Source organism: Variovorax sp. 01N425, from assembly GCF_056399465.1.
The window spans coordinates 221,895-275,084 of the sequence record NZ_JBFTRJ010000001.1 but is presented as its reverse complement, the minus strand read 5'-3'; the positions used below and the strand labels follow the sequence as shown (position 1 = coordinate 275,084).

Genomic DNA, 53,190 nt, shown 5'->3' with positions numbered 1-53,190 from the left:
GGCGGTCCGCCCGGTGGTCGACCAGCGCCAGGCGCGCGCCCTGCTCGAGAAAATGCTGGACCACCGCACGGCCCAGCGCGCCCGCGGCCCCGGTGATCACAACATGGGACATGGTGGTGGTATCTGTCATGGAAGATCTCCTGATGGAAGGACCGCAGCCCCGTCGATGATGACGAATCCTAACCCCGCCGCACACAAAATCGTTGAGCCCCGGAATTTTTACGCTATACTTGCGGTCTTGCCAAAAAACGCAAAACGTTTTGTGCAAGGGCTCTTAGCTCAGTTGGTAGAGCAGCGGACTCTTAATCCGTAGGTCGAGTGTTCGAGTCACTCAGGGCCCACCACCAACACTAGGAACTGCGCGGTTTCCGCGCTATTTCTTCAGGAGCATTGTTCCGCAATTGCAGAACGTGTTCCGAAAAACAGAGAAGCCTCCCGCTGAAAAGCTGGGAGGTTTTTTCTTTTGTAGCCCTCCATTCCGATGCCCCTCTGCACGTTGATCGCCAATAGATCACGGCGCATTTCCACAGGCTGGCGGCGCGGGCGATGACCCTTCGAGAGCTTACCGGTTCCCGTTAAACGGTATAAAATGGCCTATGGCGATTCAGTCCTTCTCTTGCCCCGATACCGAAGAACTTTTCACCACGGGCAAGAAAGCTCGCTTCGCCAATATCCGGGACGTGGCGACCCGCAAGCTGACCCAGTTGGACGCTGCGCCGACGGTGGTTTTCATGAAGATGCCACCAGGCAACGACCTGAAGTTCTACGACGGTGCCTGGCACGTCAGGATCAACCAGCAATGGCGGCTGATCTTCAAATGGGGCGAAGCGGGCCCGTACGACGTAAGGATTGATGACCCGCACTGACCGGCCAGTCTGCCGAAACCGCACCTTGAAAGGGCAACCCGATGTTTAAGAATGGAATGCGCCCGGTTCATCCCGGCGAAGTCCTCCGCGAGGACTACCTCAAGCCCCTTGGCATGACTGCCAACGCGTTGGCAAAGGCGCTGCACGTGCCTGCGTCCCGCATCAATGACATCGTGCTCGAACGCCGTGGCATTTCGCCAGACACTGCGCTGCGCCTGACTCGCTACTTTGGCGGTGAAGAGGCCGACGCGGTGGGTTGGATCAACATGCAAGCGACCTACGATTTCAAGGTTGCACAGAAAGCGGTAGCGAAGGCGATCGCCAAAGAGGTGCAGCCACGCGCTGCTGATGATGACCGCTTTGCCTTCGCGGCCTGAGGCGGTTTCTCAACTTAGCCTACCTACCGCGCAAGCGTGCAGCACCTACGATTAGTCACCAATCGAAGGCGCTCGAAAGCCTCTTCGTCCGCCCGCTGTTCAGTCGACGGCCATCGCCCGAAGCGCCTTCCGCTTGAACTCGTAGCCGCGGCCTGGTGCCCGTCCGCGCTCACAGACATGTTCGCTGCGCTGCCGGTTGGCCGCCTTCCTGGAACGTGCCAACAGCCGCCTATTCTGTCTCCGGTCATCCATCCACCCGAGTCAGAAGGTAATCAAATGAACGATGCGACGAATGCTGTCACCGTGAAAATCCGCTGGGCGGACGTGGACGCCTACGGCCACCTGCGCCACAGCGCCTACGCCGATTGGGCCACCTTTGCCCGCTCCGAATGGTTCGAGAGCGCGGGGCTGGATCCGCAAGTCTTCGCCCAGGAAGGTGTGGCGCCCATCACCCTGGAGGAGACCACCAGCTTCCTGAAGGAGGTCCGCCTTGGCGACATCCTGACGCTGTCGATGCTGGCCGCAGCCGAAACCGCCGATGGTTCACGCTTCGTGCACACCGTTGCGTTCCAACGCAAGTCCCTGCCCGTAGCCAGATACCGCATGACCGGTGCCTGGTTCAACCTGCGTGAACGCAAGATTGTTCCGCCCACCGCGGCCATCGCGGCCTGCGTTACGGGCTTGCTGCGCAGCGACAACTTCGCGACCTTGGGTTGACGCGCAGGCCGCGCAAGTCCGCGGCATGCCTACGGTGCACATTCCTCGACAAACCGCACCAGCACATCCCGCCTTTCCCTCACTTCCGCCAGCAGGTACTGCCGCGCATGTTCCTGGGCCAGTTCGTTCGACAGAAACCAGGCCTCGCGCGCGGGGTTTCCGTGCGGGGGCGGCGCGCCCCATGCTGCGGCGCCGTTGCCTAGAAAGGCCTCCGTCACGGGCAGGCGCCCATCGGTGCGGCCCAGGTCCGACAGCGGGTTGCGCGGGCCGCCAAGTTCGATGCGGACGTGCACGGTGTCTTCTTCCACCGCGATGGAAGCCCCGAGGCCGCCATGTTGCTGCACCTGCCAGAGCTGGGCGGCGCTGGCATGGCGCACCCAGCTTTCCAATGCCCGCGCGAGGCTTTCGATGATGGCTTGCTTGTTGTCCATGCGGCACTCACTCCTTCGTGTTCGTATCGATGCCTTGCAGCACTGCTACCACTCGCCGACCTCGCGCACGCGCTGGTCGAGGTCGGGATATTCAAGGCTCCGGTCCGTTGGCGCAAGCGGAAGCGCCAGTGCACCCTGCCAGCCCCTCCCCATCGGCGACAACCTGGCGCGGCAGATCGAACAGCACTGCGAGGTGGAGCCGGGCTGGCTCGACAAGGAAGACCGTCCCTCCGAAGTGCCCGATGCGGCGGAAGAGCGCTTCATCGCAGCCGCGCGCGAGGCCTGGCGGCAGGCCAACGCCAAAGAGCCGCCGCCCTGATGCGCTTCAGGCGAGCGAGGGCGCGCTGCGCAGGATGGCCGTGCGCAGGTCTGGCGGAATTTCCACGGAGCGATGGCTCTCGAGCGAGGTGGTCACGAGCACCTGCTTGACCTGCATGCGCAGCTCGCCACTGGCGGGGTCGAAGCAGCGCAGCGCGAGCGTCATGGAACGCGAGCCCAGCCGCTCCACCGCAAGGCCCAGCATGACTTGATCGCCCATGCGGCTCACGGCGCGGAAGTCGGCCTCGAGCCGCACCGTCGGCAGGCCGATGCGCCGCTTCGCGATGAGCGCGTGGTAGTCAACGCCGAGCCCTTCGCTCACCCAGTCTTCCACCAGGCCGTTGAGCATGACGAAGTACTGCGGATAGAAGACGATGCCCGCGGGGTCGCAATCGGAAAAGCGGATCATCCGCGCGCGCTGGAACTCGGCCTGGGGCGCCTCGGGTTCGCCAGTGCTGGCCGCCATCAGCCCTCCTCGCCCGCAGGCTCGCTGCGCATCACGTGCACGCGCAACTGGCCGAGCTGGGCGTGCATCTGCCTGACGGTCTTCATGTCGAGGCCCGAGAACATCTCGAGGATCCATTGCTCGTGTTCCTTGGCCATGGCCTCGAAACTCGCGCGGCCCTTGGGCGTGAGGCTCACGATCCACGAGCGGCGGTCGTCGGGGCTGTGGGCGCGCGCCACCAGGCCGTCGCGCTCGAGTTCGTCGGTCAGGCCCGTGACGTTGCCGCCCGTCACCATCAGGTAGCGCGACAGCACGCGCATCTTCAGGCCCTCTTCATAGCGGTAGAGCTGGGCCATGTAGTCGAAGCGCGCCAGCGAGATGCCGAAGCGCTCGCGCAGCCGGCGCCGGATCTCGGCCTCGATCTGCGTGGTGCTGGCGAGCATGCGCAGCCACAGCCTGAGCATGGCGTGGTCTTCGCGGCCGGCGCGGGCCTCGTGGCCGAGCTCCTCGGCGTCGCTGAGCGCGGCATGCGAGGCGTCGTTGCGCATCACATCACCTCCCCGCCCGACACCGAGACCGACTGCCCGGTGACGGACGCGGCGCCCTCCCCGCAGAGCCAGCGCACCGCGTCGGCCACTTCGGCGGGCTGCACGATGCGCCGCTGCGGATTGGCGCTGGAGAACTCGGCCAGCGCATCGGCTTCGCTGCGGCCGGTCTTGCCCACCACGTTGGCAACGCTCGCGCGCAGGATGTCGGTGTCGGTGTAGCCGGGGCACACCGCGTTCACCGTGACGCCCTTGCGTGCCACCTCGAGCGCGAGCGAGCGCGTGAGCCCGACCACGCCATGCTTGGCCGCCGCATAGGCCGCGACGTAGGCATAGCCCTTCTGGCCCGCGGTGCTGGCGATGTTGACGATGCGGCCCCAGCCGGCTTCGAGCATGTCGGGCAGCGCGGCCTGCGTGCACAGGAACGTGCCGGTGAGGTTCACCGACAGCATGCGCTGCCAGAGCTCGGCCGAGGTCTTGAGAAAAGGCGCGCTCTCGGCCGCGCCCGCGTTGTTGACGAGGATGGCGAGCGGCCCGCGCTCGGCACGCGCCAGCGCGAAGGCCGACTGCACGGCCTGGGCGTCGGCCACGTCCGCTGCGGCCACGCCGTGGCCCTGGCCCGCGAGCGTCGCGGCCACGCGCCGGAGTGAATCGAGGTCGCGTCCCAGCAGCGTGAGCGTTGCGCCCTCGGCAGCCAGGGTGCGGGCGATCTCGGCGCCGATGCCGCGCGCGGCGCCGGTGACGAGGGCATGGCGGCCGGTCAGTGAATTTGCGTGCATACCTGAATGATTTAGTTCTGAACTATTTTAGCGTGTGCGGCGCATCGCCTGTTCAGCGCATGAAGCGGCCGCCGTTGAGGTCCAGCGTGGCGCCCGTCATGAAGGCCGCCGCGGGCGAAGCGAGGTAGACCACGGCGGCCGCCACCTCTTCGGCCTCGCCGAAGCGGCCGAGCGGAATGGCGGCCTTCAGCGCCTGCTGCCGCACCGGATCCAGCGCATCGAGCGCGGGGCTGCGAACCGCTGCCGGCGCCAGTGCATTCACCGTGACGCCCTGCGGTGCGAGTTCCTGCGCGAAGCTGCGCGTCAGTGCCAGCAGCGCCGCCTTGCTGGCCGCATAGTGCACGCCGGTTGCGGCGCTGGGCTGCTGGCCCGCCAGCGACGCCAGGTTGACGATGCGCCCGGAACCGCGCTCGCGCATGTGCCGTCCGGCAATGCGGCAGCCGAAGAAGCTGCCGCGCAGGTTGACGGCCAGCACGTCGTCCCACTCGTCGGGCGTGATGTCCCAGGGCGAGGTGAACGGCGTGCGCGCGGCGTTGTTGACCAGCAGGTCGATGGCGCCGAAGCGGGCCACGGCCGCCTCGAAGCAGCGTACGAACGCCGGCTCGCTGCGCACGTCGAGTTCCATGGCGACGCAGTCGGCGCCCGCGGCGCGCAGGCCCGCGGCCGCCAATTCGGCGCTGCCTGCGTCGACATCGGCAAGCACCACGCGCGCACCCGATTCGGCCAATCCGCGCGCAATGGCGGCACCCAGGCCCTGCCCCGCGCCGGTCACGAATGCGGCCTGGCCGGCAAGCGGTGGCGGCGTGGAACTCATGCGGTCCTTGCCGGGGGACGAACGGCAGCGGGCCGTCCGTCCCAGGTCTGTTCGCTGACACCGCGCTCGCGCAGCTTGAACTTCTGCACCTTGCCGTTCTCGGTGCGCGGCAGGTCGGCCAGCACGTCGATGTAGCGCGGCACCGCGAAGTACGGCAGGCGGCTCTCGCAGAAGCGCGCCAGTTCGGCCGGGTCGATGCGCTGGCCTTCGCGCGGCACCAGCGCGGCCATCACCTCGTCCTCGGCCAGTTCGGATTGCACCGGGTACACGGCGCAGGAGGCCACGCCGGGGTGGCTCAGCAGCACCTGCTCGACTTCGAAGGACGAGATGTTCTCGCCGCGCCTGCGTATCGCGTCCTTGATGCGGTCGACAAAGCGAAAGGCGCCATCGGCATCGCGCACCACGCGGTCGCCGGTATGGAACCAGAGGTTGCGCCAGGCCTCGACCGTCTTCTCGGGCATGTTGAAGTAGCCGCTCGCAAAGGCGTGGGGTTCGTCCGCGCGCAGCAGCAATTCGCCGGGTTCGCCTGCGGGCAGCTCCACATCGCCCTCGTCGGCCACGCGCGCCTGAAAGCCGGGGCGCAGCCAGCCCATGACGCCGCCGCGCGGCGAATCCGGCGCGGTGGCAATCGCGAAGTTGGTCTCGGTCGATCCATAGCCTTCGAGCAGCGCCACGCCGGTGCGCGCCCTGAAGGCCTGCCCGGCCGCCGAGGGCACGCCCGGCCCGAGCCCGATGCGCACGCGGTGATCGCGCTCGCCTTCGCCCTCGGGCTGGGCCAGCAGGATCGGCACCATCGCGCCCAGCAGGTAGACCACGGTCGCCCCATTGGCGCGCATCGACGGCCAGAAGCCCGAGGCCGAGAAGCGCGATTCGAACACCACCTCGGCGCCGGTCAGCGCGGCCTGCGCAAAGGTGTTGAGCGCGTTGATGTGGAACAGCGGCAGCGTGGTGCACAGCACGTCGTCGCGGCCGACGCCGAGCACTTCGGCGCTGTTCACGCCCCACCAGAAATACTGCGCATGCGGACAGACCACACCCTTGGCCGGGCCGGTGGTGCCCGAGGTGTAGAGGATGGCGAGCGGATCGCCAGGCTGCACCGCGGCCGGTGCGATGGCCTGTGCGCCTTGCGGGTAGCTGGAGGCGCGAACGCCCGCAGGCGGCGTCCATGAAGCAGGCGCCTCGCCGACGATCCAGAGTTCGCGCAGTGCCGTGCGCCCCAGGTCGGCCGTCGCCAGCCGCTCGAGAAAGCCCGCCTCGATCACCAGCAGCTTCGCCTCGCTGTTGGCAAGGAAGTATTCGATCTGCGGCCCCATCGACGCAGTGTTGACCGGCACCACCGAGGCGCCTAGCCAGCCGGCACCCAGAAAGGTCTCGAGAAACTCGATGCGGTTGCCGCACATCACGGCGATGCGGTCGCCGCGTACCACGCCGGCCTCGGCCAGCGCGCCGGCGCGCACCGCAGCCGCCTCGGCCGCGTCGCCATGCGTCCACTGCCGGCCCGCGATCCGCAGCAGCGGGCGCCCGGCGAAGCGTTCCGACTGCCGCTGCAGCATCGCGGGCAGCGTGCGCTGGCCCGGCGGCAGCGCGCGCGCTTCACTCGTCATCGTGCGTGCCTCCGCCAAGGTAGGTGGCCTGCACGCGCGGGTCGCTGGCCAGTTCGCCCGATGCGCCCGACAGTGCGATCTCGCCGGTTTCCAGCACGTAGCCGTGGTCCGAGGTCTCGAGCGCGGCGCGCGCGTTCTGCTCCACCAGCAGGATCGAGACGCCGTCTTCGCGCAGCTTGCGCACGATGGAAAGAATGTCGCGCACGATCAGCGGCGCGAGGCCGAGGCTGGGCTCGTCGAGCATCAGCAGGCGCGGCGCGGACATCAGGGCGCGGCCCACCGCGAGCATCTGCCGCTCGCCGCCCGAGAGCGTGTCGGCGCGCTGCGCGCGGCGCTCGGCCAGGCGCGGAAAGCGGTCGTACACCGACTGCAGCCGCTTCTTCATGGCGTCGCCGCGCAGCCGCTTGGCATAGGCGCCGAGCTGCAGGTTGTCGAGCACGGTGAGTTCGCCGAACAGCTCGCGCTTCTCGGGCACCAGGCACAGGCCGCGCTCCACGCGCGCCTCCACGTCGAGGCCCTGCAGGTCTTCGCCCTCGAAGCGGAGCGTGCCCTTGCAGGGCAGCAGCCCCATCGCCGCCGCGAGCAGCGTGGTCTTGCCCGCGCCGTTGGGCCCGATCACCGAGATGATCTGCCCCGGCTGCAGGTCGAGCGACACGCCGCGCACTGCCTCCACCTGCCCGTAGGACACATGCAGGTCGCCGATCTCCAGCATCGCGGTCATACCACGCTCCCAAGATAAGCCGCCTGCACGCGCTCGTCGGCGCGCACCGCCGACGGCACGCCCTCCACGAGCTTGGAGCCGAAGTTCATCACCACCAGACGGTCCACCAGTTTCATCACGAAGTCCATGTCGTGCTCGACGATGAGGATGGTCACACCCTCCTCGCGCAGCTTGCGCAGCAGGTCGCCGAGCGCCATCTTTTCCTTGCGGCGCAGGCCCGCCGCGGGCTCATCGAGCACCAGCAGCACCGGGTCGGCGGCCAGCGCACGTGCGATTTCCAGGATGCGCTGAGTGCCCAGTGGCAGGCTGCCCGCGAGCTCGTGCGCGCGGTCGCCCAGGCCGATGCGGTCGAGCTGGCGCTGCGCCTCCTGCAGGATCTGCATCTCTTCCTTGCGGTCCAGCCGCAGGCCCGCCTTCAGGATGCCCGAGCGCGTGCGCGAATGCGCGCCCAGCGCCACGTTGTCCAAGAGGCTCATGTGCGGCCTGAGCTTCACGTGCTGGAAGGTGCGCGCCAAGCCCAGCCGCGCCACCTGCCGCTGCGGCATGCCGGCGATGTCGTGGTCGAGAAAGCGCACCTGGCCCGCGCTCATCGGCAGCGTGCAGGTCAGCAGGTTGAACATGGTCGACTTGCCCGCGCCGTTGGGCCCGATCAGGCCCACGATCTCGCCCGCGTTCACTTCGAAGCTCACGTCGTTGACCGCCACCAGTCCGCCAAAGCGCTTGACCACGCCTTTCACCGACAGCACCTGCGTGCCGCGCGCGGGCAGCTGACGGTGCGGCAGCGGATCGACCGCGGGCGCCTCGTGGCGCGAGGCAGCTTGCGTGCCGGCGCGGCGGCGCGTCCAGCGCCGCAGCAGGCCCATGAGGCCGCCGCGCGCGAAGTGCAGCAGCAGGATGAAGAGCGTCGCAAAGGCCACGGCCTCCAGCTGGCCCGCGCGCTGCGTGAGCATCGGCAGCACGTCCTGCAGGCCGTTCTTGAGCACCAGCACCAGCGCGGCGCCTACCAGCGCGCCGGCCAGCTGCCCGAGCCCGCCGGCCACCGCCATCAGCAGGTACTCGATGCTCGCGCGCACGTCGAAGGGCGACGGGCTCACGAAGCGGTTCATGTGCGCATAGAGCCAGCCCGCCAGCCCCGCGAAGAGCGCGGCCGTGACGAACAGCGTGAGCCGCACGCGGTAGGCGTCGGCCCCCACGCTCGCGAGCAGCGTGGCACCGCCGCGCAGTCCGCGGATCGCGCGCCCCGGCCGCGACTGCAGCAGGTTGTGGCTGAACAGGCAGGCCAGCCCGACCAGCACCCAGATCAGGTAGTACATCGACCGCGGATCGGCCAGCGACCAGCCCGCGATGCGTAGCGCCGGAATGTTCGACAGGCCCGTGTGGCGCCCGAGCGCATCGACATTGCCGAACAGCATCGCGATCGACAGGCCCCAGGCGATCGTGCTGAGCGGCAGGAAGTGCCCGCCCAGCCGCAGCGTGAGCATGCCGATGGCCAGCGCCGACAGGCCCGTGAGCAGCAGCGCGAACAAGAGGCCGATCCATGGCGACAGGCCCTGCGTGGTGGTGAGCCAGGCCGTGGCGTAGGCCGCGATGCCTACGAAGGCCGCCTGCCCGAACGAGGTCGCGCCGCCCACGCCGGTGAGCAGCACCAGCCCGAGCGCCACCAGCGCGCCGATGCCGATGTCGTTGAGCAGCGAGACCGTGAAGCTGCCCGCCACCGCCGGCACCAGGGCCAGCACGGCGACCACCGCCGCGATCCATGCCGTGCGTTTGGAATTCGCGTTCATTGGTCCACCTCGTCTTCTTCCTCTTCGGCATGGGCCGCCATGAACGACCTGAGCATCAGCACCGGGATCAGCAGGCTGAACACGATCACGTCCTTCAGCGCCCCGCTCCAGAACGAGGCGAAGCTTTCCACCACGCCCACGGCGAGCGCGCCCACGGCCGTCATCGGGTAGCTCACGAGCCCACCGATGATCGCGGCCACGAAGGCCTTCAGGCCGATGATGAAGCCCGAGTCGTAGTACATGGTGGTCACCGGCGCGATCAGCACGCCGATGAGCCCGGCCAGCAGCGAGGCGCAGCCATAGGCCAGCAGCGCCGTGCGCACCGGCCGGATGCCGACCAGCCGCGCGCCCACGCGGTTGACGGCCGTGGCGCGCAGCGCCTTGCCCGCCACCGTGCGCTCGAACACCAGGAAGAAGAGGCCGCTCAGCACGATGGCCGCCCCCACCATCAGCACCACCTGGCCGCTGACCGTGAAGCCGTCGCCCAGCGTGAACACCGCGCTGGTGAGCGGCGTGGTGCGCGAGCCTTCAGGGCCGAAGAACAGGAGCCCCAGGCCCGACAGCAGGAAGTGCAGCGCCAGCGAGACGATCAGCAGCACCAGCACCGAGGCATCCGCGATCGGCTGGAACACCACCCGCGCGAGCAGCGGCGCAATGGGCACCACCAGCAGCACGGCCACGGCAATGTGCACCGCCACCGGCACGCCGGGCCGAGCCGCCAGCCAGGCCAGCACACACGGAATCGCAGGCAGCACGCCCCACATCAGCAACGCCTTGGGAATGCGCGCGGCCTCGCCGCGCCGCAGCAGGCTGCCGATTTCCGTTGCCAGCGCGAGCGCCGCAAGCACGGCGACCATGCCGATGGTCGGCGGTACACGGCCGGTCTCGAAGGCCGCAAGCGACAGCGCCGCGAAGGCCGCGATGTCGCCGAACGGCACGAAGACCACCCGCGTGACGGAAAAGATCAGCACCAGCCCGAGCCCGGCCAGCAGATAGACGGCACCGTTGGCCAGGCCATCGGTGACGAGAATCAGCGCCACGTCCCATGTCATGGAAAAGCCCCTCGCAATATCGTTGTTGTTGGAATGAAATGGTTCAAGGTGCGAGCTTCCACTGGCCGTTGTCGAGCTTGACGATCACGCGGGCGCGTTCGTCCACGCCGTAGAGGCTGCCGGGCTTGAAACTGTAGACGCCGTGCGTGCCCACCACTTCCTTGGTGCTGAAGATGGCATCGCGCAGCGCGACGCGGAACTCGGCCGTGCCCGGCTCCGCCTTCTTCATGGCGCGCGAAGCGGCATCGGCAAACACCAGCCAGCCGTCGAAGGAATAGGCCGAGAAGGCATCGCTGGTGGGCGCGTTGTTGACCTTCTGGAACACCGCGCGGAAATCGGTCGCGATCTTCTTGGTCGGATGGCTGTCGGGCAGCTGCTCGGCCACGATCACCGGGCCGGTGGGCATCAGCGCGTTCTGGCCCGCGGCACCGACCACGCGCACGAAGTCGGGGTTGATCAGCCCGTGCTGGCCGTACACGCCGCCCTTGTAGCCGCGCTCCTGCAGCGCAAGGAAGGGCAGCGCGCCCGGCGTGCCGGCGCCGCCGGTCATTACCGCGTCGGGCCGAAGCGCCACGATCTTCAGCACCTGCCCGGTCACCGAGGCATCGGCGCGCGCATAGCGCTCGTTGCTCACCACCTTGATGCCGGCCTCGGGCGCGGCCTTCATCAGCGCGTTGTAGACCAGGTCGCCCCAGGCATCGGTGAAGCCGATGTAGCCCACGGTCTTGACGTTGTTGCGCTTCATGCGCTCGACCACCGCATCGATCATCAGCTGCGTGGGCTGCGCCACCGTCATGACCCAGGGGTTCTCGGCCGCATCGAGCAGGATGGGCGTGAGGCCGATCATCGGCACCTTGGCTTCCTTGCCGACCTGCGCCATGGCAATGGCGGCCGGCACGCCCGAGGTGCCCATCAGCACATCGACCTTGTCCTCCTCGATCAGCTTGCGTGCATTGCGCCCGGCCGTGGTGGGGTCGGAGCCGTCGTCCAGCACGATGAGCTGCACCTTGCGGCCGTTGACTTCCGGCTTGTAGGCCAGCGCGGCCTGCATGCCCTTGGCATAGGGCACGCCCAGCGAGGAGTTGGGCCCCGACAACGACACGCTCAGGCCGACCTTGAGGTCGGCCGCCAGCACGCTCGCAACACCACAGGCGGTCAGCGCCGCGGCGATGGCACCGCGCGTCAAGGTCAGCATCAGGCTCTTCATGTCGTAGCTCCGGTGAGATGGATGGAGAAAAGGAACGGAAAACTCAGATGAACAGCTGGATCGCGGGCAAGGCGCGCGCGGCGTTGAGCAGGTCGATGCGCTTCTCGCGGATGGCCCAGCCCGTGGGCGTGCGCACGAGGTGGTGGCGGGCGGTGCCGGTCAGCAGGATCTGCGATTCGCCGCGCGCTTCGACGTAGAGGAAAGGCGTGCGCAGGCGGACCGCGCCGCTCGCTTCTTCCTCGATGCGCGAAGGCTGCAGCACATGCTGGCTGTGGCTCGCGGGATGCTGCGAATGGGCGCGCGGGTTCTTCAGGCGATCCACACGCAACTGCAGCAGCAGCCGGTCTTCGTAGGCAAGGGAGTTGTGCGAGAACGGATCGGCCTGCGCGGCGCCGAGCAGCGGTATCCAGTAGTGGCCGTCCTCGGTGAAGAGCGCCAGCCAGTCGTCGAAGCGCCGCTCGTCGAGCAAGGCGGCCTCATGCGCCACGAAATCGCGCGGATCGTCGTTCATGCCGCGGCCTCCATGCCCGCCACCATCGACTTCGCCCAGGCGCGGAACTGGTTGCGCATGAGCAGTTCGTTGGTGCCGTTGGTGGTGAGGGTCGATTGCGCGAGTTCAGCCGCGTCGTAATTGCGGTGCAGGCTCACCCATTCGTTGCCGCCCGCGCGCAGGCCCTGCTGGATGCTCTCGAACAGGTGCACGTCGTCATGCGCGACCACCGACATCGGCGAGAACACGAGCCGGTTGTAGTTCATCGCGCGTTCGAACAGCAGTTCGGGCGCGCCTGCCGGGCGGAAACTCCAGGCTTCAATGAGCGTGCGGTCCGCGGCCAGCGGGCGGATCACGCGGATGGCCTGCGGCGAGCCCTTGACCGACAGGCTCGGATAGAAGACCGAGTTCTGCGGCGAGCGCTGCAGGATCTCGGCCGCGTGCTCCTCGCCATGGGCGGCGCGCATCGCAGCTTCGTACTCGGGCAGCTGGGCGTAGTTGGAGTGGATGCTGAAGTTCACGCCCAGCACGCTGTGGCCATTGGCGAACACCCGCCCGCCCATCTTGTCGAAGAATTCGTAGCCGGATCCGAAGGGCAGGATCTGCTCCATTGCCATCGGCTTGGGGTCAGAAGGGGCATGGCCTTCCCACAGCGCCTCGGCCGCCTTGGTGGCCGACTCGTGCGTCGACATCGGATGCACCGTGTCGTTGATGTTCTCGAGATACATCTTCCAGTTGCAGTGGACGATGTTGCGCAGCACGCCGCCGCCCACCGTGAGCCGGCCCTCGGGCGAGCGGTCGACCATGTTGTCGATGGCGCCGAGCACCTCACCGAAGTAGTCTTCGAACGAGGGGCCGCTGTCCGCGAGCCGCACGAAGACGAAGTCGCGGTAGACCTTCACGTGCTTCACCACCGAGAGCCCCCGGCCCGACTCGCAGGCCTTGAGCTGCGTGCCCTCGTAGCCGTTCTTCAGCGGCACACCGAGCGGTGCGCCGTCGAGCTTGTAGGTCCAGGCGTGATACGGGCAGCGAAAGAAGCGGCCGGTGTTGCCGCATTCGTCGGTCACGAGCTGCGTGCCCTTGTGGGCGCAGCGGTTGTACATGACGTGCACCGCGCCGTCGGGCTGGCGCACCATGAGCAGCGGCCGGCCCGCAATGTCCTGCGCCACGAAGTCGCCCGGCTCCGGCACCTGGCTCGCGTGACCGAGATAGACCCAGGTGTTCGCGAACAGGTGCTCCTGTTCGAGCGCGAAGATCTCCTCGCTCAGGTACAGGTCGCGGTGCACGCGGTCGTTCTGCACGAGCGCGGCGATGCGGTCCGGATGATGGCGGTAGCTGGTCATCGGCGGGCGCTCAGGTTTCTTTCAGGGGACCAGCTTCCACTGGCCCTTGTTCATCTGCACGATCACCACGCCGCGCTGGTCGGAGCCATAGCGGTCGTCGGGCTTGAAGGTGTAGATGCCGTGCGTGCCCACCAGCTCGCGGGTGGCCACGATGGCGTCGCGCAGTGCGCTGCGGTACTGCGGAGTGCCCGGTTCGCCCTTGGTGCGCGAGGCGGCATCGGCCAGCAGCAGGTAGGCGTCGTAGGTGTAGGACGAGAAGGCATCGGTCGGCACCGCGCCGTTGACCTTCTGGTAGGCGCTGCGAAAGCCCATCGACACTTTCTTGATCGGGTTGCTGTCGGGCAACTGGTCGGCCACCAGCACGGGGCCGCTGGGCACCTGCAGGCCTTCGATGGAAGCGCCGCCCACGCGCACGAAGTCGGCGTTGATGAGGCCATGCGTGCCGTAGATCTTTCCCTTGTAGCCGCGCTCGGCCAGCGCGAGGTAGGGCAGCGCGCCGGGCGTGCCCGAGTTGCCGGCAAACACCGCATCGGGCCGCTGCGCGACGATCTTGAGCACCTGCCCGGCCACCGACGAATCGCTGCGCGCATAGCGCTCGTTCGCCACCACCTTGATGCCGGCCTTATCGGCGCTCTTCACGAGCGAGTCGTAGGCCAGGTCGCCCAGCGCGTCGGAGAAACCGATGAAGGCCACGGTCTTCACGCCGGACTTCTGCATGCGCTCGACCACGCCCGCGACCATGAGCTGGAATGGCTGCGACACGGTCACGGTCCACGCGCCTTCGGGGCCGGGGATGGTGACGGGCGTGGGCGAGATCAGCGGCGTGTTGAGTTCGCGCGCCACGGACGCAATGGCCATCGCGCCCGGCACGCCCGAGGTTCCGATCAGCACGTCGACCTTGTCTTCCACCACGAGCTTGCGCGCGTTGCGCCCGGCGGTGGTGGGGTCGGAGGCATCGTCGAGCACGATCAGCTGGACCTTGCGGCCGCCGATCTCGGGATGCTCGGCAATGGCGGCCCGAATGCCCTTCTCGTACGGTACGCCCAGTGCAGCGACCGGGCCCGAGAGCGAGCTGATGAAACCGATCTTCAGGTCGGCCGCCATGGCTTGCGCGGTCGCGAGTGCTGCTGCGGTGAGTGCCAGGATTCGGGTCAGGTTCTGTTTCATTGTTGGTGCTCCAAGGTTGTTTTGCGCTGCTGTTCAGGGCGTGTGCACAGGCCACCGGGTACTCCCCTCCGCGAATGTCCTCCGCCTTCGGCTCCTCCTTGATTTCGCTGCGGGGAGCACCCGATGCCCTGTGCACGAGGACACGCTCTGGATGCACAGCTGATCAACGACCCCTCCGCACAACGCTCCCGTCGATGGGGTGCCTTGCGCAGCGAAATCAAGGAGGAGGCCGAAGGCCGGGGGACATTCGCGGAGCAAGGTACCCCGTCGGCGGGAGCGCGCCCCGAATGACCCGCACCCGCACCGCGACGATCAAAAAAGCAAGCCGTCATATCAAGGAACCAGCTTCCACTGCCCCTTCTCCAGCTTCACGACAACACGCGACCGTTCATCGGAGCCATAGCGGTCCGTCGGCTTGAAGTTGTAGACCGAGTGCGTGCCCACCAGCTCCTTGGTGCTCACGATGGCGTCGCGCAGCGCCAGGCGGAACTGCGGCGTGCCGGGCTCGGCCTTGGTGGCGAGTGCGCGCTGGGCCGCATCGAGGTACAGCAGCCAGGCATCGAAGGTGTAGGCCGAGAAGGCATCGGTCGGCGGTGCGCCGTTGGCCTTCTGGTAGGCCGCGCGGAATTCCATCGACACCTTGCGGATCGGGTTCTCGCTCGGCAGCTGCTCGGCCACGATCACGGGGCCGGTCGGCGCCAGCAGCCCTTCGACCGAGGCGCCGCCCACACGCACGAAGTCGGGGTTGATCAGTGCGTGCATGCCGTAGATCTGGCCCTTGTAGCCGCGCTCCGCGAGCGCCAGGTAAGGCAGTGCGCCCGGCGTGCCCGAGGTGCCGGTGATCACCGCGTCAGGACGCAGCGCCACGATCTTGAGCACCTGGCCGGTCACCGACGAATCCGCGCGCGCATAGCGCTCGTTCGAGACGATCTTGATGCCTGCGGGCTCCGCGCTCTTTTGCAGCGCGTCGTAGACCAGGTCGCCCCAGGCGTCGGAAAAGCCGATGTAGCCGACCGTCTTCACCCCCGACTTCTTCATGCGCTCGACCACCGCGCTCACCATCAGCGGCGCGGGCTGCGGCAGCGTGACCATCCAGGCGCCCTCCTCGCCCGGCAGGTTGGCGTTGGCGATCGAGATCAGCGGCGTCTTCGTCTCGCGCGCCACGCCGGCAATGGCCAGCGCACCGGGCGAGCCTGCGGTGCCGATGATGACGTCGACCTTGTCCTCATCGATCATCTTGCGGGCATTGCGCGCGGCGGTGGACGGATCGGATGCATCGTCGAGCTGCACCAGCTGGATCTTGCGGCCGCCGACATCCGCCTTGTAGGCGAGCGCGGCCTTCATGCCCTTCTCGTAGGGAATGCCGAGCGACGACACTGGTCCCGACAGCGACGTGATGAAGCCGACCTTGAGATCGGCGGCCCACGCGCCCGCGGCGCTCAGGGCGCCAAAGGCCGCGGCAATGCCCGCGATGGCACGGAATCGGTTCAGGACTTTCATGGCGATGCTCCAGAGGTGATGTTTTTGAACGGAACGAGTGAACGCGGTGATGACTAGAGAGCAAGGCTGCCGACGCTGGTGCCGCCGCAGACGTAGAGCACTTGGCCCGTGATGAAGCTGCTGTCCGGGTCGGCGAAGAAACGCACGGCGCGTGCCACATCGGCCGATTCGCCAAGGCGCTTGACGGGCACGGAGGCGGCGAGTGCGCGTTCCTTCTCGCTGCCGGCCTCGACCACGTCGTAGAACATGTCGGTGCGGATCGGGCCCGGCGCCACCACGTTCACGGTGATGCCGTCCGCAGCGAGTTCGAGCGCCCAGGTGCGCGCCATGCCCAGCATGCCGGCCTTGGTCGCGGAGTAGCTGGTGCGCGTGGCCAGGCCGAGCGCGGCGCGCGACGACAGCAGCACCACGCGGCCGAAGCGCTGCGCACGCATCGCAGGCAATGCGCCCTGCACCAGCTGGATCGCACAGCCCAGGTGCAGGTCGACCAGCGCATCGAGGTCGTCGAGCTTCACTTCGGGCAGCAAGGCCGCGCGGATCACGCCGGCGTTGTGGACGATGGTGGTCGGCGCAAAGCGATCGACCAGTTCGCGCACCGCCTCGCCGGTGGCGGCGCGGTCGCTCAGGTCGACCTCGATGCTGTGCAGCTTCGGGTGGTCGATGCCGGACTTGCGGCGTGCGAGCGAGATCACTTCGTAGCCCTGCGCGAGCAGGTCTTCGCAGATGGCCTTGCCAATGCCGGCGCTGCCGCCGGTGACTGCAGCTACCTTGTTCATGCGCGCTCTCCCCGTGTTGCTCCCTCTCCCGCTTGCGGGAGAGGGTTGGGGTGAGGGTGACCCCTGAGGCCTTCGCAGGCCCCCTCATTCCCCGCCTTCTCCCGCGAGCGGGAGAAGGAGCCAAAGCCAATGCGGGAACGGCGAGTCATAGCGGGGCTCCCACCAGCGCCAGCACACGCAGCGGACTCCCGCTGCCCTTCTCGATCTTGAGCGGCGGGCAGATCAGCACCGCGCCCGAGGGCGGCAGCAGGTCGAGGTTGCTCAGGCACTGCAGCCCGTAGCGGCCCGCGCCGTGCATGTAGTAGTGGCACGGATACGGCGGACGCAGGTGGTAGCCCTGCCCGGCATCGGTGCCGATGGCTTCCGAGCCGAAGCCCAGCACGTCGCGCTGCTCGACCAAAAAACGCACGGCCTCGGTGCTCGGGCCGGGCGTGTGCTGGCCTGTTTCGTCGAAGTTCTGGTAGGCCTCGGGGTCGCTGCGCTTGGACCAATCGGTGCGCATCAACACCCATGCGCCCTTCGGAATGCGGCCATGCGCCGCCTCGTAGCGCTCGATGTCGGCCACGCTCAGCAGGTAGTCGTCGTTCGCCTGCACGTCGGCCGAGCAATCGATCACGCAGGCCGGCGCCACGAAGTTCTGCACCGGAATTGTGTCGACCGAATTGTTCGGCAGGTCGCGGCCCGAGATCCAGTGGATCGGTGCGTCGAAGTGCGTGCCCGTGTGCTCGCCGCAGGAAAAATTGTTCCAGTACCAGCCCGGGCCGCGCTCGTCGTACTTCGACACTTCCTCGATGCGGAAGGGCCAGCACTGGCCCATCTCGGGCGGCAAGGCGATCTGCGGGAACTCGGGCGTGAGCGTCTGCGTGAGGTCGATCACGCGGATGCGGCCGCTGGCCATCGCGGTCACGAGGCCGCCGAGGATTTCGGCGGCGGACATCAGTTCGGTGGTGGTTGTGGTCATCGTGTGGCTCCTGTTCTCAGCCGCCTGCCGCGAGCTCGCGTTCGAGCACCTTGGGGTTGTCGCGCCAGCGCTCCAGCCACTCCTGCGCCACGTCGCCCGGATACACGTCCTCGACACCGTCGCGCAGCGCCTTGACGATGGCATTGGCCAGCGCGGTGGGCGCGAGCTTCGGCGGCGGTGTGTGCTGGTTCCACTCGTCGTCGATGGGGCCGGGAAACACGTTGATCACGCGGATGCCGGCGGGCCGCATCTCGGCGCGCAGGCACTGCGCAAGCGAATGCGCGGCCGCCTTCGAGGCGCTGAAGGTGCCGTGCGGCGGGAAGTTGCTGAGCGCGTAGATCGACAGCAGGTTGACCCAGGCCGTGGCGCCCGTCGCGCCGTCGGCCGAGCGGCCCTTGAGCGCGGGGCCGAACTCCTGCGCAAGGCGCAGCAGGCCGAAGTAGTTGATGTCCATCTCGGCCTTGGCCACGTCGGTGCCGCGGCGCGCGCCGATGCCGAAAGTGCGGTGGACCTCGGCGTTGTTGATCACGATGTCGACCTTGCCGCCGATGGAGCCCGCGAGCTCGGTCACCTGCCGGCCGTTGGTCAGGTCCAGCGGCACCAGCGTGACCTGAGGCAGCGCCGAGATGTCGTCCAGCCCCTCGCCCATCTTCTTCCACGGCTCGGCGTGGCCGACCCAGACGATGTCGGCGCCGGCCTTCACCAGCGCGCGCACGATGGCCTGGCCGACCTCGGTCTTGCCGTCGGTCACCAGTACCTTGCGGAACTTGGGGTCGCTGGTCATTTCACGCAGCATCTTGTCGTCGGCCATGTGGGGACTCCCTTCAAACGGAAAACCAATGAGGACGGCCTGGCCCGCGCGGTCGAGCCGGGCGCCCACGCGCACTCTTTGCGGCGCATCGCCGACCTCGCCATGCAGGTGGACCATGAGCGTCGGGCCGGCATCCAGGTGCACCAGGCCCAGCCGCCAGGGCAGCCTCTCGCGGAAGAACAGGTCGTTGCTGTGGTGCAGCGTGGTGCTGCCGAGCAGTTCGCCCTCGCCGCTCTGCGCACGCCAGCGCAGAGCAGCCGAGAGGCACTTGTGGCAGACCTCGCGCGGTGGGTACTGCACCGTGCCGCATCGGTCGCAGGTCTGCAGCTCGAAGCGGCCTTCGGCCGCGGCCGCCGTGAGGCCGAGCGCCACGCGGCCGCGCGCGCCGGGCGGCAGGTTCATCTGCCGGGTGCGCAGCACCGGGTTCTTGCGCGGGGGGCGCATCAGGGGCATCGTCATGCGGGTCTCCCGAGAATGACGGCGCCCGTACAGAGGCAGCGGTCGTAGGTCACCATGCCGAAGCCGGCGACGAGGCCCAGCTGCGCGTCGGGCACCGCCCGAGGGCCGGCCTGGCCGGTCAACTGGCGGATCGCCTCGACCATGCCAAGAAAGCCGCCCGCCGCGCCGGCCTGCCCGCCCGAGAGCTGCCCGCCGCTCGTGTTGTTCGGAAAGCTGCCGTCGAAGGTCATCGTGTTGGCCTGCACGAAGGCCGCGCCCTCGCCCTTCTCGCAGAAGCCCAGGTCCTCGAACTGCATCATCACGATGACCGGATAGTCGTCGTAGGTCTGCACGAAGTCGAGCGCGGCGGGCTGCACGCCGGCCTGCGCATACAGATCGTCGCGGTCCATGCGCCAGCCGCCCTGCACCATCACCGGATCGTCGGCATAGGCGTTGTGGCGCTCGATGGCGCCGCGGATCACCACATGCGCAAGACCGAGGTCGCGTGCACGCTCCTCGCTCATCACGAGGAAGGCGTCGGCGCCCGCGCAGGGCATCACGCAGTCGAACAGGTGGATCGGGTCCGAGATGGGCCGCGCGGCCATGTATTCGTCGAGCGTGAGCGGCTTCTTGAACATCGCGTTCGGATTGCCGAGCGCATTGGTGCGCTGGTCCACGCAGATGCGGCCGAAGTCCTCGCGCCGAGCGCCGTAGCTGCGCATGTAGTTGGCCGTGATGAACGCGAAGATCGAGTTGGGTCCGCCCGAACCGTAGGGATAGCTCGCATCGCGTGCGAAGTTGCTGAAGCTGCCCAGCGTCTGGCGGAAGGAGTCGACATGGTTGGTGTCGGCCCCCACGCAGGCCACGATGTCGGCATCGCCCGCCTGCACGGCGCGCGCCGCGCGGCGCAGGCACATCACGCCCGAGGCGCCGCCCGTGGGCACATGGTCGAGCCAGCGCGGCGAAAGGCCCAGGTGCTGCGTGACGCCCACGGCCGTGTCGGGCGCGAGCGAGAAGCTGCTGAGGCACAGGCCGTCGATCTGTTCCTTGGCCACGCCGCTGGCTTCGACCAGCGCCTCGATGGCCTGCCCGATGAACCAGTGCGCGGTGCGCGTGGAGTAGCGCACATAGGGCACGGTGATGGGCACGGCCACCGCGACGCCTTCGTAGGAGAGTCGTCGTTTCGTCATGCCTGCCTCTTCTTCATGGAGCGCGTGTCGATGCAATGGCCCTGGCCCGGCAGCGACTGCGCCATCTCGCGCAGCTGGCCGCGCTGGATCTTCTGCGACGGCGTGAGCGGCAATGCGTCGACGAAGGCGACATAGCCCGGCGCCTTGTAGTAGGCCAGCTGCGCAAGCGCATGCTCGACGATGCTGGCGGCGATCTGCTCGCGCTGCGTGGCATCGGCGACCTCCTCGCGCATCACGATGCAGGCCAGCACCTCGTCGCCGCGCACCGCATCGGGCGTGGCAGCCACGGCCGAGGCCTTCACCGCCGGGTGCTGGTTGAGCACGCTCTCCACCTCGACGGCCGAGATGTTCTCGCCGCTGCGGCGAATCACGTTCTTCTTGCGGTCGACGAAGAAGAAGTTGCCTTCGGCATCGCGGCGCACGAGGTCGCCGGTGTGGAACCAGCCATCGGCCCAGGCTTCGCGCGTGGCTTCGTCGTCCTTCAGGTAGCGGGAGAAGAAGTAGCGCTTCGGGTCGTCGCCGGCCGAGCGCACCAGCAACTCGCCCGGGGCATCGGTGCCAACGTCGCTGCCGTCCTCGCCCACCAGGCGGATCTCGACGAAGTCTTCCTGCCGCCCGAAGCAGCTCGTGCCCACGAGCCGCGGCTCTTGGTTGGCCATAATGCAGGCGGCCGCGCCGGTCTCGGTCATGGCCCAGGCCTCGACCAGCGGAAAGCCGAAGCGCTCTTCGAAAGGTGCGTGGTTCTTGCGGTCCACGCCGGCGCCGAAGCCCCAGCGGATCGCATGGTCGCGGTCGGCCGCCGATGCCGGTGCGGAAAGCAGCATCGCGGGCATCACGCCCAGGTAGTGGGCGATGGTCGCGCCGCTTTCGCGTGCGCTCGCGAGCCAGCTCTTCGGATGGAAGCGGTCGAGCTGCACCAGGCAGCCGCCCGCGACCAGCACCACCATGGTGGAGAAGGCCATCGCGTTCATGTGGTTGAGCGGCAGCGGCGTGATGACGCGCTCGGCGTCGCGCCGGATGCTGCAGACGCCGTCGAGCGCGGCATACCACTCGCCGGCACGCAGGAAGTAGGCGTTGCTCAGGATGCAGCCCTTGGGGCGGCCGGTGGTGCCGGAGGTGTAGAGCAGGCCGCATTCGGTGTCGATGCCGACAGGCTCATGCGCCCGCGGTGCGGCCGTCTTCGCGCTCGGCACCGCATCGTTGGGGCCCATGGTCTCGAAGGCCACACCGGCCTGTGCAGCCGCCGCGTGCAGGTCGGCAGCGCGCTCGGGCAGCGTCACGGCCAGGCCGATTTCGCTGTGGCCGATCAGGTAGGCCAGTTCGGCCGAGCGCATCTCGGCATTGATCGGCACCACGCTCGCGCCCAGCGCATTGAGCGCGAACCAATGGAAGAGAAACGCGGGCCGGTTCTCCAGCAGCAAGCCGACGCGGTGGCCGTGCCCATAGCCGGCTTGCGCATAGGCCGCGCGCAGGCGCTCGACCTCGGCCACGGCCTCGCCCCAGCGAGTGGCGCCGGCCGCAATGCCGTAGGCGGCCGCGGTCACCGATTCAGTGAACAAAAGCTCAGCCTCCGGCGTGCGCTCGGCAGTCGCTGCGAAAACTTGATGGACGGTGGCGTGTTGCATCGCGTCCCTAGATGAAAAGCTGCACGGCCGGCAGCGCCGCGTCGCAGTTGAGCAGGTTCACGCGCTTGAGCGTCATGCGCAGCGCACCGTCCCGCACGGTGAGGTGATGGAAGAAGGTGCCGACATAGAACTGCAGTTCGTCGCCCTGCGACTCGGTGTAGTGGAATCCGGTGCGCAGCACGAAGCGATTGCCCTCGGCGTCGAACTGCTCGACCACCGGCACCTGCAGCAGGTGATGGCAGCGGCTCGGCGGCTGCTGCGAAAACGCGCGCGGGCTCTTGAGCCGCTCGATGCGCAGTTCGCGCAGCAGCTTGTCCTCGTAGAGGTGCGAGGTGTGGTTGAGGCCGTCTTCCTGGTCGGGCACCAGCGGCACCCAGTAGAAGGCATCGTCGGTGAAGAGTGCGTTCCACTCCTCGTAGCGGCGGGTGTCGAGCAGGTGCGCTTCGTTCACGACGAAGTCGATCAGGTCCTGGCGGGTGACTTCGGTGCCGGCCATCACATCGTCTCCGTCATGCGCTGCACCCACGCGCGGTACTGGTTGCGCATCGGCAGCTCGTTGGTGCCGCCGGTGGTGATCTCCCCACCCTTCAGCTCCGACGGGTCGTAGTTGCGATGCAGGCTCACCCACTCGTTGCCGCTCGCATGCAGGCCGGCCTGCATGCCTCGGTAGGCCTGCAGGTCGTCGTGCCCCACCACCGAGAACGGCGAGTTGATGAGCCGGTTGTACATGGTGGTGCGCTGCAGCAGCTCGGGCGGTGCACCCTTCAGGCGGAAGGTCCAGCTCTCGATCAGCGTCCTGTCGGCCGAGATCGGCTTGACCACGCGGATCGCCTGGATCGCGCCCTTGATCGTGAGGTTCGGGTAATACACCGTGTTGTGCCGTGCCATGCCGAGGATCTGCGCGGTCTTTGCCTCGCCGTAGCGCGCCTTCATGGCGTCGTCGTAGGCCGGGATCGCCTTGTACTTGCTGTGGATGCTGAAGTGCACGCCCGTGAAGCTGTGGCCGTTGTCGTAGGTGCGGATGCCCATGTCCTCGAAGAACTTGTAGTCGGACATGAAGGGCGCGAACTGCTCCACCGCCATGGGCTTGGGTTCGTCTTCGGGCTTGTCGGCCCACATGCGCTTGGCGGTGCCGGCCGACGACTCGTGCGCCACCATCGGGTGCATGGTGTCGTTGAGGTTCTCGACGAACATCTTCCAGTTGCACTGGTGCATGAAGCGCAGGCAGCCGCCGGCGATTTCCAGTTCGCCCTCGGGCGAACGGTCGGCCATGTTGTCGATGGAGCTCAGCGAATCGCCGAAGTAGTCATCGAAGTCGGGCCCCGCATCGCTGATCTTCACGAAGATGAAGCCGCGGTGGCTGCGCACATACCTGAGCGTGGTCAGGCCCTTGGCCGATTCGCACTCGTGCAGCGCGGTGTTCTCGTAGCCGGTCTTGAGCGGAATGGCCAGCAGCGAACCGTCGGTCTTGAAGGTCCAGGCGTGGTAGGGGCAGCGGAAGAACTTGCCGGTGTTGCCGCAAGGCCCGTTCACCAGCCGCGAGCCCTTGTGGGCGCAGCGGTTCATCATCGCGCGCACGCTGCCGTCAGAGTGGCGCGCGACGATCAGCGGGCGGCCGGCGATCTCGTTGCTGATCCAGTCGCCGGGCTTGGGCAGCTGGCTCTCGTGGCCGACGTAGTTCCAGGTGTTGGCGAAGAAGTGTTCCTGCTCCAGCTCGAACAGCTCCTGGCTGGTGTACAGGTCGCGGTGCACGCGGTCGTCCTGGACCAGCGCGCGGATCGCATCGGGGTTGTCTCGGTACGAGGTCATGGTTCTCGTGGCTCCTCTTTCAGATGTCGAGCACCAGGCGCGCACCCTTGGCGCGCGAGATGCAGATCTGCATGACATTGCCTTGCGCCTTCTCGCGCGCGGTCAGCACGTAGTCGCGGTGATCGATCTCGCCTTCGAGCACGGGCACGGCGCACACGCCGCATTCGCCGCGCTTGCAGTCGAACATCGGGTCGCAGCCGTGCTCGATCAGGCAGTCGAGGATGCTCTGGCCGGCCGGCACGGTGAAGCGCTGGCCCGATTGGGCAAGCTCCACCTCGAAGGGCTGGTCGCCTTCTTCCGCGACCGGCTCGGTGAACAGCTCGAAGTGCACGCGGTCGTGCTCCCAGCCACGCGCCTGGGTGCGGGCCAGCACGGCGTCGAGCATGACCTTGGGGCCGCAGACGTAGAGGCGGTCGCCGGCGGGCACGCCGTCGAGCAGCGCGTCGATGTCGAGCGGCGCGCCGGCTTCGGCGTCGGCATGCACGCGCAGGTCGTCGCCGAGCAGCGCCTGCAGCTCGGGCAGGAAGGCCATCAGCTCGCGGCTGCGGCCGGCATAGTGCATGCGCACCGGGGCACCCTCGGCGCGGCGGCGTGCGGCCATGGTGGCAAGCGGCGTGACGCCGATGCCGCCCGCCACCAGCACCGAGCCGCCGGGGCCGGTGTGCAGCGGAAAGTCGTTCTTCGGTGCCTCGATGGCGAGCGTGTCGCCCTCGTTCAGTCCTTCGTGCATGAAGCGCGAGCCGCCGCGGCCCTCGGCCTCCTTGCGCACGGCAATCACGTATTCCGTCGGCGCATTGGTGGCGTTGCGCGCCGTCGCAAAGTTGATCAGCGAATAGTGGCGCCAGTCGGTCCTGCCGTCCGGCAGCGAGACCTGCACGCGGATGTGCGCGCCGGCCGCAAAGCCGGGCAGCGCGCGGCCGTCTTCGGCGCAGAGGCGCAGCATGCGAATCAGCGGATTGAGCTGGCGCGCTTCGGCAACGCGAAGCTGGAGCGTGGCGGTGGGAGCGGTCATCGTGCGTCCGTTGTCTCTTCAGGCCAATGCGTGCTGCGCCAGCGCAGCCTGCAGCTTGTGGCCGTGTTCGTCGGCAAGCGCCGCATCGCGCAGCTCGCGCAGCGTGGCTGGGGCCAGCGCCGCACCGGCGCGTTCGACCGCGCGCATCACGGTGTCGTAGTTGCGGATGCCGCGCTCGTGCGTGTCGCTGTAGCCCTTGACCAGGCGCTGGCACTGCGCGAGCTCGACGGCCAGTTCGGGGTTGCGCTTCGCGGTGGCGGCGATGCGCTGCAGCCATTCCTCGATGCGGCGGTTTTCCTCCGCGTAGCGCATCGTCGAGCGGCGCCAGCGCTTCATGGCCGCGACGGTGCGCAGCATCAGGTAGCCGCGCAGCGAACTGGTCTGGATCACGCGGCCGTGCTGCGTGAAGCGCTCGACGATCCTCTTCGGCAGCGTGGAATTCATGAGCCAGCGGCCGATGCCGCCCGGCAGCGTCTCGCAGATTTCCTGCAGGCGCGGATGCATGTATTCGTTGATGGCAAGCACCTGGCCGGGCTGCACGCGCGCTTCGCCGCGCACGCGCTCGAAGCGGGTGGCACGGGTCTTGAGCGCAGCCACGCGGGCCGTGTCTTCGTACGACATCCAGAGCGCCAGATGGCGCGCAGTCTCGCGCAGCAGCCGCTGGTCGCCATCGACCGGCAGCGCCGCCACGGCAGCCATGCGGTCGAGATACAGGCTGGCATAGGCCGCGTCCTGGTAGTCGATCAGGCGGCGCACGCCTTCGAGCAGCAGGCCGTGCGCCGCAGCAGGAAATTCGCGCTGCACACGCTCGACCAAGGCACGCACGGCCGGATGGCGCGGCTGCGGCGTTGGCATGGCCGCTGCCGCTTCCGGCGGCGCCTCGCCGTCGTCGCCGCCCTGCGCACGCGCAAATGCTGCACCAAAGGCCTTGAGGCTGGGCTTCACGCCGACGCCGCCGCGCTCGATGGTGGCCTCGAACTGCGCGCGGCTGAACGGCAGCACGCCCGAGCCCGCCAGCGCGCCGAACAGCACGGCGCTGATCACGCTGCCCGAAGCTTCGGCCGCCTGCGCCATGTCGAAGCGGATGAAGCGCTTGGCGGCCCGCGCGGTGTGCGCGAGCAACTGCGCGCTGTCGACGCGGCCGTCGCCGAGCGCGCTCTTCTCGGCAATGGAGAACACGCGGTGCGTGGATGCGATCAGCGTGGTGCGGTCGCTGGTGACGAGCCCGCGCTGCACCGCGCGTCCCGCCTCCATGAGTTCCGAAGCCAGCACCACGTCGACATCGCCCGGCAGCGGCATCAGCGCGAGCACGGGGCGGCCGCCATCCGCCTCGGCCTGCGCATTGGGATACAGCTCGACGTAGTAAATGGTGGCGCCGGTGCGCTGCGCCACGCCGGGCACCGAGGTGGTCTGCGCGACGTAGCCGTTGGCCTCGCCCATGTCGACGATCCAGTCGGCCAGCACGCCGCCGCCCTCGCCGCCCATGGCAAGGATCGCGATCTTGATCGGTTGCGCCTTGTTCGTCATCGCTTCAGAAGGCATAGGTTTCGCGGCGGCGCGCTTCGCCGCGCTGCAGCCAGCCGATAATGGCGGCGCGCAGGCGCTCGCGCAGCAGGTCCCAGCGGCTCGGGTTGCTCACGATCTGCGCCTTGTAGAAGGAGGGGCACAGCACCGCCGCATGCGAGACCTCGCCGCACACGCCGCAGCCCACGCAGCTGTCGAGCACGGTGGCCACCGGATCGGTGCGCAGCGGATCGGGGTTGGGCTTGATCGAGAGCGAGGGGCAGCCCGACAGGCGGATGCACGAGTGGTCGCCCGTGCAGGTGTCGGAATCGACGCCGAACTTCTCGCGCACCATGCGCTTGCCGTCGGCGATGGCCTTGCGCACCAGCGGCTTCTCGCGGCGCTGCTTGTTGAGCATGCATTCCGACTGCGCGATCAGCACCTTGGGGCCCTTCTTCGACGTGGTGAGCGCTTCTTTCAGCGCGTCGCGCATGCCGGCGACGTCATAGGTGCGGCGCAGCGTCTTAACCCATTCCACGCCCACCCCGCGCACCGCGCGCTCGATCTCGTGGCCGGTGCTGCGCGTCTTGTTGACGGCGTTCGACGAGAGGATGTCCTGCCCGCCCGTGGCCGAGGTGTAGTTGTTGTCGACGACGATGGTGAGGTTGTCGCTCTTGTTGAACACCGCGTTGGCCACGCCGCTGGTCAGTCCGTTGTGCCAGAAGCCGCCGTCGCCCATCATCGAGATCGCGCGCTTGCCTGCCGGCGCATTGAGCGCCGCCGCGCCGGCACCGCCCAGGCCGTAGCCCATGGTGGTGTTGCCGATGTTGAAGGGCGGCAGGATCGAGAACAGGTGGCAGCCGATGTCGGCGCTCACGTGGTGCGGACCCAGCTCGCGCTCGACCAGCTTCATCGCGCTGAAGATGGGCCGCTCGGGGCAGCCGGTGCAAAAGCCCGGCGGGCGCGCATGCACGACCTCGGCGAGCGCGGTGGACGGCTGCGCCGGCTCCGGCGCGGCATCGACGCCGATGGCCGCCACTTCCTTGAGCGGAATCACCTTGCGCACCGGCGCAGGCACCGGCAGCGGCGCGAGGCGCCCGTAGCGCTCGCAGAAGCTGCGCGCGCCCTTCAGCAGTTCGGATGCGGTGTACTCGCCGGCCACGGGCAGCATGTCCTTGCCATGCAGCGCGGTGGCCGAGCCGGCCTGCCGCAGGATGGTCGCGAGGTTCTGTTCGACGAAGTTGGGCTGGCCCTCCTCCACGATCAGCACCGCGCGCTTGCCTTCGCAGAAGCGGATCACCTCGCTCTCGATGACCGGGTAGGCCACGTTCATCACATAGAGCGGCACCTGCGTGTTGCCGTACACGTCGGCCAGGCCGAGCCGCTCGAGCGCGCGCAGCAGCGTGTTGTAGCTGCCGCCCTGCACGATGATGCCGATGTCGTCGGCGTCTTCGGAGAAGAACTCGTTGAGCTGGCGCTCCTCGATGAAGCGCACGGCCGCGGGCCAGCGGTCCCGCACCTTCTCCTGCTCGTGCACGAAGCTCGCGGGCGGCAGCACGATGCGGCCGACGTCGCGCTGCGGATTTTCGAGCGCGTCCTTCAGCGTGAACTTCGCGCGCTTGTTGTCGCCGGCAATGAAGTGGCCGTGCACATGGCAGGCGCGGATGCGCAGCTGCAGCATCACGGGCGTGTTGCTGGCCTCCGAAAGATCGAAGCCCTGCTTCACCGCATCGACGATGCTCGGCAGGTTGGGCCGCGGATCGAGCAGCCAGATCTGCGACTTCATCGCGAAGGCATGGCTGCGCTCCTGCATGATCGAGGAGCCCTCGCCGTAGTCCTCGCCCACGATGATCAGCGCGCCGCCGGTCACGCCGCCCGAAGCCAGGTTGGCCAGCGCGTCCGAGGCCACGTTGGTACCCACGGTAGCCTTGAAGGTGACGGCGCCGCGCAACGGGTAGTTGACGGAAGCGGCCAGCGTGGCGGCCGCGGTGGCTTCGCTCGCGCTGTTCTCGAAGCGGATGCCCTGCTCGGCGAGGATGTCCTGCGCATCGGCCAGCACATCCATCAGGTGCGAGATGGGTGCCCCCTGGTAGCCCGCCACATAGGAAACTCCCGATTCGAGCAAAGCCTTGGTGACCGCCAGAATGCCTTCACCGCGAAACACATCTCCGCCAGAAAGCCGCAGCTTCTTGACTTCTTCGACGAACGAACGCTCAGCCATGTCGGTCCTTGTTCTCTCTCGTGGGACGGTGCGTGCAAGCTGCCGCACCGTGCTTTCTATAATGTTGACAAATGAATGTATCCACAATCATGAATTACCCTAGACATGCAAGCAGCGTGCCCGCGGCTGGTTCGAGGCGCTTGGCCGTGAGGTGCCTCCATGGCCGAGCAACCTCCTGAAACACATCGCTTCGTCGACGACTACTTGCCGGCGCTGCTGGCGCAGGCCAGCCAGCTGATCTCCTCGGAGTTCCACGAGGTGGCGCGGCAGCACGGCTTCTCGGTGTCGGAGTGGCGCGTGATGGCCTCGCTCGCGGGCAGCGAGCCGATCAGCATCGGCCAGCTCGCGCAGGTGACGGTGACCAAGCAGCCGACCGTCACGCGGCTGCTCGACCGCATGGAGGCACGCGGACAGGTCGAGCGGCTGCCCCACGAGAGTGATCGCCGCATCACGCTGGTGCGCATCACGCGCAAGGGCCTGAAGGCGGTGGAGCACCTCATGGAGCTCGCGCGCGAGCATGAGCGGCGCGTGCTCGAACCCTTCGGCCTGCGGCGCGCCGAGGAACTGAAGCAGACGCTGCGGCAGATGATCGACCTGCACGTGCATGTGCCGGTCGAGGAGCCGGAAGAAGACTGAAGCGCCCCGCCCCTTGCGTACGGGGGGCGGCTAAGGCACCAGCACCGCGCGGCCGCGATGGCCGCGCTGCGCGATCCATTCGAGCGCGACGGCGGCATCGGCCAGCGCGAAGCTGCGCACCTCCAGATGCAGGCGGCCGTCGGCCAGCCGCGCGAGCAGTTCGGGCGCCGCGGCACGGCCGGCGGCTTCGCGCCGGAACATGTTGAGCGGCAGCAGCGCCACGTCGCGCTGCAGGAAGTGCGCAATGTCCAGCTGCAGCGTCGGGCCCGCGGTGTAGCCGATGAGCACGGCGCGCCCGCCGGGCCGCACGGCCGGCAAGGCCGCCGAAAGAACGCCGCCGCCGACCGTGTCGATCAACAGGTCCGCACTCGCAGGCGGCGCGGCCGCGGCGTCCGGATCGACCGCGCGCACGGTGCAGCCAAGCTCGCGCGCCAGCTGCACGGCGAGCGAGCCCACGGCGCCGCTCGCACCCGTGACCAGCACCTGCTCGCCGGCCTGCAGCTTCGCGACTTCATGCAGCGCCACCCATGCCGACGTGGTGGGCGAGAAGAACGCGGCGCCCACCGCCATCGGGAGCGCGTCGGGCAGCAGGCCCAGCGCCTCGTCGGGTGCATCGATCTGCTCGCACCAGGTGCCGTCGAACAGCGTGCCCAGCCCGCTGCCGCGCAGCCACACGCGCGCTCCGGTGGCAAAGCGCCCGCTGGCCACGACGATGCCCGCGGCCTCCACGCCCGGCGTGTAGGGCAGCGGCGGATGGCGCAGGAAGCTGCCGCGCCACACAGTGCGGTCGATGTGGCCGACGGTGGCGGCCTGCATGCGAACGATGGTGCGGCCGGCCTGTGGCACCGGGTCGGGCAGGTCTTCGAGCACCGGCACCGCGTCGAAGCCATGGATGCGGATGGCTTTCATGGGGGCAGCGCCGAAAGAAAGCCGAGCACCGCCTGCGCGAAGGCCTCGGGCATCTGGTCGGGCAAGGGGACCATGCCGCCTTCGATGTCGACGATGCGGGCCTGCGGCAGGTGGTGCAGCAGCTCCTCTGCATGCGGCGCAGCAAAGGGATCGGCGGTGGCGCGGATGATCAGCGCGGGCTGCGTCACGCGGCCGATGCGCTCTTCCATGCGGTAGGACGCGACGGCCCGGTGGCCCTCCTCCACGCGATGGCCGACCTTCAATGCATCGCGCACGAAGGCCTCGAGCAGATCGGGGCGGCCTTCAGGATAGAAGTCCTGGCGCCGCTGCCAGAGTGCCGCCAGGTGGCTGCCGTCTTCACTGGGCGCCACTTCGTCGATGGGCGGCCGCTCGGCCCTTGCGATGCGAAAGGCTTCGCCGGTGTATGGCGTGGACGACAGCACGAGGCTGCGCACACGGCCCGGAAACGCCGCCGCCAGCTCGACCGCAATGACGCCGCCCGTGTGGTGCCCCACCACGTTGGCCTGCGCAATGCCCAGTGCGTCGAGCAGTTCGCCCGCCACGCGCGCCCACTGCGCAATGCTCGCGGGCACGCCGCCGTCCGCCGAATCGCCGAAACCCGCGGTGTCCATGGCAACGGCGCGGTACCGCGCGCCGATCAGCGGCAGCACCTCGCGGTATTCGGCCCAGCTGCGCGGCGACTGGTGCAGCAGCAGCACGGCCGGTGCGCTCGCATCGCCGCACGCCGCGTAGTGCACCTGCCCCACCGACAGGTCGGCAAAGGCGCGGCGGATGGTCATGAGAGCGTCTCGCCGGCCGGCGCGCGCCACAGGCCCGCATGCTTCAACTCGCCGAGCGTGCGCGACAGCACGTCGCGCCGGTAGGTGGCGATGTCGCGGCCCTGGTAGTCGTAGAAGCCGCTGCCGCTCTTGAGGCCCAGCCGCCCTTCCTCCACCATGCGATCGACGATGGCCGGCGCGGTGTAGCGCCCCATGTCGATCGAGGCCGACATCTCGCGGCTCGCGTGGTGCAGGATGTCGCAGCCGCCGAAGTCGATGAACTCGACCACGCCGAGCGCGGCAAAGCGCAGGCCAAGGCCGTAGCGCGTGGCCTTGTCGATTTCCTCGGCGGTGGCGGCGCCCTCCTCGATCATGCGGGCCGCCTCGTTCATCACCAGCGCCTGCAGGCGCGGCACGATGTAGCCGGGCGACGCGCCGCAGACCACGGGCAGCTTGCCGATGGCCTCCATCAGCGCCTTGGTGCGCGCAAGCACGGCGGCATCGGTGCCGGGATGGCAGCTGAGCTCCACCACGGGAATCACATAGGCCGGGTTGAGCCAGTGCATGTTCAGGAAGCGCCCGGGCAGCCGCACCAGCGCCGCGAGCTGCGTCACGAGGATGCTGCTGGTGGTGGACGTGAGGATGGCGTCGTCCCTGCAATGGCGGTTGAGCTGCTCGAAGGCCTCGCGCTTGGCCTCCATGGTTTCGGGCACGCCCTCGAACACCAGCTCGGCGGCGGCCAGCGCTTGCGGCGCATCGGCGGCGCTCACGAAATTCACCCGGCCGGCAATCGGCTGGACCTGCGCCGCGTCGATCACGCCGAGCTGCGCCAGGCCTGCAAGGCTGGCTTCGATCTCGGCCTTCGCTTCGGCCTGCAGCCGCTGCCAGGCCTCGTCGCTGCGCTGGCGCAGGTCGACCAGCGAGATGCGGTGGCCTGCATAGGCAAAGGCGATCGCGATGCCGCGCCCCATGCGGCCCGCGCCAACGGCCGCGAAGCGGGGCGGCGACGCGCGTTCATTCGCCATCGTGCAGCCTCTCTTCGAGCTGCGCCGCGCTCAGATCGGCCAGGCCCAGGCTTTCGAAAGTGCGCGAGCCGCGCCGCAGGTCGCGGCCGAGAAAGCCGCCGACGATCGCCAGCAGGCCGTGCGCGATGGGCGCGTCCACCCCCGCATGGCGCGCGGCCGAGGCCAGGAAGGCGAGGCCGAGCTCGGTGTCCTCGGTGATGTAGCGGTGCGTGTGCAGGTCGATGTTCTCGCGCCAGTCGCCCGACTTGACGAGCTGCTTGTGCGCGTCGCCGTACATCCACTGGTCGTTGTTGTAGTGGTCGGCCAGCGGATAGTGCGGCGCGCGCTGCCCGAAGGCTTCGCGCACGGCCATGCGCTCCTGGTCGAGCCGGTCGGTCACGTCGCGCACGGCCCGCTGCGTGCCTTCGTTGTGGATGTCCCAGCGCTCGAAGTGCTGCAGCGGCGCGGCGTTCATCACCATCAGCGGCGGGTGGATGACCGGGCCGGCGTTCATGAGCGCACCCGAGAGCGCATTGCCGCAGCCATGCACCGCCGGGTAGGCGCGGCGGATCAGCTCGATGGCCTCGGCCTCCTTGCGCGCCGGGTAGACGCCGGTCGGCAGGCGGATGGCTCGGATCGTGACGTTCACCTCGCGCTCGCCATGCTTGCGCGCGAGGTACGGCAAGGTGCCGGTCTCGGCCCAGGCCACGTCGGCGCGGCTGCCGGCCTCTTTCACCGTCCTGGCCATCACATAGCTGCCGAAGGTGCCCGGCGGCAAAAAGACGACCTGGCCGTCGGCCAGGTGCGGCGCCATGGCCAGCGCGATGTCGTGCTGGGCGATGGCGGGCGTGGGAATGACGATGAGCTCGGCGCCCCGGAGCGCCGCGGCGATGTCGGCGGTGGCCAATGCCAGCGGCACCTCCCGCGCGCCATCGGCGTCCTTCAGCGTGATGGCGCCGGCCTGCACCACCGGCTCCAGCGCAGCTGCATCGCGGCGCCACAGGCGCACCTCATGGCCGGCTTCGGACAGGTCCGCGGCGGCCGCATAGGCGCCGTGGCCACCACCAAGAATCGCAATTTTCATGTTCGGACTTTGAAAGGCAGACGTCGATGAACCGGCAGCCGCGGTACGGACCGGGGGAAGCAATGCCTTATTACATTACTTTTCATCAGTTCATATGTCAATCAAGTTTCGCGCCTGTGGCCCCCGCGGAAACCCGCAATGAAAAAGCCCGCGCTTCTTGCGAAGCGCGGGCTTTCTTTTGGGGCGAGGCGGCCGGAAGGCCGCTCAGGAATGGATCAGCGCGTGGGCTTGAACGCACGCTTCTGTGCGTCGCGCGGCACGAACACCTTGCCCGGGCCGCCATGGCCTGCGCCATTGCCGCGCGGTGCAAAACCTTCGCGCGGAGCGAAGCCTTCGCGGGGCGCGAAGCCGCCGTCGCCGCGGCCACCGCCGTGGTGGCCCTGGCCGTGGCCGCCGCGCGGGGCGCTGTCGCCCCAGCCCGGCTTGCGGCCGTAGCCGGCGCCGCCGCCATTGCCGCCGTCGTCACGGCCGCCGCCGAAGCCGGCGTTGTTGCCGCCCTGGAAGCCGCGCGGGCCCTGGCCCTGCGCCGGACCACGGGCGTTGCGGTCGTTGAAGCCGCTGGCGCCGGCATAGCCGCCGCCGTTGTTGCCGCGGTAGCCACCGCCGCCGCCATTGCCGAACTTGCGGTCGCGCGACTGGTTGTCGCCACGGCCGCCGCGGTACTCGCCCATGGGCGGGCGCGATTGCGGCATGCGCTGCTGCGGCTCGAGGCCGGCCACCACTTCGGCCTTGAACTGCTGGCGGCTGTACTGCTCGATGTCCATGATCTTGCGGCGATCGCGGAACTCGGCAAAGGTGATGGCCAGGCCGTCGCGGCCGGCACGGCCGGTGCGGCCGATGCGGTGGGTGTAGTCCTCGGCCTTCATCGGCAGGCCGAAGTTGAAGACGTGGGTGATGGTGGGCACGTCGATGCCGCGCGCGGCCACGTCGGTGGCCACCAGGATCTGCACCTGGCCCTGGCGCAGCGCCATCAGGCGGCGATTGCGCAGGCCCTGGCTCAGGGCGCCGTGCAGCGCCACGGCGCTGAAGCCGTCCTGCTGCAGGTCGTTGGCGAGGCCGTCGCACTCGACCTGGGTGCTCGCGAACACGATCGCCTGGTTGATGCTGGTGTCGCGCAGCCAGTGGTCGAGCAGCTTGCGCTTGTGCTGGCTGTTGTCGGCCCAGTACAGCGACTGCTTGATGTTGGCGTGCTTCTCTTGCGGGCTGTCGATGGTGATGCGCTGCGGCTCGCGCATGACGCGCTGGGCCAGCTGCTGGATGCGCGGCGCGAAGGTGGCGCTGAACATCATGGTCTGCTGGCGCTCGATGGTGAGCTGGTTGACTTCGGCCAGGTCGTCGGCAAAGCCGAGATCGAGCATGCGGTCGGCTTCGTCGACCACCAGGAACTTGACCTGGTCGAGCTTGATCTGCATCGAGCGCTGCAGGTCGAGCAGGCGGCCGGGCGTGGCCACCACGAGGTCGGCGTTCTGCAGCTTGGCGATCTGCAGCTGGTAGGGCATGCCGCCCACCACGTTGGCTACGCGCAGGCCGCGGCAGTGGCGAACCAGCTCGATGGCGTCGTGCGCAACTTGCTGCGCGAGTTCGCGCGTCGGGCACAGGATCAGGGCGCCGGGCGTGGCGGCCTTGAAATGGCGGGCGTTGGTCGGGTCCTTGCGCTTGGGCTTCTTCGGCACGGCTTCGCCGCGCGCGGCGGCTTCGGCGGCCAGGCGCTGGAATTCGGCCTTGGCTTGCGCTTCGGCCTCGGCCTGGCGCTTGAGCAGGGTGTGCAGCACGGGCAGCAGGAAGGCGGCGGTCTTGCCCGAGCCGGTCTGGCTCGAGACCATCAGGTCGACGAAGCGCGCCTTGCCGTCCTGGCCGGCTTCGCCGCCCATGGCGAGCGGAATCACCTTGTCTTGCACGGTCGTGGGCTGGGTGAAGCCCAGGTCGGCCACGGCGGCGATCAGCTCGGGTGCGAGGCCGAGCTTGATGAAGCCGTTGGGCACGCGGGCTTCTTCGGCCGCGGCCGCTTCGGGCGCTGCGGCGTCGAGCGCCTCGAGGATCGGCGCTTCGGACACGGTGTCCGGGGCAGCGATGAATTCGTTGTTGTTGGTGGATTGCACAGGCGCGAACTCGCCCTGCGCTTCAAAAGCGTCGGTCATGTGAATATCAATCTCAAACGCGAGCGCTGCCGTAGGCGGCGCCCCGTTGGTGGTTAAAAACATCAACCATCCAACGACATTCAACTTCTGGCTTTCGCCGGAGGCTGCGGCCCTTTTTGATCAGCGGATGCGATCGGGCGCGGTGTGCAAGATAGGGAGATGCAAGAGACGCTGACCGGAAAATCCTCCAGATCAGCGAAGCCATCGATTATGGCACGACTCGGGGTTTTTACCTAATCCGTCAATTTGAGAAAGGTTTCCCTGTAATGCGCGAGCTCCTCGATGGACTCGTGCACGTCGGCCAGCGCAGTGTGCGCCTGCTGCTTCTTGAAGGCGCTGTAGGCGGAGGGCTTCCAGCGCTTGGCCAGCTCCTTCAGGGTGCTGACATCGAGGTTGCGGTAGTGGAAGTACGCCTCCAGCTTGGGCATGAACTTGACCAGGAAGCGCCGGTCCTGCCCGATGGTGTTGCCGCACATGGGCGAACCGCTCCTGGGAACATAGCGGGCCACGAATTCCAGCAGCTGCTGCTCGGCCGCGGCTTCGTCCAGCGTCGAGGCCTTCACCTTGTCGATCAGGCCGCTGCGCCCGTGCGTGCCCTTGTTCCAGGCGTCCATGGCGTCGAGCACCGCGTCGCTCTGGTGGATGACCAGCACGGGGCCGTCGATGCGGGGCGTGAGGTCGGGGCCGGTGACGACCACGGCAATCTCGAGCAGGCGCTCCTTCTCGGGGTCGAGGCCGCTCATTTCGCAGTCGAGCCAGACCAGGTTCTGGTCGCTTTTCTTGAGGACAGGGAGGGTTGCGACGGTCGTGGGGTCAAGGGATTCGGGCATGGCAGGATTGTCGTCGAAGGCCTGCGCCGGCCGGACCCGAGGGCTAAACTCGCCCGTCATGTCCTATTCGCTCATCTTCACCACTGCCTTCGCCGTTGCACTGGTCGCGGGCCTGCTCGTGAAGTTCTGGCTCGCCTCGCGGCAGGTGCGCCACGTGGCGCGGCACCGCGGCGCGGTGCCGGCAGCTTTCGAACACACCATCAGCCTCGCCGCCCACCAGAAGGCGGCCGACTACACCATTGCCAAGGCGCGCTTCGGCCTCGTCGAAATGGCCTGGAGCACCGCGCTGCTGCTGGGCTGGACGCTGCTGGGCGGGCTCGACGCGCTCAATCGGCTGCTGCTGGCCTGGCTCGGCGGCGGCATGGTGCAGCAGTTGGCGCTGCTGGCGGCCTTTGCGGCCATTGGCGGCCTGCTCGAGCTGCCCTTCACGCTCTGGCAGACCTTCAGGCTCGAGGAGCGCTTCGGCTTCAACAAGATGACCTTGCGCCTCTGGCTGGCCGACACGCTCAAGTCGACGGCGCTCGGCGCCGCGATCGGCCTGCCGATTGCGGCGCTGATCCTGTGGCTCATGGGCGCGGCCGGCGCCACCTGGTGGCTCTGGGCCTGGGCCGTGTGGATGGGGTTCAACCTGCTGGGGATGCTGGTGTACCCCACCTTCATTGCGCCGCTGTTCAACAAGTTCAAGCCGCTCGACGATCCCACGCTCAAGGAACGCGTCACGGCGCTGATGAAGCGCTGCGGCTTTGCCGCCAAGGGCCTGTTCGTGATGGACGGCAGCACCCGCAGCGCGCATGCCAATGCCTACTTCACCGGCTTTGGCGCGAGCAAGCGCGTGGTGTTCTACGACACGCTGCTGCGCCAGCTCGACGCGGCCGAAGTCGAGGCCGTGCTCGCGCACGAGCTCGGCCACTTCAAGCACCGCCACATCGTGAAGCGGCTCGTCGCGATGTTCGCGCTGAGCCTGGCGGGCTTCGCACTGCTGGGCTGGGTGTCGACCCAGGCCTGGTTCTACACGGGGCTCGGCGTGCAGCCCAACATGGCGGCAACGGCGCCCAACGACGCACTCGCGCTGCTGCTCTTCATGCTCGCGGTGCCGGTGTTCGGCTTCTTCGTCGCGCCGCTGCCCGCACGCCTGTCGCGCAAGCACGAGTTCGAGGCCGATGCCTATGCGGTGGCGCAAACCAGCGGCGCCGACCTGTCGGCCGCACTGCTCAAGCTCTACCAGGACAACGCGTCGACGCTCACGCCCGACCCGGTGTTCGTCAAGTTCTACTATTCCCACCCCCCGGCCTCCGAGCGCCTTGCGCGCATGACGGCGGCCTGAAGAAGACATTTGCCGGAAAGCCCAGACCATGAGCAGCATGTTCAAGCCCAAAGACTGGAAAAACATTCCCCGCAAGGCACTGAGCGCCACCGAAATCGTCTCCGGCCTCGCCAAGCTCGACGGCTGGAAGCTCGACGGCGACGGTGCCCATGTGGCCATCGAGAAGACCTTCAGCTTCGCCAACTACTTCGAGACCATCGCATTCGTGAACGCGCTGGCTTTCATCGCCCACACGCAAGACCATCATCCGGACCTGTCGGTGCACTACAACCGCTGCGTGGTGCGCTTCAACACGCACGACGTGGGCGGGCTCTCGAGCACCGACTTCGAATGCGCGCGCCAGGCGAATGCGCTGGTCACCAGCCCGGCGCCGTGATGAGGAAACCCGCCGTTGGCTAAGCCGGGCCGCACTCCCGCCAAGGGGGCCGGCACCTCCGCGCGCATTCTTCACGACGGCCTGGTCATCGCGAGCCACGGCCGCCATTGCCTGGTCGAAACGCCTGCGGGCGAGCGCCTGATCTGCCATCCGCGCGGCAAGAAGAGCCAGGCCGTGGTCGGCGACCGCGTGCGCTGGCAGGCCAGCGAAGACGAAGGCACCATCGAGGAAGTCGTGCCGCGGCGCAACCTCTTCTACCGCCAGGACGAAATCCGCACCAAGTCGTTCGCTGCCAATCTCGACCACGTGCTGATCCTGATCGCGGCCGAGCCGGAGTTCTCGGAGCATCAACTCGCGCGAGCGCTCATTGCCGCCGAAGCCGAACGCATCACGCCGATCATCGCGCTCAACAAGAGCGATCTGGCCGAGCCCTTCGAGCGCGCATGGAACAAGCTCGCGCCCTACCGCCGCATGCACCATGGCGTGCTGCCGCTCTCGCTCAAGGCGTCGGGCGAAGCCGACTACGCATCGCTCATGAAGCTGCTGGCTGGCAAGAGCACGCTGGTGCTGGGCCCCTCGGGCGCCGGCAAGAGCACGCTGATCAACCTGCTGGTGCCCGGTGCCACCGCATTGACCGGCGAGATCTCGCAGGCGCTGAATTCGGGCAAGCACACCACCACCAGCACCACCTGGTACTGGGTCGACGAGGCGCGCACCACCAGCCTGATCGATTCGCCGGGCTTCCAGGAATTCGGCCTCAACCACATCGCGCCGATGCAGCTCGCGGGCCTGATGCCCGACATTGCCGAGCATGCGAACGACTGCAAGTTCTACAACTGCACCCATCTGCACGAGCCGGGCTGCGGCGTGATCGCGAACGTGGACACGCCCGGCAAGCCGGGGCCGATCAGCGCCACGCGCTACAGGATCTACGGCGAACTCTTCGCCGAGCTCAGCCAGTCGCGCTACTGAACGCCCAAGATCGATTCGAGCGCCTGCACCAGCGCCCCGCACTGCTCGCGCGTGCCGATGCTGATGCGCAGGTACTGCGCAATGCGCGGCTGCCTGAAATGCCGCACCAGCACCGCGCGCTCGCGCAGCAGCGCCGCCAGTTCGGCGGCATCGCGCTTCGGATGGCGCGCGAACACGAAGTTGGCCTGCGAAGGCAGCACTTCGAAGCCCAGGTCTTCGAGCTGCAGGCTGAGCCCTTCGCGGGTGTCGACGACCTTGTCGCGCGTGGTCTGGAACCAGGCCTCGTCTTCGAGCGCCGCCACCGCGCCGGCGGTGGCAAGCCGGTCGAGCGGATAGGAATTGAAGCTGTCCTTGACGCGCACCAGCGCGTCGACCAGATGCGCCTGCCCGCAGGCAAAGCCGACCCGCAGGCCCGCCAGCGAACGCGACTTGGACAAGGTCTGCACCACCAGCAGGTTCGGATATTTGCCGATGAGCGGCAGCGCGCTCTCGCCGCCGAAATCGACATACGCCTCGTCGACCAGCACCACGCGCTCGGGACAGGCTGCGAGCAGCTGCTCGATGCGCGCGAGCGGCAGCCCGATGCCCGTGGGCGCATTCGGGTTGGCGATCACCAGGCCCGCGCAGCCGCCGCGGGCGCGGGCCGCCATGGCATCGACGTCGATGCGCAGGCCTTCGTCGACCGGGAGCAGTTCGCAGCCGATGCCGTAGAGCTGCGCATAGACCCGGTAGAAGCTGTAGCTCACATCGGGCATCAGCAACGGCTCGGCCTGCTGGAAGAAGGCAAAGAAGGCATGCGCCAGCACCTCGTCCGAGCCATTGCCCGCAAAGACCTGGCCGGCCTGCAGGCCGTGCCGCCGCGCCACCGCTTCGCGCAGCGCGAGCGAGGCGGGGTCCGGATAGCGCTCCAGGCCATTCGCCGCGGCCTGCTGGATGGCGTCGATGGCGAGCGGTGACGGCGGATACGGGTTCTCGTTGGTGTTGAGCTTGACGAGGTTGGCGATGCGCGGCTGCTCGCCGGGCACGTAGGGTTCGAGCGCGGCGATGCGCGGGCTCCAGAAGGCCGGTGCGGGGGTGGTCATGATTTTCTGCCGCTCAGCCGAGCAGGCGGGCCAGCGTGAGCAGGGCCAGCAGCACCATCCACATCACCACCGAGCGCCACACCAGGCCCACCACGCTGCGCAGGTGGCCGGGCTCGGGCTCGCGGCCCGGCGTGCTGCCGCTGTCGAGCCGGCGGCCATCGGCCATCGAATCGCCGGCCTGCGCGCGCGGGAGCGGATCGGTGACGGGAATCGGACTCAGCGCGCCGCCGCCCAGGCGCACGTTGACCGCGCCCGAGGTCGCCGCGAGGATCACGCCGTCGTTCTCGCTCGGAAAGCGCCGCGCGTCATTGCGCCAGCAGTCGATCGCCTCTTCGAAGCTGCCGACCACGGCAAAGCCCAGTGCGGTGATGCGCGCGGGCAGCCAGTCGATCGCATGCCAGGCGCTCTCCGCGGCCCGCTGCACCGAGACGCTCGAGGGCTGCACCGCCGCACCATTCTTGTGGTGCCAGTAGCGCGAGACGAACTCGCTCATGCGGTAGAACACCGCGCCGGCCGGCCCCAGGCCCAGGGCGGCGAGCACCGAGAACCAGGCCAGCACGCCGAACACATGGCGGTGCGCCGCGATCACCGAATGCTCGATCACGTGACGGACGATTTCGCTGCGCGGCAGTTCGGCCGCGTCCACGCCCTGCCAGTGCGCCAGCAGCGAGCGCGCGAGCGGCTCGTCGCCTTCGTCGAGCGCGTCGCGGATGTCCGTGAAGTGGTGGCTGAACTGTCGGAAACCGAGCGTGACGTAGAGCACCGCAACGCTCCAGAGCACCGCGAACGGCAGCCCCAGCGTGAACACCAGCAGCAGGTGGATGCCCAGCGTCATCAGCGTGGGCACGAGCACCGCAAGGCCCCATGCAACCCATCCGTGGTGCGGCTTGCCGGCGTCGAAATTGCGGCTGGTCCAGCGCGTCCAGGCCAGCACGCCGCCGTACACCGGGTTGTGGGAGGCAAGCGGCCTCACCTGCTCGATCAGCAACGCACACAGGATGGCAAAGAAGCTCATCCTTCGATGATAGCGAGGGCGCCTGCACAGGCGCGGCACGGGCCGAGATCAGGCGCTGAGGAAGCGATAGAGATTGCGCAGCATGCCCGCGGTCGCACCCCAGACGAAGCGCTCTTCGCTGCCGTCCTGGTAGGGCATCGAATACCACTCGCGGCGGGTGCCGTCGGGCGCGGGCACCGTGTGGCGGCGGTGGTTGGCCGGGTCCATGAGCCAGGCCAGCGGCACCTCGAAGGCCAGCGCCACTTCGTAGGGATTGATGGTGAGTTCGAACTCCGGCTTCACCAGCGCGACCACCGGCGTCACGATGAACGAGGTGACGGTGGTGTAGGTCGGAAGGCTTCCAAGCACTTCGATGTACTGGGCCGAGAGCCCCACTTCTTCCCAGGCCTCGCGCAGCGCGGCCGCCGCGATGTTGGCGTCCTCGGGGTCGACGCGCCCGCCCGGGAACGCCACCTGCCCCGAATGGTTGGACAAATGCGCCGTGCGCTCGGTCAGCAGCACGGTGGCGCCTTGCGGGCGCTGCACGATGGGCACCAGCACGGCCGCCTGCGCCGGGGCGCGGTCGGTCAGGCGCGGCTCGCGCCGCAATTCGGGCGTCCATTCGGGCGGCGTGGCAAATCGCCTGCGCAGGGCCTCGGTGGTCAATTGCGCGGGCGCCACCGCGGGCAGGCCGTCGGGGCCGCCGACCACAGGCGCCTCGCGCGGGTCGAACGGCAGCAGCGTGGGCGGCACCACGGCATTGACGGGTTCGACGGGCGCGAGTTGCATGGGGGCGGTGGAGTGGGTCAAGTGAGAGAGTTTCAGTGAAGGAGTAGAGCGTAAAAAAGCCGCGCTGTCTGGCCGCGCCTTCTTTTTGCAAGAAGCGTGCACGGCGCACAACGCAAAAAGCCGCCAGAGCGGCGGCTTTTTGCACGGCAGGAAGGCGGCTTACTTGGCGGCCGACGCTGCTTGCGACTTGCCCGGCAGCTTTTCCTTGATGCGTGCCGAACGGCCGCTGCGCTCGCGCAGGTAGTACAGCTTGGCGCGGCGGACATCGCCACGGCGCTTGACTTCGATGCCGGCGATCAGCGGGCTGTAGGTCTGGAACGTACGCTCCACGCCTTCGCCGCTGGAGATCTTGCGCACCGTGAAGCCGCTGTTGAGGCCACGATTGCGCTTGGCGATCACGACGCCTTCGTAGGCCTGCACGCGCTTGCGGGTGCCTTCGACGACGCTCACGCTGACGATGACCGTGTCACCGGGCATGAAATCGGGGATCTTCTTGCCGAGGCGGGCGATTTCTTCCTGCTCGAGGGTTTCGATGAGGTTCATGATTTCCTGATATTCGATCGTGCTCGCGCTACACAAAAGGCGCCTTCGGTTTCAAGCCAGGCGCGGCCGGGCAGAGGATCGGGGAACCGAAGATTATAGCTTTTTTTTCAGGACCGCCTCATCGGCCTTGCTCAGGCGGCCGGCGGCGCGTGCGGCGGCAATCAGGTCGGGCCGCCGGGCGGCCGTGATGGCCAGGCGCTGGTCGCGGCGCCAGCGCTCGATCTGCACGTGGTGCCCCGACAGCAGCGGCGCCGGCACGCCCTGCCCGTTCCATTGCTCCGGCCGGGTGTAGTGCGGGCAATCGAGCAGGCCGTCGAGCGAGGGATTGAAGCTGTCCTGCACATGGCTGGCCTCGTCGCCCAGCACGCCGGGCTGCAGCCGCGCCACGGCATCGAGCAGCGCCATGGCCGCGATCTCGCCGCCCGAGAGAACGAAGTCGCCGAGGCTGACCTGGTGCGTCACCCGCGTGTCGATGAAGCGCTGGTCGATGCCTTCGTAGCGCCCGCAGACCAGCACCGCGCCCTCGCTGGCCGACCAGCGCTCGACCGCTTCGTGGCGCAAAGTCTCGCCAATGGGCGAGAACAGCACGACCGGCGCCTGCGAGCCGCGCGCGGCCAGCGCCGCGTCGAGGCAGGCCGACAGCGGCTCGGCCATCATCACCATGCCGGGGCCGCCGCCAAAGGGCCGGTCGTCCACGCGCTTGTAGTTGCCCTGCGCGAAATCGCGCGGGTTCCAGAGCACGACCTCGACCTGCTTCGACTCGTAGGCGCGGCGCGTCACGCCGCTGGCCATGAAGGGCGCGAACAGTTCGGGAAAGAGCGTGAGGACGTCGAAGCGCATGCGCGCGAGCCCGCAATCAGAAATCGGGCTGCCAGTCGACCGTGATGAGGCGGCCGGCGAGGTCGACCTTGTCGACGAAGACCGAGACGAAGGGCACCATGCGTTCGATGGCCTTGCCGTCTTCCTCGGCCGCGAGCACCAGCGTGGTCTGCGGGCCAGTGGCGAGCAATTCGCGCACCGTGCCGAGCGCCACGCCTTCGCGGTTGACCACCGCAAGGCCGATCAGGTCGACCCAGTAGTACTCGTCGTCGCCGGCCGTGGGAAAGCTCGAGCGCGGCACGAACACGCGCGCGCCGCGGAGCGCCTCGGCCGCGTTGCGGTCAGGCACGTCCTCGGAGGAGGCGACGATGCAGTCGGAATGTTCCTTGGCTTCGCGGATCGCGAGCCGGAAAGCCGCGGTTGCCGAGGCTCCGGGAGCCTGCAGGAACCAGCGCTTGGAAGAAAAAAGCGCCTCGGGCTGGGCGCTGTGGGGCAGGACCTTGAACCAGCCCTTGATGCCCCATGCATCGGCGATGCGTCCTACCTCGATCGCATCCGCCGGCAATTCGGCGGCTTCGAGTGCGGGCAGCATCGGCGTGCCGGGCAGCTTAGGCAGCTGCCTTGGGGGCTGCGGCTGCGGCTTGCTTGATCAGGCGCAGGACCGTGGGCGAAGCTTGTGCGCCAACGCTCTTCCAGTAGGCCAGGCGGTCCTGGGCAATACGGATGCTTTCTTCGTTTTCCTTGGCGGTCGGGTTGTAGAAACCCAGGCGCTCGATGAAACGGCCATCGCGGCGAACGCGCTTGTCCGACACGACGATGTTGAAGAACGGACGGCCTTTGGAGCCGCCGCGGGAAAGTCGAATGACGACCATGATTTATCCTTGGGTGGTGCAGCAAGCCCGTTTTTTTGACAAGAGGCCCGCTCACAGTGTTCTTTCAACGTCGAGACACGCGACATGGCCACCCGGCCAGCGACACGCTGAAAAGCCTGCGATTATAGCCCGACCTGCGTTTTCTCCGAATTTCCGCGCCCGCCGCATTCCGTTTGCCACCTGCATGACCCTCACCATCCGCCCCAGCCGCGACCAAGACATCGCGGCCATCACGGCCATCTACGCCCACCACGTGCTGACCGGCACCGGCACCTTCGAGACCGAAGCTCCCTCTGCCGCCGACATGGCCGCGCGGCGCGCCGACGTGCTCGGCAAGAACCTGCCCTACCTCGTGGCCGAAGAAGATGGCGAAGTGTTGGGTTTTGCCTACTGCAACTGGTTCAAGCCGCGCCCGGCCTACCGCTTTTCGGCCGAAGACTCGATCTACATGTCCGAAGCCGCACGCGGCAAGGGCCTGGGCGCCCAGCTGCTGGCCGCCCTCTCGCAGGCCGCCGAAGCGGTGGGCGTGCGCAAGCTGATCGCCGTCATCGGCGATTCGGCCAATGCCGGCTCGGTCGGCGTGCACCGCAGCCAGGGCTTCACGCACGTGGGCGTGCTCAAGGACTGCGGCTGGAAGTTCGGCCAATGGCGCGACGTGGTCCTGATGGAAAAGGTGCTCGGCGAAGGCAGCACCACCCAACCCGAATGAAAAACAAGACCATTGCCGCCTGGCTCTCCTTCCTGGGCGGCCCGCTGGGCCTGCACCGGTTCTACCTGCGCGGCATCGGCGACTGGCTCGGCTGGCTGCTGCCCATTCCCACGGCGCTCGGCCTGTACGGCATCGAGCGCGCGCGCATGTACGGCCTGGACGACGGCTGGAGCTGGGTGCTGATTCCGCTCCTGGGCTTCACCATCGCGGGATGCGCGCTGACGGCCATCGTCTACGGCCTCATGGCGCCCGAGAAGTGGAACGCCCGCTTCAACGGCAGCGCACCTTCGGACGCCGCGCCGGGCCGCACCAACTGGGCCACGATCGGCGCCGTGGTGCTGGCGCTCCTGTTCGGCACCACGGTGCTGATGGCCAGCATCGTGTTCAGCTTCCAGCGCTACTTCGAACACCAGGTCGAAGAGGGCCGGAAGATCTCGCAATAGCCGGCCGCAGCGCGCGCCGGAAACTCAGAAGATCTGCAGGCTGATCCAGTAGGCGATGGCGGCCACGAAGGCCGACGCGGGGATCGTGAAGATCCAGGCCCAGACGATGTTGCCCGCCACGCCCCAGCGCACCGCGCTCGCGCGCTGCGCGGAACCCACACCGACGATGGCGCCGGTGATGGTGTGGGTGGTCGACACCGGAATGCCCAGCGCGGTGGCCAGGAACAGCGTGAGCGCGCCGCCCGTTTCCGCGCAGAAGCCGCCCACGGGCTTGAGCTTGGTGATCTTCTGGCCCATGGTCTTCACGATGCGCCAGCCGCCGAACATGGTGCCCAGCGCAATCGCGGCGTAGCAGCTCACGATGGTCCAGGTCGGCGGGCTCGCGTCGGTGGCCGAGGCGTAGCCGGTGGCGATCAGCAGCATCCAGATGATGCCGATGGTCTTCTGCGCGTCGTTGCCGCCGTGGCCCAGGCTGTAGGCCCCGGCGGACACCAGCTGCAGCCGCCGGAACCAGCGGTCGATGCGCGAGGGCGTGGCGCGCCGGAAGCCCCAGGCCACCAGCACCATCATCATCGAGCCCAGCACGAAGCCGAGGAAGGGCGAAACGAAGATGAAGGCCACGGTCTTCCAGATGCCCGACGCCACCAGGCCGCCGGTACCGGTCTTGGCGATCACGGCGCCCACGATGCCGCCGATCAGCGCGTGCGACGAGCTGCTCGGAATGCCGTAGTACCAGGTCACGAGGTTCCAGCTGATGGCGCCCACGAGCGCGCCGAAGACCACGTGCACATCGACCACGCCCGGCTGGGCGATGCCCTTGCCGACCGTTGCCGCCACGCTCAGGTGGAAGATGAAGATCGCGACCAGGTTGAAGAAGGCCGCGAACAGCACGGCGTGGCCCGGCTTGAGCACGCCGGTCGACACCACGGTGGCGATCGAGTTCGCCGCATCGTGGAAGCCGTTCATGAAGTCGAACAGGATCGCCAGCGCGACCAGCACCATCACCACCCAGAGGGCGACCTGAACCGTTGCCATCGATGCTTACCGCTCAGGAATTCTCGAGGACGATGCCCTCGATGACGTTGGCCACGTCCTCGCACTTGTCGGTGATCGTCTCGAGCAATTCGTAGATTGCCTTGAGCTTGATCACCTCGCGCACGTCGGGCTCCTCGCGGAACAGCTTGCTCATGGCACTGCGCATCACGCGGTCGGCGTCCGATTCGAGGCGGTCGATTTCCTCGCAGGTCTTGAGCGTGGCCTCGGCCACCGCCGGGTCGGCGATCTTGCCGAGGAACTTGACGGCGTCCTTCAGGCGGTCGCAGCACTTCACGCTCAGCGCCGTGAGGCGCACGATCTCGTCGGTCATGTGGCGCACGTCGTACAGCGCCATGGTCTCGGCCGAGTCCTGGATCAGGTCGGCCACGTCGTCCATCGTATTGATGAGCTTGTGGATCTGCTCGCGGTCGATCGGCGTGATGAAGGTCTTGTGGATCAGCCGGTTGACGTCATGCGTGACGCGGTCGGCCGCACGCTCGGCATTGTCGACGTCGCGGTTGTACTGCTCGCGCAGGTGCACGTCGCTGTAATTGGCCACGAGTTGCTCGAACGCCCGCGCCGCTTCGACGATGCGCTCGGCGTGCTGGTTGAACATCTCGAAAAAATTCCCCTCGCGGGGCAGCAGCTTGCCGAACATGGCGCTCTCCTGGGTTCGCCGCTGCCACAAATGCGTGACAACGTCATGAAAAACCGCGCAAGTGTAATGGGCGGCGCAAAGCCGCCCGGCCGGCGGGGTTCGCCGCCCCTGGCCGCTCAGTCGCGAATCCGCTCGATGACCTGCGAGGAAACGCGGGCAAGCGCCGCGCGCGGCACCTTGTCGGGCGCGATCTCGGCAAGCGGCTTCAGCACGAAGGCGCGGTCGCGCATGCGCGGGTGGGGCAAGGCCAGCGCGGGCGTGTCCTTGATCGCGTTGCCGTGCATCAGCAGGTCGAGGTCGAGCGTGCGCGGCGCATTGGGAAAGGGCCGCTCGCGGCCGGCCTGCTCCTCCAGCAGGTGCAGCTCGGCCAGGAAGGCCTCGGCCGTGAGCCCGGTCCGCACGGCCACCACGGCGTTGATGAAATCGGGCCCGGCCGCATCGACCGGCGCGCTGCGGTAGAGCGACGAGCGCGCCGTCACCACGGTGCGCTCGATGGTGCCGATGGCGTCCATGGCCGCCGTCACGGCGGCCCGGGCGTCGCCGAGGTTGGCGCCGATGGCGACGAAGGCCTGCACGGTCGGATAGTCCTCGCGCGTGCGGCGAGGGGGCGCACCGGCGGACCCGGCCTTGCCCGCGGGCCGGCTGGGCGCGCGCCGCGCGGGCGCCGGTCCGCTGCTCTTCGGCTTCGGCGAAGGGCCGCCGCGCGATGGCGGCCGTCCCTGGCCGCCGCCGCTCTTGCCGTCCTTCGGCCGGTTCGGTGCGCTCATTCGGCTGCGGCGCTCCCGCCGCCCTCGCCGCCGCCATCACCACCACCGCCGGTGCGCGGCTTGCGGCGGCGCCGGCGCTTGCGCGGCGCGGCCGGCTCGCCATCGGGCGGCACGGCGCCGGCCTCGACCTCGACTTCCTCGGCCTCGTCGCCCTGACGGGTGTCGGCCTCGGGCTGGCGCTGGCGCGGCGCCGGTTCGCCGCGGGAGGGCTTGGGCGCGACCGGGTCGCGCGTTCGCACGCGCTGGCGGGTCTTCTGCTCGTCGCGCACCTGCTCCAGCAGGTCTTGCTGGCGCACGTCGTCGGCGGTGCTGAACTCCTGCCACCACTCGGCGATGGCCTCGCTGACCTCGCCCACGTCGGCGCGCAGCCGCATGAAGTCGAAGGCGGCGCGGAACCGCGCCTGGTCGACCAGGCTGTAGGGCGTGGAGCCGGTGCGCTTGTCGAAGCGCGGCTGCATCATCCAGATCTCGCGCATGTCGGCGGCGAGCTTGCCGCGGCCCGACACATCGCCGATGCGGGCATTGAACACGTCGTCGATCGCGTCCTGCAGCGCCGGGAATGGCGGCTGCGGGCGCTGGCCGTGCCGGCCCTCGACGCGCTGGGCCCAGCCGTCGCGCACGTCGGCCCACAGCACGCAGGCCAGAAGGAAGCTCGGCGCCACGGGCTTGCCTTCGCCGACGCGGCGGTCGGTGTCCTGCAGCGCCGCCTTCACGAAGGGCTGGTCGGCCCGCTCCACCACCACGTCGAGCAGCGGATAGATGCCCTTGGCGAGGCCCAGCTTGCGCAGTTGCTCGACCGTGGCAATGGCATGGCCGGTCTGCAGCAGCTTGAGCATTTCGTCGAACAGGCGGCTCTGCGGCACGTCGGCCAGCAGCTTGCTCGACTCGACCAGCGGCGCGGCCGTCTTGGCTTCCATCTTGAAGCCCAGCGCCGCGAGCTTGGCCGAGAAGCGGATCGCGCGGATGATGCGCACCGGGTCTTCGCGGTAGCGCGTGGCCGGGTCGCCGATCATGCGCAGCGTGAGCTTCTGGGCGTCGCGGATGCCGTTGTGGTAGTCGACCACGACCTGGTTGGCGGGGTCGTAGTACATGGCGTTCACGGTGAAGTCGCGGCGCGCCGCGTCTTCCTCCTGCGGGCCCCAGACGTTGTCGCGCAGCACGCGGCCGCTGGCGTCCACCGCATGCTTCATGCTCGCGAGCTCGCCCTTGCTGGTGCGCTCGTTGCCGGCCACCTGCTCGGCGGCGGCGTTGTCCATGTAGGCGCGGAAGGTCGAGACCTCGATCACCTCGTGCTCGCGGCCGCGGCCGTACACCACGTGCACGATGCGAAAGCGCCGCCCGATGATGAAGGCACGCCGGAAGAGCGACTTGACCTGCTCGGGCGTGGCGTTGGTGGCCACGTCGAAGTCCTTGGGGCGCAGCCCCAGCAGCAGGTCGCGCACCGCGCCGCCCACCACGTAGGCCTCGTAGCCGGCCTGCTGGAGCGTGGTGACGACGTTCCTGGCACGTTCGTCGACCAGGGCTGGATCGATCTTGTGAACCTCTGCCGGCACCTCCTGGCGCTTGCCGAAGCGGCTCTTGCCCTGTGCGCCGCCGGCCGATTTGCCGAGCAGCTTGTCGATGAATTTCTTGATCATTGTTGGTTGAAGCTCTTCTCTATTCGTTTTCGAGCATGGATCGGATCAGCGGGATCGTGATCGCGCGCTGTGTCTGAAGGGCATAGCCGTCGAGCTGCGTGAGCAGCTCCATCAGGCTGCCCAGGTCGCGGCTGAAGCGGTGCAGCATGTAGTCGAGCACCTCGTCCGACAGCATGACGCCGCGCGTGTCGGCGGCCTGGCGCAGCACCGCGCGGCGTTCGCTTTCGCTCAGCACCTGCAGGTGGAACACATGGCCCCAGCCCAGCCGGGTGCGAAGGTCCTCGCGCAGCGGCAGGTCGGCCGGCGGCAGCGCGCCCGCGGCCACCACGCCGCGCTGCAGCGTCTGCGCGTTGACGAACCAGTTGAAGGCCGCGTGCTGCTGCACGGCGGTGTAGAGGTGCACGTCGTCGAGCAGCACGGCACCCCAGCGCTCGTCGAATTCGGGCGGCTCCAGCACGCCGGCATGCAGCCAGCCCACGCTCGCGCCCTGCTCGCGCAGCGCCACACGCACCGATTCGAGCAGATGGGTCTTGCCGCTGCCGCCTTCGCCCCAAAGATAGGTGGGCACGGGAGAGTGGGGCACGGCGCTGCCGGCGCCGCCCACCCACAGTTGCAGGTGCCGCAGCGCCGCCTCGTTCGGGCCGGCAAAAAAAGCGTCGAAGCTGGGGCCCGTCGCAATGCCGATATCGAGCGCGAGCTGTTTCATCCCGGGAAGGTTCATGGAGGGGGCCCGGAGGGCCCTTAAAATCGTGAGGAATTCTATCGGCCCGGCCGCTTCGGTCGCCGGCGCCTCCACCTTCCCGCCCTTCTCGACACCGTCCGACCATGACTTCCCCCACGCCCACCCCGCTCAGCTACAAGGATGCAGGTGTCGATATCGATGCCGGCGACGCACTGGTCGACCGCATCAAGCCGCTCGCCAAGAAGACCCTGCGCGAAGGCGTGCTGGCCGGCATCGGCGGCTTTGGCGCGCTGTTCGAGGTGCCCAAGCGCTACAAGGAGCCGGTGCTGGTGAGCGGCACCGACGGCGTGGGCACCAAGCTCAAGCTGGCCTTCGAATGGAACATGCACGACACGGTCGGCATCGACCTGGTGGCCATGAGCGTCAACGACGTGCTGGTGCAGGGCGCCGAACCCCTCTTCTTCCTTGACTATTTCGCCTGCGGCAAGCTCGAGGTGGACACGGCCGCGGCCGTGATCGGCGGCATCGCCCGCGGCTGCGAGATTTCCGGCTGCGCGCTGATCGGCGGCGAAACCGCCGAAATGCCCGGCATGTACCCGGCCGGCGAGTACGACCTGGCGGGCTTCGCGGTCGGCGCGGTCGAAAAGTCGAAGATCCTCACGGGCCAGAACGTGAAGCCCGGCGACGTGGTGCTGGGCCTGGCCTCGGCCGGCGTGCATTCCAATGGCTTCAGCCTGGTGCGCAAGGTGATCGAACGCGCCGGGGCCGACCTGCCCGCCACGCTCGACGGCAAGCCGTTCCGCGAAGCCGTGATGGAACCCACCCACCTCTACGTGAAGCCGGTGCTCGAGGCGCTGGCCAGGCACCCGATCAAGGCGCTGGCCCACATCACGGGCGGCGGCCTGCTCGAGAACATTCCGCGCGTGCTGCCCGAAGGCACGGCCGCCCACCTCAGGAAGGGCAGCTGGCCGCAGACCGAACTCTTCGCCTGGCTGCAGAAGGTGGCCGGCATCGACGACATCGAGATGAACCGCACCTTCAACAACGGCATCGGCATGGTGGTGGTGATCGACGCGGCCGAGGCCGCAGCCTGCGCTGCCACGCTGCGCACGGCCGGCGAATCGGTGTTCGAGATCGGCACCATCGCCGAGCGCGGCACGGGCGCCGCCGTCGTGGTTGGCTGATTTCCTCGCTCCGAGGCTCGCCAGCGCAGCACCCGGACCCTGATGGCCAAGCCCTCCCTCGCCACTTTCGAAACCAAGCCCCAGCCCGCCTCGCGCAACGTGGTGCTGGCCAGCTACCTGCTGATGCCGGCCGCGCTGCTGCTGGTGATGTGGCAGCACCTGCTGCCCGGCCTGCTGTGCGTGTGCATCGGCTTCCTGGCCACCCGCTGGTTCACGCGGCTGATCGTCGGCGGCCTGGCGCGGCTGAAGCTGCCGTTCGAACGTGCCGACGTGCCGGCCCGGGTGCTGGCCGTCACGCTGGTGCTGCTGGCGCCCATCGCGCTGATCTCCCTGGGCCTGTCGCAGGCGCGCGAGTACATCCTCGACGCGCCCGACCAGTACCGCGAGCTGCTCGACTACACGGCGCGCACGGTGCTCGAACTGCGGCTCAAGCTCCCACCCGAAATTGCGGTCTACCTGCCCGAAGGCGCGGCCGAAGTGCAGCGCGTGGTGGCCAACTACCTGCGCGCGCAGGCCGGTTCGCTGGCGCTGGCCGGACGGGCATGGCTCGGCGGCCTGCTGTTTGCCTACGTGGGGCTCATCGTGGGCGGGCTGGCGGCCATTGCGCCTTCGCCGCTGCAGCGCCGGCCGCTCGCCGCGCAGCTGCACCGGCGCATCGCGATCTTCGGCGAGGCCTTCGGCCAGATCGTGGCCGCGCAGTTCTGGATCGCGGCCTTCAACACGCTGCTGACCGCCATCTTCCTGCTGTTCCTGATGCCGCTCTGGGGCCCTCACCTGCCCTACACGCCGGCCCTGATCACGCTGACCTTCGTGGCGGGCCTGGTGCCCATCGTCGGCAACCTGGTCTGCAACTCGGTGATCACGCTGGTGGCGCTGTCGGTGTCGCCCGTGACGGCGCTGGCCTGCCTGGCGTTCCTGATCATCATCCACAAGGCCGAATACGTGATCAACGCCAAGGTGGTCGGCAGCCGCACGCAGATGCGGGTGTGGGAACTGCTGGCAGTGATGTTCGTGGCCGAGGCGGTGTTCGGCCCGGCCGGGCTGGTGGCGGCGCCGCTTTTCTATGCGTACCTCAAGAAAGAGCTGCAGGCCGCAGGCCTGGTTTAGCCCTGATGTCCTGATTTGATCGGTTCTGGTCCGCTTCGGCGCGGACCATGCGCTGGCGGCGCAGAAGAATAGGCGGCATCATCCACTTCGCCCTTTCGAGCCCACGCCATGAAATCCTGTCTGATTGTGATCGACGCGCAGGAATCGTTTCGCCAGCGCGCCTACTGGTCCGAACACGTCGCGCAGCCCTATTTCGCCGCCCAGAACGCGCTGATCGAGGGCTGCCTGGCCGCCGGCCTTCCGATCGTGCGCATCTTCCACGTCGACGGTCCCGCCACTGCGAGCCATCCTTTCGCGGTCGAATCGGGCCTGGTGCGGCCGATCGAAGGCCTGGCGGCTTTCGAGGCGGCGGCCACCTTCACCAAGCACCGCCACAGCGCGCTGGTCAACAGCGGGCTCGACATCTGGCTCACGCAGCAGGGCATCGGCCGGCTGATCGTGAGCGGCATCCGCACCGAGCAATGCTGCGAAACCACCGCGCGCCACGCCTCGGACCTGGGCTGGGAGGTCGACTACGTGACCGAGGCCACGCTGACCTTCGACATGCCGCAGCCCGACGGCCAATCGCTTGCCGCGGCCGACATCAAGGCGCGCACGGCGGCCGTGCTGGACGGCCGGTTCGCCACCGTCTGCAGCGTGGCGCAGGCACTGCAACGCGCCGGAATCGAAACCGGCGAAAGCGTGGCCGCATGACCTTGCGTGTTCGAATCCTCGCCTACGACGGCGTCGAGGCCCTCGACTTCGCGGGGCCGTTCGAGGTGTTCACCACCGCAAGCCGCGTGAGCCAGCGCATGAATCCCGGCGCGCCGGCGCCTTTCGAGGTTGCCTCGGTGGCGCTGGGCGCCAACGAGCCGGTGCAGGCGCGCGCCGGCCTGCGCCTGCTGGCCGACCACGACCTGGCCGCGAATCCAATGGCCGACCTGCTGGTCGTGCCCGGCGGCGTGGTCGATGCCCCGATGGCAAGCCCCGCCACGCTGCGCTGGATCGCCGATTGCGCGGCCGGCGCGCAGCTGGTCGCCTCGGTCTGCACCGGCGTCTTCCTGCTCGCCAAAAGCGGCGTGGCCGTGCGCGAAGCCGTGACCACCCATTGGGAAGACATCGCGGACTTGCGCGAGCAGTTCCCCTTGCTCGACGTGCGCGAAAACGAGCGCTGGGTCGACAGCGGCCGCATCGTCAGCTCCGCGGGCATCAGCGCGGGCATCGACATGAGCCTGTACCTGGTCGAACGCCTGGCCGGCCACCCGCTGGCCGAGCGCACCGCGCGCCAGATGGACTACGCATGGATCTCCAGCAGCAGCAGCAGCAAAAGCC

At 68.3% G+C, this 53,190-nt stretch carries 58 protein-coding genes and 1 tRNA gene (3 of these 59 only partly in view); 16 read left to right on the top strand and 43 right to left on the bottom strand.

Features of this window, described 5'->3' with window-relative positions:
• Positions 1-130, bottom strand: partial view of an SDR family NAD(P)-dependent oxidoreductase gene (locus AC1DSC_RS01350; RefSeq protein ID WP_012746658.1) — the beginning only. Its footprint begins 578 nt before the window's first position; only the first 130 of its 708 coding nucleotides appear in the window; the start codon lies at positions 128-130; its stop codon lies beyond the left edge, outside the window.
• A gap of 138 nt (positions 131-268) precedes the next feature.
• Between AC1DSC_RS01350 and AC1DSC_RS01345 the strand changes: the two genes are divergently transcribed.
• The 4 genes from AC1DSC_RS01345 (at position 269) to AC1DSC_RS01330 (ending at position 1,960) form a co-directional block, all read left to right on the top strand.
• Positions 269-344 (top strand) — tRNA-Lys (locus tag AC1DSC_RS01345).
• 252 nt (positions 345-596) lie between these two features.
• On the top strand, positions 597-866 hold the full coding sequence (locus AC1DSC_RS01340) for a type II toxin-antitoxin system RelE/ParE family toxin (protein ID WP_062362597.1): 270 nt from the start codon (positions 597-599) through the stop codon (positions 864-866).
• A gap of 41 nt (positions 867-907) precedes the next feature.
• Positions 908-1,243, top strand: coding sequence for a HigA family addiction module antitoxin (locus AC1DSC_RS01335; protein WP_062362599.1), 336 nt, complete (start codon positions 908-910; stop codon positions 1,241-1,243).
• A 276-nt stretch (positions 1,244-1,519) separates the two neighbouring features.
• Positions 1,520-1,960, top strand: a complete 441-nt coding sequence (locus tag AC1DSC_RS01330; RefSeq protein WP_062362602.1) for an acyl-CoA thioesterase — start codon at positions 1,520-1,522, stop codon at positions 1,958-1,960.
• Between the two features lie 29 nt (positions 1,961-1,989).
• Here the strand turns inward: AC1DSC_RS01330 and AC1DSC_RS01325 are convergent, their stop codons facing one another.
• Complete coding sequence (locus tag AC1DSC_RS01325; RefSeq protein WP_062362604.1) at positions 1,990-2,391, bottom strand: hypothetical protein; 402 nt, start codon at positions 2,389-2,391, stop codon at positions 1,990-1,992.
• 34 nt (positions 2,392-2,425) lie between these two features.
• Between AC1DSC_RS01325 and AC1DSC_RS01320 the strand changes: the two genes are divergently transcribed.
• Positions 2,426-2,710 carry a hypothetical protein gene (locus AC1DSC_RS01320; protein WP_018903157.1) on the top strand — a complete coding sequence of 95 codons (285 nt, stop codon included), beginning with the start codon at positions 2,426-2,428 and terminating at the stop codon, positions 2,708-2,710.
• A gap of 6 nt (positions 2,711-2,716) precedes the next feature.
• On the opposite strand, the gene AC1DSC_RS01315 is transcribed toward AC1DSC_RS01320, so the two are convergent.
• The 23 genes from AC1DSC_RS01315 to AC1DSC_RS01205 form a co-directional block, all read right to left on the bottom strand.
• Complete coding sequence (locus AC1DSC_RS01315; RefSeq protein WP_062362607.1) at positions 2,717-3,175, bottom strand: acyl-CoA thioesterase; 459 nt, start codon at positions 3,173-3,175, stop codon at positions 2,717-2,719.
• On the bottom strand, positions 3,175-3,702 hold the full coding sequence (locus AC1DSC_RS01310; protein ID WP_062362609.1) for a MarR family winged helix-turn-helix transcriptional regulator: 528 nt from the start codon (positions 3,700-3,702) through the stop codon (positions 3,175-3,177). The genes AC1DSC_RS01315 and AC1DSC_RS01310 overlap by 1 nt, the downstream gene beginning before the upstream one ends.
• Positions 3,702-4,478: an SDR family NAD(P)-dependent oxidoreductase gene (locus AC1DSC_RS01305; RefSeq protein ID WP_012746653.1), complete on the bottom strand. Its 777-nt coding sequence runs from the start codon at positions 4,476-4,478 to the stop codon at positions 3,702-3,704. The genes AC1DSC_RS01310 and AC1DSC_RS01305 overlap by 1 nt, the downstream gene beginning before the upstream one ends.
• 52 nt (positions 4,479-4,530) lie before the next feature.
• Complete coding sequence (locus AC1DSC_RS01300) at positions 4,531-5,292, bottom strand: SDR family NAD(P)-dependent oxidoreductase (RefSeq protein WP_369664282.1); 762 nt, start codon at positions 5,290-5,292, stop codon at positions 4,531-4,533.
• Positions 5,289-6,896 (bottom strand): ATP-dependent acyl-CoA ligase, encoded by a 1,608-nt coding sequence (locus AC1DSC_RS01295; protein ID WP_062362615.1) that lies wholly within the window; start codon positions 6,894-6,896, stop codon positions 5,289-5,291. The genes AC1DSC_RS01300 and AC1DSC_RS01295 overlap by 4 nt, the downstream gene beginning before the upstream one ends.
• Positions 6,886-7,617 carry an ABC transporter ATP-binding protein gene (locus tag AC1DSC_RS01290; RefSeq protein ID WP_012746650.1) on the bottom strand — a complete coding sequence of 244 codons (732 nt, stop codon included), beginning with the start codon at positions 7,615-7,617 and terminating at the stop codon, positions 6,886-6,888. Before AC1DSC_RS01290 ends, AC1DSC_RS01295 begins: the two co-directional genes overlap by 11 nt.
• Positions 7,614-9,401 (bottom strand): branched-chain amino acid ABC transporter ATP-binding protein/permease, encoded by a 1,788-nt coding sequence (locus AC1DSC_RS01285; protein ID WP_062362618.1) that lies wholly within the window; start codon positions 9,399-9,401, stop codon positions 7,614-7,616. The genes AC1DSC_RS01290 and AC1DSC_RS01285 overlap by 4 nt, the downstream gene beginning before the upstream one ends.
• Positions 9,398-10,453: a branched-chain amino acid ABC transporter permease gene (locus AC1DSC_RS01280; RefSeq protein ID WP_062362619.1), complete on the bottom strand. Its 1,056-nt coding sequence runs from the start codon at positions 10,451-10,453 to the stop codon at positions 9,398-9,400. Before AC1DSC_RS01280 ends, AC1DSC_RS01285 begins: the two co-directional genes overlap by 4 nt.
• A 43-nt stretch (positions 10,454-10,496) precedes the next feature.
• Complete coding sequence (locus AC1DSC_RS01275) at positions 10,497-11,660, bottom strand: ABC transporter substrate-binding protein (RefSeq protein ID WP_062362622.1); 1,164 nt, start codon at positions 11,658-11,660, stop codon at positions 10,497-10,499.
• Positions 11,661-11,703: 43 nt separating this feature from the next.
• On the bottom strand, positions 11,704-12,171 hold the full coding sequence (locus AC1DSC_RS01270) for an aromatic-ring-hydroxylating dioxygenase subunit beta (RefSeq protein WP_012746646.1): 468 nt from the start codon (positions 12,169-12,171) through the stop codon (positions 11,704-11,706).
• Positions 12,168-13,493 carry an aromatic ring-hydroxylating dioxygenase subunit alpha gene (locus AC1DSC_RS01265; protein WP_478131768.1) on the bottom strand — a complete coding sequence of 442 codons (1,326 nt, stop codon included), beginning with the start codon at positions 13,491-13,493 and terminating at the stop codon, positions 12,168-12,170. Before AC1DSC_RS01265 ends, AC1DSC_RS01270 begins: the two co-directional genes overlap by 4 nt.
• 21 nt (positions 13,494-13,514) lie before the next feature.
• Positions 13,515-14,660: an ABC transporter substrate-binding protein gene (locus AC1DSC_RS01260; protein WP_062362627.1), complete on the bottom strand. Its 1,146-nt coding sequence runs from the start codon at positions 14,658-14,660 to the stop codon at positions 13,515-13,517.
• 333 nt (positions 14,661-14,993) lie between these two features.
• Positions 14,994-16,160: an ABC transporter substrate-binding protein gene (locus AC1DSC_RS01255; RefSeq protein WP_062362630.1), complete on the bottom strand. Its 1,167-nt coding sequence runs from the start codon at positions 16,158-16,160 to the stop codon at positions 14,994-14,996.
• A 53-nt stretch (positions 16,161-16,213) separates the two neighbouring features.
• Positions 16,214-16,936, bottom strand: coding sequence for an SDR family NAD(P)-dependent oxidoreductase (locus AC1DSC_RS01250; protein ID WP_062362633.1), 723 nt, complete (start codon positions 16,934-16,936; stop codon positions 16,214-16,216).
• 145 nt (positions 16,937-17,081) lie between these two features.
• On the bottom strand, positions 17,082-17,897 hold the full coding sequence (locus AC1DSC_RS01245) for a cyclase family protein (protein ID WP_062362636.1): 816 nt from the start codon (positions 17,895-17,897) through the stop codon (positions 17,082-17,084).
• A gap of 16 nt (positions 17,898-17,913) precedes the next feature.
• Positions 17,914-19,167, bottom strand: coding sequence for an SDR family NAD(P)-dependent oxidoreductase (locus AC1DSC_RS01240; protein WP_062362639.1), 1,254 nt, complete (start codon positions 19,165-19,167; stop codon positions 17,914-17,916).
• Positions 19,164-20,336 (bottom strand): thiolase family protein, encoded by a 1,173-nt coding sequence (locus AC1DSC_RS01235; RefSeq protein ID WP_062362641.1) that lies wholly within the window; start codon positions 20,334-20,336, stop codon positions 19,164-19,166. Before AC1DSC_RS01235 ends, AC1DSC_RS01240 begins: the two co-directional genes overlap by 4 nt.
• Positions 20,333-21,961 (bottom strand): AMP-binding protein, encoded by a 1,629-nt coding sequence (locus AC1DSC_RS01230; protein ID WP_062362645.1) that lies wholly within the window; start codon positions 21,959-21,961, stop codon positions 20,333-20,335. The genes AC1DSC_RS01235 and AC1DSC_RS01230 overlap by 4 nt, the downstream gene beginning before the upstream one ends.
• Positions 21,962-21,968: 7 nt before the next feature.
• Positions 21,969-22,457, bottom strand: a complete 489-nt coding sequence (locus AC1DSC_RS01225) for an aromatic-ring-hydroxylating dioxygenase subunit beta (RefSeq protein ID WP_062362648.1) — start codon at positions 22,455-22,457, stop codon at positions 21,969-21,971.
• The gene (locus AC1DSC_RS01220; RefSeq protein ID WP_062362651.1) at positions 22,457-23,770 is read right to left on the bottom strand and encodes an aromatic ring-hydroxylating dioxygenase subunit alpha; all 1,314 of its coding nucleotides are present in this window, start codon (positions 23,768-23,770) and stop codon (positions 22,457-22,459) included. The genes AC1DSC_RS01225 and AC1DSC_RS01220 overlap by 1 nt, the downstream gene beginning before the upstream one ends.
• 19 nt (positions 23,771-23,789) lie before the next feature.
• Entirely contained in the window at positions 23,790-24,782 is a 993-nt protein-coding gene (locus AC1DSC_RS01215; RefSeq protein WP_062362654.1) for a PDR/VanB family oxidoreductase, read from the bottom strand.
• A gap of 18 nt (positions 24,783-24,800) precedes the next feature.
• Positions 24,801-26,309, bottom strand: a complete 1,509-nt coding sequence (locus tag AC1DSC_RS01210; RefSeq protein ID WP_062362656.1) for an indolepyruvate oxidoreductase subunit beta family protein — start codon at positions 26,307-26,309, stop codon at positions 24,801-24,803.
• Between the two features lie 4 nt (positions 26,310-26,313).
• Positions 26,314-28,506, bottom strand: coding sequence for a thiamine pyrophosphate-dependent enzyme (locus AC1DSC_RS01205; protein WP_062362659.1), 2,193 nt, complete (start codon positions 28,504-28,506; stop codon positions 26,314-26,316).
• A gap of 159 nt (positions 28,507-28,665) precedes the next feature.
• On the opposite strand from AC1DSC_RS01205, the gene AC1DSC_RS01200 reads away from it, so the two are divergent.
• On the top strand, positions 28,666-29,142 hold the full coding sequence (locus AC1DSC_RS01200) for a MarR family winged helix-turn-helix transcriptional regulator (protein WP_012746632.1): 477 nt from the start codon (positions 28,666-28,668) through the stop codon (positions 29,140-29,142).
• A gap of 30 nt (positions 29,143-29,172) precedes the next feature.
• Here the strand turns inward: AC1DSC_RS01200 and AC1DSC_RS01195 are convergent, their stop codons facing one another.
• From AC1DSC_RS01195 to orn, 6 genes are all read right to left on the bottom strand, one after another.
• Complete coding sequence (locus tag AC1DSC_RS01195) at positions 29,173-30,051, bottom strand: quinone oxidoreductase family protein (protein WP_062362661.1); 879 nt, start codon at positions 30,049-30,051, stop codon at positions 29,173-29,175.
• Positions 30,048-30,851: an alpha/beta fold hydrolase gene (locus AC1DSC_RS01190; RefSeq protein WP_062362664.1), complete on the bottom strand. Its 804-nt coding sequence runs from the start codon at positions 30,849-30,851 to the stop codon at positions 30,048-30,050. Before AC1DSC_RS01190 ends, AC1DSC_RS01195 begins: the two co-directional genes overlap by 4 nt.
• Positions 30,848-31,855 carry a 3-hydroxybutyryl-CoA dehydrogenase gene (locus AC1DSC_RS01185; RefSeq protein ID WP_062362667.1) on the bottom strand — a complete coding sequence of 336 codons (1,008 nt, stop codon included), beginning with the start codon at positions 31,853-31,855 and terminating at the stop codon, positions 30,848-30,850. Before AC1DSC_RS01185 ends, AC1DSC_RS01190 begins: the two co-directional genes overlap by 4 nt.
• A complete protein-coding gene (locus AC1DSC_RS01180; RefSeq protein ID WP_062362670.1) occupies positions 31,845-32,918 on the bottom strand; it encodes an NAD/NADP octopine/nopaline dehydrogenase family protein in 1,074 nt (357 codons plus the stop codon). Before AC1DSC_RS01180 ends, AC1DSC_RS01185 begins: the two co-directional genes overlap by 11 nt.
• A gap of 215 nt (positions 32,919-33,133) precedes the next feature.
• Complete coding sequence (locus AC1DSC_RS01175) at positions 33,134-35,056, bottom strand: DEAD/DEAH box helicase (RefSeq protein ID WP_041945457.1); 1,923 nt, start codon at positions 35,054-35,056, stop codon at positions 33,134-33,136.
• A 233-nt stretch (positions 35,057-35,289) separates the two neighbouring features.
• Positions 35,290-35,886 carry an oligoribonuclease gene (gene orn, locus AC1DSC_RS01170; RefSeq protein WP_026283846.1) on the bottom strand — a complete coding sequence of 199 codons (597 nt, stop codon included), beginning with the start codon at positions 35,884-35,886 and terminating at the stop codon, positions 35,290-35,292.
• 58 nt (positions 35,887-35,944) lie between these two features.
• Between orn and AC1DSC_RS01165 the strand changes: the two genes are divergently transcribed.
• The 3 genes from AC1DSC_RS01165 to rsgA are packed head-to-tail and all read left to right on the top strand — an operon-like array spanning position 35,945 to position 38,558.
• Positions 35,945-37,210 (top strand): M48 family metallopeptidase, encoded by a 1,266-nt coding sequence (locus tag AC1DSC_RS01165; protein WP_012746625.1) that lies wholly within the window; start codon positions 35,945-35,947, stop codon positions 37,208-37,210.
• A 28-nt stretch (positions 37,211-37,238) separates the two neighbouring features.
• Positions 37,239-37,586 carry a 4a-hydroxytetrahydrobiopterin dehydratase gene (locus AC1DSC_RS01160; RefSeq protein WP_062362673.1) on the top strand — a complete coding sequence of 116 codons (348 nt, stop codon included), beginning with the start codon at positions 37,239-37,241 and terminating at the stop codon, positions 37,584-37,586.
• Positions 37,587-37,601: 15 nt separating this feature from the next.
• Positions 37,602-38,558, top strand: coding sequence for a ribosome small subunit-dependent GTPase A (gene rsgA / locus AC1DSC_RS01155; protein WP_062362676.1), 957 nt, complete (start codon positions 37,602-37,604; stop codon positions 38,556-38,558).
• Here the strand turns inward: rsgA and hisC are convergent.
• From hisC to rpsP, 7 genes are all read right to left on the bottom strand, one after another.
• Positions 38,552-39,640, bottom strand: coding sequence for a histidinol-phosphate transaminase (gene hisC, locus AC1DSC_RS01150; protein WP_062362679.1), 1,089 nt, complete (start codon positions 39,638-39,640; stop codon positions 38,552-38,554). The two genes, rsgA and hisC, sit on opposite strands and share 7 nt — an antisense overlap.
• 13 nt (positions 39,641-39,653) lie before the next feature.
• Positions 39,654-40,655 (bottom strand): CobD/CbiB family protein, encoded by a 1,002-nt coding sequence (locus AC1DSC_RS01145; RefSeq protein WP_062362682.1) that lies wholly within the window; start codon positions 40,653-40,655, stop codon positions 39,654-39,656.
• 48 nt (positions 40,656-40,703) lie between these two features.
• On the bottom strand, positions 40,704-41,423 hold the full coding sequence (locus tag AC1DSC_RS01140; RefSeq protein WP_012746620.1) for a CoA pyrophosphatase: 720 nt from the start codon (positions 41,421-41,423) through the stop codon (positions 40,704-40,706).
• A 159-nt stretch (positions 41,424-41,582) separates the two neighbouring features.
• Positions 41,583-41,966, bottom strand: coding sequence for a 50S ribosomal protein L19 (rplS, locus tag AC1DSC_RS01135; RefSeq protein WP_018903298.1), 384 nt, complete (start codon positions 41,964-41,966; stop codon positions 41,583-41,585).
• Positions 41,967-42,059: 93 nt separating this feature from the next.
• Positions 42,060-42,806 carry a tRNA (guanosine(37)-N1)-methyltransferase TrmD gene (gene trmD, locus AC1DSC_RS01130; protein WP_012746618.1) on the bottom strand — a complete coding sequence of 249 codons (747 nt, stop codon included), beginning with the start codon at positions 42,804-42,806 and terminating at the stop codon, positions 42,060-42,062.
• A 16-nt stretch (positions 42,807-42,822) separates the two neighbouring features.
• Positions 42,823-43,377 (bottom strand): ribosome maturation factor RimM, encoded by a 555-nt coding sequence (gene rimM, locus AC1DSC_RS01125; protein ID WP_021006209.1) that lies wholly within the window; start codon positions 43,375-43,377, stop codon positions 42,823-42,825.
• A gap of 16 nt (positions 43,378-43,393) precedes the next feature.
• Positions 43,394-43,657 (bottom strand): 30S ribosomal protein S16, encoded by a 264-nt coding sequence (gene rpsP / locus AC1DSC_RS01120; RefSeq protein WP_007831311.1) that lies wholly within the window; start codon positions 43,655-43,657, stop codon positions 43,394-43,396.
• Positions 43,658-43,841: 184 nt separating this feature from the next.
• Between rpsP and AC1DSC_RS01115 the strand changes: the two genes are divergently transcribed.
• The gene (locus AC1DSC_RS01115) at positions 43,842-44,366 is read left to right on the top strand and encodes a GNAT family N-acetyltransferase (protein ID WP_012746616.1); all 525 of its coding nucleotides are present in this window, start codon (positions 43,842-43,844) and stop codon (positions 44,364-44,366) included.
• The gene (locus AC1DSC_RS01110) at positions 44,363-44,809 is read left to right on the top strand and encodes an NINE protein (protein WP_018903297.1); all 447 of its coding nucleotides are present in this window, start codon (positions 44,363-44,365) and stop codon (positions 44,807-44,809) included. The genes AC1DSC_RS01115 and AC1DSC_RS01110 overlap by 4 nt, the downstream gene beginning before the upstream one ends.
• 24 nt (positions 44,810-44,833) lie before the next feature.
• Here the strand turns inward: AC1DSC_RS01110 and AC1DSC_RS01105 are convergent, their stop codons facing one another.
• From AC1DSC_RS01105 to hda, 5 genes are all read right to left on the bottom strand, one after another.
• Entirely contained in the window at positions 44,834-45,844 is a 1,011-nt protein-coding gene (locus tag AC1DSC_RS01105) for an inorganic phosphate transporter (protein ID WP_012746614.1), read from the bottom strand.
• 13 nt (positions 45,845-45,857) lie between these two features.
• Complete coding sequence (locus AC1DSC_RS01100) at positions 45,858-46,502, bottom strand: DUF47 domain-containing protein (RefSeq protein ID WP_012746613.1); 645 nt, start codon at positions 46,500-46,502, stop codon at positions 45,858-45,860.
• Between the two features lie 116 nt (positions 46,503-46,618).
• Positions 46,619-47,269, bottom strand: a complete 651-nt coding sequence (folK, locus tag AC1DSC_RS01095; protein ID WP_155736559.1) for a 2-amino-4-hydroxy-6-hydroxymethyldihydropteridine diphosphokinase — start codon at positions 47,267-47,269, stop codon at positions 46,619-46,621.
• Complete coding sequence (gene pcnB, locus AC1DSC_RS01090) at positions 47,266-48,906, bottom strand: polynucleotide adenylyltransferase PcnB (RefSeq protein ID WP_062362685.1); 1,641 nt, start codon at positions 48,904-48,906, stop codon at positions 47,266-47,268. Before pcnB ends, folK begins: the two co-directional genes overlap by 4 nt.
• Before the next feature lie 19 nt (positions 48,907-48,925).
• Positions 48,926-49,612 (bottom strand): DnaA regulatory inactivator Hda, encoded by a 687-nt coding sequence (gene hda / locus AC1DSC_RS01085; protein WP_026283844.1) that lies wholly within the window; start codon positions 49,610-49,612, stop codon positions 48,926-48,928.
• 119 nt (positions 49,613-49,731) lie between these two features.
• On the opposite strand from hda, the gene purM reads away from it, so the two are divergent.
• A complete protein-coding gene (gene purM / locus AC1DSC_RS01080; RefSeq protein WP_062362687.1) occupies positions 49,732-50,772 on the top strand; it encodes a phosphoribosylformylglycinamidine cyclo-ligase in 1,041 nt (346 codons plus the stop codon).
• A 42-nt stretch (positions 50,773-50,814) separates the two neighbouring features.
• Complete coding sequence (locus AC1DSC_RS01075; RefSeq protein ID WP_012746608.1) at positions 50,815-51,879, top strand: AI-2E family transporter; 1,065 nt, start codon at positions 50,815-50,817, stop codon at positions 51,877-51,879.
• A gap of 108 nt (positions 51,880-51,987) precedes the next feature.
• Positions 51,988-52,572 carry a cysteine hydrolase family protein gene (locus AC1DSC_RS01070; RefSeq protein ID WP_062362693.1) on the top strand — a complete coding sequence of 195 codons (585 nt, stop codon included), beginning with the start codon at positions 51,988-51,990 and terminating at the stop codon, positions 52,570-52,572.
• Positions 52,569-53,190 carry the 5' portion of a DJ-1/PfpI family protein gene (locus tag AC1DSC_RS01065; RefSeq protein ID WP_062362696.1) on the top strand. Its footprint extends 11 nt past the window's final position, so only the first 622 of its 633 coding nucleotides appear in the window; it begins with the start codon at positions 52,569-52,571; its stop codon lies beyond the right edge, outside the window. The genes AC1DSC_RS01070 and AC1DSC_RS01065 overlap by 4 nt, the downstream gene beginning before the upstream one ends.
• Positions 53,159-53,190 carry the 5' end (the start) of a GlxA family transcriptional regulator gene (locus tag AC1DSC_RS01060; protein ID WP_062362699.1) on the top strand. The gene runs 970 nt beyond the window's last position, so the window shows 32 of its 1,002 coding nt (coding positions 1-32); the start codon lies at positions 53,159-53,161; the stop codon falls past the right edge of the window. The genes AC1DSC_RS01065 and AC1DSC_RS01060 overlap by 43 nt, the downstream gene beginning before the upstream one ends.

What these genes read in the sequence shown, in the direction of transcription:
- AC1DSC_RS01205 (WP_062362659.1), bottom strand. Translation starts at nt 28,506, where the DNA reads ATGGCTGAGCGTTCGTTCGTCGAAGAAGTCAAGAAGCTGCGGCTTTCT.
- trmD (WP_012746618.1), bottom strand. Translation starts at nt 42,806, where the DNA reads ATGCGCTTCGACGTCCTCACGCTCTTTCCCGAACTGTTCGCGCCCTTC.
- AC1DSC_RS01110 (WP_018903297.1), top strand. Translation starts at nt 44,363, where the DNA reads ATGAAAAACAAGACCATTGCCGCCTGGCTCTCCTTCCTGGGCGGCCCG.
- AC1DSC_RS01185 (WP_062362667.1), bottom strand. Translation starts at nt 31,855, where the DNA reads ATGGCGAATGAACGCGCGTCGCCGCCCCGCTTCGCGGCCGTTGGCGCG.
- rimM (WP_021006209.1), bottom strand. Translation starts at nt 43,377, where the DNA reads ATGCTGCCCGCACTCGAAGCCGCCGAATTGCCGGCGGATGCGATCGAG.
- AC1DSC_RS01340 (WP_062362597.1), top strand. Translation starts at nt 597, where the DNA reads ATGGCGATTCAGTCCTTCTCTTGCCCCGATACCGAAGAACTTTTCACC.
- pcnB (WP_062362685.1), bottom strand. Translation starts at nt 48,906, where the DNA reads ATGATCAAGAAATTCATCGACAAGCTGCTCGGCAAATCGGCCGGCGGC.
- AC1DSC_RS01245 (WP_062362636.1), bottom strand. Translation starts at nt 17,897, where the DNA reads ATGACCACAACCACCACCGAACTGATGTCCGCCGCCGAAATCCTCGGC.
- hisC (WP_062362679.1), bottom strand. Translation starts at nt 39,640, where the DNA reads ATGACCACCCCCGCACCGGCCTTCTGGAGCCCGCGCATCGCCGCGCTC.
- folK (WP_155736559.1), bottom strand. Translation starts at nt 47,269, where the DNA reads ATGAGCGCACCGAACCGGCCGAAGGACGGCAAGAGCGGCGGCGGCCAG.
- AC1DSC_RS01220 (WP_062362651.1), bottom strand. Translation starts at nt 23,770, where the DNA reads ATGACCTCGTACCGAGACAACCCCGATGCGATCCGCGCGCTGGTCCAG.
- AC1DSC_RS01190 (WP_062362664.1), bottom strand. Translation starts at nt 30,851, where the DNA reads ATGACCATCCGCCGCGCCTTTGCCGACCTGTCGGTGGGGCAGGTGCAC.
- AC1DSC_RS01325 (WP_062362604.1), bottom strand. Translation starts at nt 2,391, where the DNA reads ATGGACAACAAGCAAGCCATCATCGAAAGCCTCGCGCGGGCATTGGAA.
- AC1DSC_RS01115 (WP_012746616.1), top strand. Translation starts at nt 43,842, where the DNA reads ATGACCCTCACCATCCGCCCCAGCCGCGACCAAGACATCGCGGCCATC.
- AC1DSC_RS01070 (WP_062362693.1), top strand. Translation starts at nt 51,988, where the DNA reads ATGAAATCCTGTCTGATTGTGATCGACGCGCAGGAATCGTTTCGCCAG.
- AC1DSC_RS01270 (WP_012746646.1), bottom strand. Translation starts at nt 12,171, where the DNA reads ATGAACGACGATCCGCGCGATTTCGTGGCGCATGAGGCCGCCTTGCTC.
- AC1DSC_RS01195 (WP_062362661.1), bottom strand. Translation starts at nt 30,051, where the DNA reads ATGAAAGCCATCCGCATCCATGGCTTCGACGCGGTGCCGGTGCTCGAA.
- orn (WP_026283846.1), bottom strand. Translation starts at nt 35,886, where the DNA reads ATGCCCGAATCCCTTGACCCCACGACCGTCGCAACCCTCCCTGTCCTC.
- hda (WP_026283844.1), bottom strand. Translation starts at nt 49,612, where the DNA reads ATGAAACAGCTCGCGCTCGATATCGGCATTGCGACGGGCCCCAGCTTC.
- AC1DSC_RS01275 (WP_062362622.1), bottom strand. Translation starts at nt 11,660, where the DNA reads ATGAAGAGCCTGATGCTGACCTTGACGCGCGGTGCCATCGCCGCGGCG.
- AC1DSC_RS01235 (WP_062362641.1), bottom strand. Translation starts at nt 20,336, where the DNA reads ATGACGAAACGACGACTCTCCTACGAAGGCGTCGCGGTGGCCGTGCCC.
- AC1DSC_RS01285 (WP_062362618.1), bottom strand. Translation starts at nt 9,401, where the DNA reads ATGAACGCGAATTCCAAACGCACGGCATGGATCGCGGCGGTGGTCGCC.
- AC1DSC_RS01305 (WP_012746653.1), bottom strand. Translation starts at nt 4,478, where the DNA reads ATGCACGCAAATTCACTGACCGGCCGCCATGCCCTCGTCACCGGCGCC.
- AC1DSC_RS01250 (WP_062362633.1), bottom strand. Translation starts at nt 16,936, where the DNA reads ATGAACAAGGTAGCTGCAGTCACCGGCGGCAGCGCCGGCATTGGCAAG.
- AC1DSC_RS01210 (WP_062362656.1), bottom strand. Translation starts at nt 26,309, where the DNA reads ATGACGAACAAGGCGCAACCGATCAAGATCGCGATCCTTGCCATGGGC.
- AC1DSC_RS01160 (WP_062362673.1), top strand. Translation starts at nt 37,239, where the DNA reads ATGAGCAGCATGTTCAAGCCCAAAGACTGGAAAAACATTCCCCGCAAG.
- AC1DSC_RS01180 (WP_062362670.1), bottom strand. Translation starts at nt 32,918, where the DNA reads ATGAAAATTGCGATTCTTGGTGGTGGCCACGGCGCCTATGCGGCCGCC.
- purM (WP_062362687.1), top strand. Translation starts at nt 49,732, where the DNA reads ATGACTTCCCCCACGCCCACCCCGCTCAGCTACAAGGATGCAGGTGTC.
- AC1DSC_RS01240 (WP_062362639.1), bottom strand. Translation starts at nt 19,167, where the DNA reads ATGACGATGCCCCTGATGCGCCCCCCGCGCAAGAACCCGGTGCTGCGC.
- AC1DSC_RS01255 (WP_062362630.1), bottom strand. Translation starts at nt 16,160, where the DNA reads ATGAAAGTCCTGAACCGATTCCGTGCCATCGCGGGCATTGCCGCGGCC.
- AC1DSC_RS01265 (WP_478131768.1), bottom strand. Translation starts at nt 13,493, where the DNA reads ATGACCAGCTACCGCCATCATCCGGACCGCATCGCCGCGCTCGTGCAG.
- AC1DSC_RS01175 (WP_041945457.1), bottom strand. Translation starts at nt 35,056, where the DNA reads ATGACCGACGCTTTTGAAGCGCAGGGCGAGTTCGCGCCTGTGCAATCC.
- AC1DSC_RS01300 (WP_369664282.1), bottom strand. Translation starts at nt 5,292, where the DNA reads ATGAGTTCCACGCCGCCACCGCTTGCCGGCCAGGCCGCATTCGTGACC.
- AC1DSC_RS01290 (WP_012746650.1), bottom strand. Translation starts at nt 7,617, where the DNA reads ATGACCGCGATGCTGGAGATCGGCGACCTGCATGTGTCCTACGGGCAG.
- AC1DSC_RS01230 (WP_062362645.1), bottom strand. Translation starts at nt 21,961, where the DNA reads ATGCAACACGCCACCGTCCATCAAGTTTTCGCAGCGACTGCCGAGCGC.
- rplS (WP_018903298.1), bottom strand. Translation starts at nt 41,966, where the DNA reads ATGAACCTCATCGAAACCCTCGAGCAGGAAGAAATCGCCCGCCTCGGC.
- AC1DSC_RS01295 (WP_062362615.1), bottom strand. Translation starts at nt 6,896, where the DNA reads ATGACGAGTGAAGCGCGCGCGCTGCCGCCGGGCCAGCGCACGCTGCCC.
- AC1DSC_RS01310 (WP_062362609.1), bottom strand. Translation starts at nt 3,702, where the DNA reads ATGCGCAACGACGCCTCGCATGCCGCGCTCAGCGACGCCGAGGAGCTC.
- AC1DSC_RS01225 (WP_062362648.1), bottom strand. Translation starts at nt 22,457, where the DNA reads ATGGCCGGCACCGAAGTCACCCGCCAGGACCTGATCGACTTCGTCGTG.
- AC1DSC_RS01335 (WP_062362599.1), top strand. Translation starts at nt 908, where the DNA reads ATGTTTAAGAATGGAATGCGCCCGGTTCATCCCGGCGAAGTCCTCCGC.
- AC1DSC_RS01315 (WP_062362607.1), bottom strand. Translation starts at nt 3,175, where the DNA reads ATGGCGGCCAGCACTGGCGAACCCGAGGCGCCCCAGGCCGAGTTCCAG.
- AC1DSC_RS01280 (WP_062362619.1), bottom strand. Translation starts at nt 10,453, where the DNA reads ATGACATGGGACGTGGCGCTGATTCTCGTCACCGATGGCCTGGCCAAC.
- AC1DSC_RS01165 (WP_012746625.1), top strand. Translation starts at nt 35,945, where the DNA reads ATGTCCTATTCGCTCATCTTCACCACTGCCTTCGCCGTTGCACTGGTC.
- AC1DSC_RS01260 (WP_062362627.1), bottom strand. Translation starts at nt 14,660, where the DNA reads ATGAAACAGAACCTGACCCGAATCCTGGCACTCACCGCAGCAGCACTC.
- AC1DSC_RS01330 (WP_062362602.1), top strand. Translation starts at nt 1,520, where the DNA reads ATGAACGATGCGACGAATGCTGTCACCGTGAAAATCCGCTGGGCGGAC.
- AC1DSC_RS01100 (WP_012746613.1), bottom strand. Translation starts at nt 46,502, where the DNA reads ATGTTCGGCAAGCTGCTGCCCCGCGAGGGGAATTTTTTCGAGATGTTC.
- AC1DSC_RS01140 (WP_012746620.1), bottom strand. Translation starts at nt 41,423, where the DNA reads ATGCAACTCGCGCCCGTCGAACCCGTCAATGCCGTGGTGCCGCCCACG.
- AC1DSC_RS01075 (WP_012746608.1), top strand. Translation starts at nt 50,815, where the DNA reads ATGGCCAAGCCCTCCCTCGCCACTTTCGAAACCAAGCCCCAGCCCGCC.
- AC1DSC_RS01105 (WP_012746614.1), bottom strand. Translation starts at nt 45,844, where the DNA reads ATGGCAACGGTTCAGGTCGCCCTCTGGGTGGTGATGGTGCTGGTCGCG.
- AC1DSC_RS01145 (WP_062362682.1), bottom strand. Translation starts at nt 40,655, where the DNA reads ATGAGCTTCTTTGCCATCCTGTGTGCGTTGCTGATCGAGCAGGTGAGG.
- AC1DSC_RS01200 (WP_012746632.1), top strand. Translation starts at nt 28,666, where the DNA reads ATGGCCGAGCAACCTCCTGAAACACATCGCTTCGTCGACGACTACTTG.
- rpsP (WP_007831311.1), bottom strand. Translation starts at nt 43,657, where the DNA reads ATGGTCGTCATTCGACTTTCCCGCGGCGGCTCCAAAGGCCGTCCGTTC.
- AC1DSC_RS01215 (WP_062362654.1), bottom strand. Translation starts at nt 24,782, where the DNA reads ATGACCGCTCCCACCGCCACGCTCCAGCTTCGCGTTGCCGAAGCGCGC.